The following is a 57,671-nucleotide window of genomic DNA, read 5'->3' as shown; positions in this document are numbered from 1 at the left end:
TTTCAAAACCGGCTTTGATCAGCTCAACCGCGCCGCCGCACAAAACAGCTTGCTCGCCGAACAAGTCGGTTTCAGTTTCTTCGCGGAAGTTGGTTTCGATGATGCCGGCACGGCCGCCGCCGTTAGCGGTTGCGTACGACAGGGCGATATCGCGGGCGCTGCCGGATTTGTCTTGATAAACGGCGATCAGGTGCGGCACGCCGCCGCCTTGGGTGTAGGTCGCACGGACAGTGTGGCCTGGCGCCTTTGGCGCGATCATGATGACGTCGAGGTCGGCACGCGGCACGACTTGGCCGTAGTGCACGTTGAAGCCGTGGGCAAACGCCAGTGTCGCGCCTTGCTTGGCGAACGGTGCGACGTTTTCTGCGTAGACCTGGGCAATATTTTCGTCCGGCAGCAAGATCATGATGACGTCGGCTGCTTTCACCGCATCGTTGACTTCAGCCACGTTCAGGCCGGCGTTCTTTGCCTTGTCCCACGATGCGCCGCCTTTGCGCAGGCCGACGGTGACCTTGACGCCGGAATCGTTCAGGTTTTGCGCGTGGGCATGGCCTTGGGAACCGTAACCGATGATGGCAACATTCTTGCCTTTGATCAGGGAGAGGTCGCTGTCTTTGTCGTAGAAAACTTTCATTTTTAATCCTATATATGTAATTTGATGTTTGATGTGAATGGCGCTGAACGTCTCAGCGCGCTGTCTTATTTGTTGTCTGCTTAAACTTTGAGAATGCGCTCGCCGCGACCGATGCCGGAGCCGCCGGTACGGACGGTTTCCAGGATCGCTGCACGGTCGATCGAATCGATGAACGCATCCAGCTTGCCCTTGTTGCCTGTCAGTTCCAGGGTATAGGACTTGTCGGTGACGTCGATGATGCGGCCGCGGAAAATATCCGCGGTGCGCTTCATCTCTTCGCGTTCCTTGCCGACTGCGCGCACCTTGATCAGCATCAGCTCGCGTTCGATATGCGCGCCTTCGGTCAGGTCGACCACTTTGACGACTTCAATCAGACGGTTCAGGTGCTTGGTGATCTGTTCGATCACGTCATCCGAACCGCTTGTCACGATGGTCATGCGTGACAAGGTCGCATCTTCGGTCGGTGCGACCGTCAATGTCTCGATGTTGTAGCCGCGGGCCGAAAACAGACCAACCACGCGCGACAGCGCGCCGGCTTCATTTTCCAGCAGTACAGAAACGATATGGCGCATGATTACAGATCCTCCGAACCGAGCAGCATTTCAGTCAAGCCCTTGCCCGCCTTGACCATCGGCCAGACGTTTTCGGTTTGATCCGTGATGAAATTCATGAATACCAGCCTGTCTTTCATGCCGAATGCTTCCTTCAGTGCGCCGTCGACGTCGGCCGGATTCTCGATCTTCATGCCGACGTGGCCGAACGATTCGGCCAGCTTGGTGAAGTCCGGCAGCGAATCCATGTAGGACTCGGAATAGCGCGAACCGTAGTCGATCTGCTGCCATTGCCGGACCATGCCGAGGAAACGGTTGTTGAGCAGGATGATCTTCGGCGTCAAATGATATTGCTTGCAGGTGGCCAGTTCCTGGATGCACATCTGGATCGACGCTTCGCCGGTGATGCAGGCCACGGTCGAACCCGGATTGGCCATCTGCACGCCCATTGCGTACGGCAGGCCGACGCCCATGGTACCGAGACCGCCGGAATTGATCCAGCGGCGCGGCTTGTCGAAGCCGTAGTACTGCGCCGCCCACATCTGGTGCTGGCCGACGTCGGAAGTGATGAACGCGTCGCCGTCGGTGATCTGCCAGACCTTCTGCACCACGGACTGCGGCTTGATCACTTCTTTCGAATCGGTAAACTTGAGGCAATCGCGGCCGCGCCACTCTTCGATCTGCTTCCACCAGCTGGACAGGGCCGACGGATTTTGCCGGGTCTCCGAAGCGTCCAGCTGCGCAAGCAGTTCCTGCAGCACATCCTTGACGTTGCCGACGATAGGGATATCCACCTTGACGCGCTTGGAAATCGACGACGGGTCGATATCGATATGGATGATCTTGCGCGAGACCGAAGAGAAATTCTTCGGATTGCCGATCACGCGGTCGTCGAAACGGGCGCCGATGGCGATCAGCACGTCGCTGTTCTGCATCGCCATATTGGCTTCGTAGGTACCGTGCATGCCCGGCATGCCGACGAACTTGTCGCTCGACGACTTGTAGCCGCCCAGGCCCATCAGAGTCGTGGTGCAGGGGTAGCCGAGGCGGTCGACCAGCTTGTTCAGCTCCGGCGAAGCGTTCGCCAGGATCACGCCGCCGCCGGCGTAGATCATCGGCCGTTCCGCCGTCAGCAGCAGCTGCACCGCCTTGCGGATCTGGCCCGAATGGCCCTTGTCCACCGGCTTGTAGGAACGCATCTCGATTTCCTTCGGATACTCGAAGACGTGCCGGTGCATGGTGATGTCTTTTGGGATATCCACCAGCACGGGGCCGGGACGGCCGGTGCTGGCGATAAAGAATGCCTTCTTGATGGTGGCTGCCAAGTCCTTGACATCCTTGACCAGGAAGTTGTGCTTGACGCACGGACGCGTAATGCCGACTGTGTCGCATTCCTGGAACGCATCTTCGCCGATCGCATAAGACGGCACCTGACCAGAAATCACCACCATCGGGATCGAGTCCATATAGGCCGTGGCCAGGCCGGTCACCGCATTGGTGACGCCGGGACCGGACGTGACGATAGCCACGCCAACCTTGTTCGAACTGCGGGAATAAGCGTCGGCTGCGTGAATCGCAGCTTGCTCATGACGTACCAGGATATGCTGGAATTTTTCTTGCTGGAAAATGGCGTCGTAGATATACAGCACAGCGCCACCGGGATAACCGAACACGTGTTCGACTCCCTCTTCCGCCAGGCAGCGCACGAGAATTTCCGCGCCGGTGACAGGCAAGTTTGTGTCTTTGCTCATTTACTAGATCCTTTCAAGGTCCATTGGAAATTGATCGGATGCTCTTTCCTGACGAAATGGCGGAGCGTATCAGTGTTACGGCGTCCCTTTTTTGTGCGATCACGTCATTCCGTTGCGTAGCCGTAGATACGATTCAAAATGGCGCTAAACGCTACTCGTTCGGCCGAAATTCCTGCTTACGTTGTCGCCTGATTCTCGCGCTTGTGGCACGGGTTAGAGCAAACAGCTTACAAATATGCAGCATGCCTGTCCGTTGAACAACATCTTGGGTCGTCAACGAAAGGCCATGGTCACACCCCAGGATGCTGAGGCGGATAGCTACCATAATGCGTAGTTTCATTTCGGTCAAGCCAAATTACATGAAATCCGTTTTAAATCATGTCTTTTGCTGTAGTTTTGCCCACAACACCCTGCTTTTTTGCTAGCATTCGGCCAGTCTTGAAATTTATTGTAAGCCATTGTTTATCAAAGCGATGGCGCAAACAATTCCAGGCACAGGCCAAGGGCGGCTGGCGCAAACGAGTCAACTCCGGGGTCCGCTCCAGGCGTGACCGTTTTCCGGCAGCATGACAACACAAAGAAACAGCATCTTGAACCAAAGCAGTAGCCCGTTAATTAGCCCGTCAATGATCGAATCCGCCGCACAGCATGGCCACAGATAAAGAACTTTCCGACTTCCTCGAAAATGTCGAGCGCCGGGCTTTCAAGCAGGCAGTATACGCCGTCCGCAAAGACGAATCGGCGCTGGACATCGTCCAGGACGCCATGATCAAGCTGGCCGAAAAATACGGCGACAAGCCAGCCGCCGAGCTGCCGATGCTGTTCCAGCGCATCCTCCAGAACACCATACATGACTATTTCCGCAGAGAAAAAGTCCGCAGCACCTGGGTCAGCCTGTTTTCCAGCATGGGGCATAACAATGCCAATGATGAAGACTACGATGTGCTGGAAACCTTCGAATCGCCGGAAGATTCGCAGGCTACCGAGTCCAGCGCCAACAAGCTGGAACGTGAGCAAATCCTCAACATCATCGACCAGGAAGTACAGAAGCTGCCGGCGCGTCAACGGGAAGCCTTCCTGATGCGTTATTGGGAGGACATGGATGTTGCCGAGACCGCGGCCGCAATGGGATGCTCGGAAGGCAGCGTAAAAACGCACTGCTCTCGCGCAACGCACACTCTGGCGCTATCGCTCAAGGCCAAAGGAATCAGCTTATGAACCACAAACAAATCAACTTCGCTTTCAAGGTGCGGCATGCACTGAATGAGAACCTGGACAACCTGCCGGCGCCGGCGGTCGATCGCCTGGCCGCTGCGCGCCAGGCGGCGCTTGCGCGCAAGAAGAAAGACGCTCCGACCCGTGTCCTGGCGCGCCAGGGCGTACTGGCCGGCCATGCGGGTAATTTTTTCAATGATCCGCTGTCCTGGCTGACGCGTATCGGCGTCGCTGCGCCTATCCTAGCTGGCGTGGTGCTGTTGACAGGTTTGTATCAATTCGAGCAGCAGCACCGGATTGCCGCCGCCGCCGATATCGACGCTGCCGTGTTGTCGGATGAACTGCCGCCATCGGCCTATCTGGACCGTGGCTTCAGCGCCTATCTGGCGCAGCAGCAGGAGCCGCAGCAAGACAGCACGCAGCAAGAGCAATGACTTTGACCACTTCTCCCCATCCGAGTGAGCGCAAGGCCACGGCCGCCAAGCTGAGCGGCCGCGCCAAGCGCCTGGTCGGCGCTGCTTTTGCGTTGCTGATCACCGGCGGCGCCGTACTGGCGGTTGTCGGACCGGTGGCGCCGACCCATGCCGCCCCGCTCGCTGCCGGCGCCAACGAGGCGCACGTCAACGTCCCCAAGATGACCAAGGTGATCGGCAATGCCGTGCCCAACTGGGTCGAGCTGACTGCGGTGCAGCAGCACATCCTGGCGCCGCTGGAGCCGGACTGGGATAAGCTGAAGCCGTCCACCCGCAAGAAATGGCTGGAAATCAGCGGCCGTTACGTCAACATGACGCCGGCCGAACAGGAAAGGCTGCAAGCCCGCATGCGTGGCTGGGTCACCCTGACGCCCGAGCAACGCCGCATCGCGCGTGAAAACTATGCGCGCGCCAACAAGCTGGATACCGAACAGAGAGCCTTGCGCTGGCAGCAATACCAGCAGCTCTCCGAAGAAAAAAAGAAAGAGCTGGCCGAACAAGCCACGCCGCTGCATAAGCGCGTGACCACCATGCCGCCGGCCAATTTGAACAAGAACAAGCCGTCCGCCCCGGTCAAACTGGCGCCGCCGGCAGCTACGGATCAAACCGCGGTGATTCCGCCGACGCCAGCAACGACAACGCCGGCGGCAACCGCTGCGCCGGCGCCGGCCGTTGCGCCTGCCGCCAAATAAGCATTTTGAACGCGCCCGCTCCGCCCGCCGTCCCAGCGCCCGCCAGCGCGCAGCAGACCCCGTCATTGAAGCGCCGTTTCGGCAGCATCATGTATGAGGCCATGCTGCTGTTCGGCATCTTGTTTATTTCAGGCTGGATTTTTTCCACCCTGCTGCAGCAGCGTAACGCCCTCTATCTGCGGCATGCCCAGCAAGCCTGGCTGTTCCTGGTGCTGACTGTGTATTTCGTCTGGTGCTGGAGCCATGGCGGCCAAACCCTGGCCATGAAAACCTGGCGCATCCGGCTGGTCAAGCGCGATGGCAGCGCGGTCAAGGCCGGGCGCGCGGCGCTGCGTTTCCTGCTGAGCTGGTGCTGGTTTCTGCCAGGGCTGGCGCTGGCCTGGGCGCTAGGCGCGCACACCTGGATGCTGGTCTGGGTGCCGGCCGCCAATTTCATCCTCTGGGCCATGACGATTTACCTGGATCCCGAACGCCAGTTCTTGCACGACCGCATTGCCGGCACCAGGCTGGTGAACATGGCGGAAATCGCCGTCCCCTCCGGCAAGCACAAGTGGTATCACTAACCACAAAGTCAAAGTAGCCGTCCGCCTGGGCGGCTTTTTTATTCCTGCTGCTGCAGGGCCAGCAGTTCCTGCTCGGAAAACCCGGCCGCCCTCCTCGCCTCCAGATTGAACGGCCCGCGCAAGATCGGCGCCTTGTATTGGACCGCCAGGGCAGCGAAGGCGGCCAGCGGCTCCAGCTGGCGGCGCTGGCAAAGCCAGCCGTACCAGCGGTTGCCGATAGCCACATGGCCGATCTCGTCGCGCAGGATGATGTCGATGATCGCCGCCGCCTCTTCATCGCCGGCCTGCGCCAGCTTGGCGCGAGTGCGCGGCGAGGCATCCAGCCCGCGCGCTTCCATCATGCGCGGCACCAGCGCCATCCTGGCGACGATGTCGTCGCTGGTCTTTTCCGTCAGCTCCCACAGGCTGTTGTGCGCGGAGAAATCGCCGTAGGAATAGCCCAGGGTCTGCAAATGCCTTGCCAGCAGGCTGAAATGATAAGCTTCTTCCCGAGCCACCTTCAGCCAGTCGGCATAATAGCCGGGCGGCATGCCGGCAAAGCGCCAGATGGCGTCGAGCGCCAGGTTGATGGCGTTGAATTCGATATGCGCCAGCGCATGGATCATGGCGGCGCGCCCTTCCACTGTCGCCATGGAGCGATGCTTTACCTCGCGCGGCGGCACCAGCGCCGGCAGCGACGGCCGCCCCGGAATGGCCGCAGCGGCGCTCAGCGCTGCGTCCGCAGCCAGTATCATGCCGCCGTTGTCCCAGGCGACTGCCATCGCTTCAACCGCGGCAACCTTGGCCGCAACGTCTGCTTCGCACAGGCATTGCAGGGCAAGCATACGCAGCTCCGGCTTGGCGTGAGCGGCGATGGCGAGGCAAGAATCGGGCGGCTGGTTCATGTTGACAGCGGTAAAATGACGGTACGGTTGAAAAATCGGACTACGGACATATCTATCGAGATTAACTAACGGCAACCAGCATTTTACGGAGCGCATTTTACACATATTATGGCCATCTACCAATTGGGCGAGCATGCCCCCGACATCGCCCCATCGGCCTATATCGCGCCGTCCGCCAACCTGATCGGCAAGGTGAAGATTGAAGCCGACGCCAGCGTCTGGTTCGGCGCCACCATACGCGGCGACAATGAATTGATCACGGTCGGCCAAGGCAGCAATGTGCAGGAAAGCAGCACGCTGCATACCGACATGGGCTTCCCTTTGACGATAGGCAGGAATGTTACCATTGGCCATCAGGCAATGTTGCATGGCTGCACGATCGGCGACGGCGCCCTGATCGGCATCCAGGCAGTGATCCTGAACGGCGCCAAGATCGGCAAGAACTGCCTGGTGGGCGCCGGCGCGCTGGTCACCGAAGGCAAGGAATTCCCCGACAATTCGCTGATCATCGGTTCCCCGGCCAAAGTGGTGCGCACCCTCAGCGAACAGGATGTTGCAGCGCTGGCCGGCAACGCCAGCCACTATATCGCGCGCGGCAAGGAGTACAAGGCCGAGCTCAAGCAAATCGGATAATCCGCAAGCAATCAAGCAGTCAATCAACAGAAAAACACTGGATAAAGATATGGACGTAACAACAATGCTGGAAACAAGCGACACTGCCGGCGACTCGCTGCAGAAATTCATGGTGGAGAATGCCGCGGTGCGCGGCGAGCTGGTAGAGCTGTCCGCGACCTGGCAGCAGGTGCTGACCCATCATCATTATCCGCAGCCGGTGACGACGCTGCTAGGCGAGATGATGGCAGCTGCGGCTTTGATGTCTGCCAACCTGAAATTCAATGGCGTCATCGTCATGCAGATCCACGGCGACGGCCCGGTCCGCCTGCTGGTGGCCGAGTGCGATTCGCAGCTGCACATGCGCGCCACCGCCAAGCTGGCGCCGGATGCGGTGATCGACGACGATGCCAGCATGTCGCAGCTGGTCAACCTGAACGGCCAGGGACGTTTCGTCATTACGCTTGACCCGCAGGACAAGATGCCTGGCCAGAAGCCTTACCAGGGTATCGTGCCGCTGGATGGCGAAAGCATCGCCACCGTCATCGAAAACTACATGCTGCGTTCTGAACAGCTCGACACCAAGCTCTGGCTGGCCGCGGACAGCAAGGTGGCGCGCGGCCTGCTGCTGCAAAAACTGCCGAATCACGGCGGCATCGATGCGCCGGTCAACGACGACCTGGAAACATGGAACCGCTTCATGGCGCTGGGCGGCACCCTGCAGCCGAAAGAAATGCTGACGACCGATATCCAGACCCTGATGCGGCGCCTGTTCTGGGAAGAAAACATCCGCGTGTTCGAGCCGCAGCTGCCTAGTTTCCAATGCAACTGTTCGCGCGAGAAAGTCGGCAACATGCTGAAGATGCTGGGCAAGCCGGAAATCGAGGAAGCGCTGGCGGACCTGGGCAAGCTGGCGGTGGATTGCGATTTCTGCGGCCAGCATTATGAATTCGACAAAGTGGACTGCGCTCACCTGTTCGCTACGGAAGCGCCGGTCGAAGCGCTGCTCCCTACCGGAACCAGCAAGCACTAAAACAAAACGGCGCTGCATTATTCAACATAATGCAGCGCCGTGGCTTCATGCAGCGGGAGCTCTTGCCGATCTGCCCGCAAAATTCCATATATCTATCAGTGCTGCGGCTTCTTGCCTCGCTCATCCGGGACGGCAACCGCCACCGTCTTCTCCACCGCAGTCAGTTCCGCATTCGGCGGCGCCGGCGCATCGGCCGGATTGCCGTTAGGATCGAGGATCTGTATGAAAATCTCGTCCTGCTTGATCATGCCCAGCTCAGTGCGCGCCCGTTCTTCCACGGCGCCGGTGCCTTCTTTCAAATCATGCACTTCCGAATCCAGCTTGGCGTTGCGCGCCTTCAGCTCGTCGAGCTTGTCATGCGCGGCATGCACCTGCTGATCCATATCCCAGACGCGCAGCCAGCCACCCTTGCCTAGCCACAGTGGGTACTGGACCAGTATCAGCAAGGCAGTCAGGAAAATGGCAATCAGGCGCATCGTTTCGGGCTTGGTTCTACTGTCTTATATGTAAATCGGGGCGGACACTGATGCCCACCCCGGCTTGATTACTTCAAATTATAAAACGCGCCACGGCCAGGATAGCTGGCGACATCGCCCAGGTCTTCTTCGATGCGCAGCAGCTGGTTGTACTTGGCCATGCGGTCCGAACGCGACATCGAGCCGGTCTTGATCTGCAAGGCGTTCATGCCAACGGCGATATCCGCAATGGTCGAATCTTCAGTTTCGCCCGAACGATGCGAGATCACTGCAGTGTAGCCGGCACGCTTGGCCATTTCAATCGCAGCGAAAGTTTCGGTCAGGGTGCCGATCTGGTTGATCTTGATCAGGATCGAATTGGCGATGTCCTTGTCGATGCCTTCTTTCAGGATCTTGGTGTTGGTGACGAACAGGTCGTCGCCCACCAGCTGGATCTTCTTGCCGAGGGTTTCGGTCAGCAGTTTCCAGCCGTCCCAGTCGTTTTCCGCCATGCCATCTTCGATGCTGATGATCGGGTACTTGTCGCACCACGATGCCAGCAGGCCGGTAAACTGAGCGCCGGTCAGCGTCATGTTTTCGCCGGCCAGGACATAGCTGCCGTTCTTGTAGAATTCGCTGGCGGCGCAATCCAGGCCGAGAGCGATCTGGGTGCCTGGCTCGTAGCCGGCGGCTTCGATTGCCTGGATGATCAGCTTCAGCGCTTCTTCGTGGCTGGCCAGGTTAGGCGCAAAACCGCCTTCATCGCCGACCGCGGTCGACAGGCCCTTGTCGTGCAGGATCTTCTTCAGCGCGTGGAATACTTCGGCGCCGTAACGCAGCGCTTCACGGAAGCTCGGTGCGCCGACCGGGATGATCATGAATTCCTGGATATCCAGGTTGTTGTCGGCATGTTCGCCGCCGTTGATGACGTTCATCATCGGCACCGGCATCTGCATCGCGCCGCTGCCGCCGAAATAGCGGTACAGCGGCAGGCCGGCTTCTTCAGCGGCAGCCTTGGCCACCGCCATCGACACCGCCAGCATGGCGTTGGCGCCCAGGCGGCCCTTGTTTTCAGTGCCGTCGAGATCGATCAGGGTGCGGTCCAGGAACGCTTGTTCGCTGGCATCGAGGCCCATGATGGCTTCGGAAATTTCAGTATTGATATGCTCGCAGGCTTTCAGGACGCCCTTGCCGCCGTAACGGCTCTTGTCGCCGTCGCGCAGCTCGATCGCTTCGCGCGAACCGGTGGATGCGCCGGACGGCACAGCCGCGCGGCCCATCACGCCGGATTCCAGCAGGACGTCGCACTCTACAGTCGGATTACCGCGCGAATCAATAATTTCGCGGCCAATGATGTCAACGATTGCACTCATGTATTTCCCTATCAAATAAAAATATGCGCGATATTAAAACCATTTGCGGGGACAAGGTTCAAGCTTCACCACTTACTTGTATAGTGGCTGCGATATAGTCCCATGCAGTCCCCCCAAGCAATCAACCGAAATTGCTTTCGATAAAGCCATTCTTTTTGACGACCCGGTCCAGGTCTATCATGGTCGACAACAATTCTTTGATGCGTCCCAGCGGCACCGCATTGGGGCCGTCCGATTTGGCTTCAGCCGGATTCGGATGGGTTTCCATGAACACACCCGAGACGCCCACGGCGATGGCCGCGCGCGCCAGCACCGGCACGAATTCGCGCTGCCCGCCGGAGGTGCTGCCCTGGCCGCCCGGCAACTGCACCGAGTGGGTAGCATCGAACACCACCGGGCAACCGGTTTCGCGCATGATCGCCAGCGAGCGCATGTCGGACACCAGGTTGTTGTAGCCGAACGAGGCGCCGCGTTCGCAGGCCATGAAATTATCTTCCGGCAGGCCGGCTTCGCGCGCCGCGGCGCGAGCCTTGGCGATGACGTTGATCATGTCGTGCGGTGCCAGGAACTGGCCCTTCTTGATATTGACCGGCTTGCCGGACTGCGCGCAAGCATTGATGAAGTCGGTCTGGCGGCACAGGAAGGCGGGCGTCTGCAAGACGTCGACCACTGCCGCCACCGGTTTGATTTCATCGATTTCATGGATATCGGTCAGCACCGGCACGCCGATTTGCGCTTTGACGTCGGCCAGGATCTCCAGCCCTTTTTCCATGCCGAGGCCGCGGAACGACGAACCTGACGAGCGGTTCGCCTTGTCGAAGGACGATTTGTAGATGAAATTGATGCCCAGCGCGCTGGTGATCTCTTTCAATGTGCCGGCGGTATCGAGCGCCATCTGGCGCGATTCGATCACGCAGGGGCCGGCGATCAGGAAAAACGGCTGATCCAGACCGATGTCAAAGCCACAAAGTTTCATGTTCTTTCCTTACGCAGCTGCGGTGTTGGCTTGCTTGTGCGCCAGCGCAGCCTTGATGAACGAAATAAACAAAGGATGGCCATCGCGCGGAGTCGACTTGAATTCCGGGTGATACTGGACGCCGACATACCAAGGGTGGGCATTGTCGCCGCTGCGCGGCAGTTCCATGATTTCACACAGGTCTTCGGTCGGCGTGCGGGCCGACACCACCAGGCCGGCCGCTTCGATGCGCTCCAGGTAATGGTTGTTGGCTTCGTAGCGGTGACGATGGCGTTCAGTCACGGTCGGACCGTAGATTTCCGCGGCCAGGGTATCGGGCTTGATATCACAGGTTTGCGCGCCCAGGCGCATGGTGCCGCCCAGGTCGGAGTTGACGTCGCGCAACTCCACCTTGCCATCGTGGTTCTGCCATTCGGTGATCAGGGCCACGACCGGCTGGTCGGTCTGGGCATCGAATTCGGTCGAATTGGCGTGCGGCAGGCCAGCCTTGTTACGGGCGTATTCCAGCAGCGCGACTTGCATGCCGAGGCAGATGCCGAGGTAAGGGATCTTGTTTTCACGGGCAAAGCGGGCAGCGGCAATCTTGCCTTCCACGCCGCGCTTGCCGAAGCCGCCCGGCACCAGGATCGCATCGTACTTGGCCAGCGGAGCGGTGCCGGTGGCTTCGATTTCTTCCGAATCCAGGTATTCGATGTTGACCCGGCTGCCGGTATGGATGCCGGCGTGGCGCAAGGCTTCCGTCAACGACTTGTAGGATTCGGTCAGGTCGACGTATTTGCCGACCATGCCGATGGTGACTTCGTAGGTTGGATTTTCCAGCGCATGCACCAGCTTGGTCCAGACCGAGAGGTCGGCCGGCTTCGGCGACAGGCCCAGCTTTTCGCAGACGATCGCGTCCAGCCCCTGGTCGTGCAGCATTTGCGGGATCTTGTAGATGGTGTCAGCGTCCCACACCGAAATCACGGCGTCGCCCTGGACGTTCGAGAACAGCGAAATCTTGGCGCGTTCATCGTCAGGGATCGGACGGTCGGCGCGGCACAGCAAGGCATCGGGCGAAATACCGATTTCGCGCAGCTTTTGCACGCTGTGCTGGGTCGGCTTGGTCTTCAGCTCACCGGCCGACACCAGGTACGGCACCAGCGTCAGGTGCACGAAAGCCGCGGCCTTGCGGCCGGCGCGCAGGCTCAGCTGACGCGCCGCTTCCAGGAATGGCAGGGATTCGATATCGCCGACGGTGCCGCCGATTTCCACCAGCGCCACGTCGAAGCCTTCAGCGCCGCGGTAGATGTAATCCTGGATCTCGTTGGTGATGTGCGGAATGACCTGCACCGTCTTGCCCAGGTACTCGCCACGGCGTTCCTTGCGGATCACCGATTCGTAGATCTGGCCTGTGGTGAAATTATTCACCTTCTTCATCTTGGCCGTAATGAAGCGCTCGTAGTGGCCGAGGTCGAGGTCGGTCTCTGCGCCATCGTCGGTCACAAACACTTCGCCGTGCTGGAACGGGCTCATGGTGCCTGGATCGACGTTGATGTACGGATCGAGTTTAAGAAGGGTGACTTTAAGGCCGCGTGATTCTAAAATCGCGGCGAGTGAGGCGGCTGCAATCCCTTTACCAAGGGATGAGACAACGCCACCGGTAACAAATACAAACTTAGTCATTACAGAAGGTGCCGAACGGCACATGCGGGAAATTCGAATTATACATCAAACAGTGCTCCCGGCAGCCGCCGGTGCGCGGAAAAATAACGGCTGTTGTTGTTCGCCATCGGCAAACGGCCGGCTGGCCGCCTGCATAAAATTGCGCTTCATGTAATAATCCGCGGCTCCGGCCCTGGCCACCGATGCAGTCCCTATCCCCCCATCTTAACGTGCCGAACGTGCTTACCCCGCTCCCTCTCCCATCAAGTGTTGCGCCTGTGCCGCGCGGCCTGCCTCTATGAGCCAGCTGTTCGGCGACATGCCGGAAGACGACGGCCTGCCCGGCGCAGCCCGCCGGGTGGCCATTATCGTCATGATCCTGGGCACCAGCATGACCGTGCTGGACGGTTCCATCGTCAATGTCGCGCTGCCGATGATCGCGCGCAGCCTGGAAGTGGATCCGGCCGCCGCGGTCTGGATCGCCAATGCCTATATCCTGGCCGGCGCCATGACCATGGTGGCGTTCGCCTCGATCGGCGAAGTGTTCGGCTTCCGTCGCTTGTATATGAGCGGCATCCTGGTGTTTACCCTGGCGTCGCTGGGCTGCGCCCTGGCGCCGTCGCTGTCTATCCTCAATGGCATGCGTTTCCTGCAAGGCCTGGGCGGCGCTGCCGCCATGAGCATAGGACCGGCGCTGTACCGCAACATCTTCCCGACCCGGCTGCTGGGTACGGCGCTGGGCGTCAATGCACTGGTGGTGGCCTCCTCCACCGCCGCCGGACCGGCTATCGGCGGCTTGATGCTATCCGTACTGAGCTGGCCATGGCTGTTCGCCGTCAACGTGCCGATCGGGATTGTTACCCTGCTGCTGGCGCGGCGCGTGCTGCCGCGCGATCCCGGTCGCGGCGGCAAGTTCGATGGCAGCGGCGCACTGCTCTCGGCGCTTGCCCTGGGCACTTTCGTGATGGCGGTGGACGGCTTGTCGCGCCACGACAGCTGGACCAAGGAACTGATATTAGGCGGCATTGCGCTGACCGCGACGATCTTATTTATTATTCGACAACGAAAATATTCGGCGCCGCTGCTGCCGCTTGATATTTTTACATCACAACGCTTTTCGATGGCGGTGGCGACCTCGCTCTGTTCTTTCATCGGCCAGGGAATTGCCTTTATCGCACTGCCCTTCCTGTTCCAGGGCGCCTACGGCTTCACGCCGCTGCTCTCCGCCGCCCTGTTCACCCCCTGGCCGGTGGCCATCGCCATCACGGCGCCGATTGCCGGCCGCCTGGCCGACCGCTACTCGGCGGCGCTGCTGTCGACTTGCGGCCTGCTGGTGCTGACCATCGGCCTAGTGCTGCTGGCCTGTCTCGGCGAACACGCCTCGATCCCGGATATTTTATGGCGTGCGTTCGTCTGCGGACTCGGCTTCGGCTTCTTCCAAAGTCCCAACAACCGGGAAATGCTGAGCAACGCGCCGCGCGCCCGCAGCGGCACCGCCTCCGGCGTGCTGGCGATTGCCCGCACTTTCGGGCAGTCGCTGGGCGCGGCGCTGGTTGCGGTGGTGCTGGCCGCCACCAGCATCGCCCAAGCCAGCGCCAGCACCGCCCAGCTGGACGCCAGCGCAGTGCATCTGTCGCTCTGGCTTGCCGCCAGTGCAACCTTGCTTGCCACCATCATCAGCGCGCTGCGCATCCGTCACGGGCGCATGCAGGAAACCCCGGTGTAAGCGAAACTGACAGAATTGTCATATTAGTGACAGCATCGGGTACCGCAGCAGGATTTAAAGTGTCTTCACACTGTCCGATGCTGCGCGCGGCATCGGGCACTCCATTCGAAGTTCCGGACGCCAGCCTAATCAGACTCATGAATTTCCCACCTCCCTCAAGAAATCTCCCCGGCGCCATCCTGGCTGCCGCGGTCGCGCTAGCGCTGGCCGGATGCGCAGCCGGCCCAGACTATGTACGCCCTGCGATGGACCTGCCCGCCCACTACAAGGAAAGCGGCCCCTGGAAACAGGCGGAACCGCAGCAGATCGACAGCAGCCGCAACTGGTGGGAAGCGTACGGCGACAGCACGCTGAACACCCTGATGCAGCAAGCCAACCGGGCCAACCAGAATATCGCCCAGGCCGAAGCCCAGTACCGCCAGGCGCGCGCCGCGGCGGACGCCGCGCGTTCAGGCTTCTGGCCGACAGTCGGCGTCAATGCCGGCGCCAGCCGCTCGCTCAGCAACAGCAATGGCGTCCGCCTCGGCAACAACTACAGTGCCGGACTCCAAGGCAGCTGGGAACCGGATGTCTGGGGCGCCGTGCGGCGCTCCGTGGAAGCCGGCGATGCCGGCAGCCAGGCCAGCGCGGCCAACCTGGCGGCTGCCCGGCTCAGCATCCAGGCGACCCTGGCGCAAGACTATCTGCAATTGCGCATTACCGACCTGCTGAAAGACTTGTACGCGCGCACCACCGCGGCCTACGCCCGCTCGCTCAAGCTGACGCAAAGCCAGTACGCCGTCGGCGTCGCGCTGCGCTCGGATGTGGCGTTGGCGGAGAGCCAGCTGAAGACTGCCGAGGCGCAAGCCATCGATCTGCAGGCCCAGCGCAGCCAGCTGGAACATGCCATCGCCATCCTGACCGGCCAGGCGCCGGCCGGATTCACGCTGGCGCCGGCGCCGGCCGATCCGCAAATGGCGGCCAAGATGCAGGCAAGCTTGCCGGTGATTCCAGCCGGGCTGCCGTCGGACCTGCTGGAGCGGCGGCCGGATATCGCCAACGCCGAACGCAACGCGGCGGTGGCGAACGCCAATATCGGCGTCGCCAAGGCAGCATATTTCCCGGCGCTGACGCTGAGCGCCAGCGGCGGCTTCAACAGCAGCAGCCTGGCGCAATGGTTCAATACGCCAAGCCGGGTGTGGTCGCTGGGAGCGGCGCTGGCCGAAACGATTTTCGACGGCGGCCTGCGCCGCGCCCATACGGCGCAGGCGGTCGCAGTCTATGACGCAGCAGTGGCGCAGTACAAGCAAACCGTGCTGGGCGGCTTTCAGGAAGTGGAAGACAACCTGGCGACGCTGAATGTGCTCGACCAGGAATCGGTGGCCCAAGGGCAAGCCGTGAAAGCCTCGCAGCTGGCCGAGCAGCTGGCGCTCAGGCAGTATCGCGCCGGCACCGCCACCTACCTGGCGGTAGTCACCGCACAAACGCTGGCGCTGAGCAACGAGCGTACCCTGGTGCAGCTGGTGGGCCGCCAGCTGGTCGCCAGCGTGGCGCTGATCAAGGCAGTCGGCGGCGGCTGGGATGCGTCCCGGCTGAACCAGGCCGACAACGCCGCGCAAGCAAAGAACAACAGTACCGCCAATTAATTTTCCGAACCGACAACGACATGACCACCACACTTTCCAAAACCCGTTCGACGCTGCTGATCACTGCCGCGATACTGGTCCTGATCGGCGCCGCCGGCTGGAGCCTGAGCCACAAGGCCGACGCCGCCGCGCCGCCGGCCGCTGCGCCGGCGGTATCGGTGAGCACCACGCAGGTGAAACAACAAGACATGCCGATGTACCTGTCCGGCGTCGGCACCGTCACCTCCAACGCCAGCGTGACAGTCAAGGCGCGCATCGACGGCCAGCTCGACAAGGTCGGTTTCGTCGAAGGCCAGGACGTCAAGGCCGGCCAGCTGCTGGCGCAAATCGATCCGCGCACCTTGCAGGCGCAACTGGCGCAAGCGGTGGCGCAAAAGGCCAAGGATCAGGCGACGCTGGCCAACGCCAAGCTCGACCTGCAACGCTACACCACGCTGGTGCAGCAAGACGCCGCCACGCAACAGACCCTGGATGCGCAACGTGCCCAGGTCAACCAGCTGCAGGCCGCGGTGCAAGCCGACGACGCGCAAATCAGCTACGCCAAGGTGCAGCTCAGCTTCACCAGCATCGTGGCGCCGATCAGCGGACGTGTCGGGGCCCGCCTGGTCGACCCCGGCAACATCGTCCACGCTGCCGACACCAACGGCCTGGTGGTGATCAACCAGATCGATCCGATCGCGGTGGTGTTCACCTTGCCGGAAGAGAGCTTCCAGAATATCAACGCCGCCCTGCACGGCAGCCAGAAGCCGCTCGCGGTGCAGGCCTTTGCCCGCAACAGCAGCACCATGCTGTCGCAAGGCAGCCTGACCCTGCTGAACAACCAGATCGACACCAGCACCGGCACCGTGCAGCTGAAAGGGATTTTCCAGAATCAGTCGCATGTGCTGTGGCCGGGCCAGTATGTCAACGTGCGGCTGGTGCTGGGTGACCGCAAGCAAGCCTTGACGATTCCCGCCAGCGCCGTGCAGCGCAGCCAGGACGGCACTTACGCTTATGTGATTGACGCTGGCGGCAAGGCGCAGATCCAGATCATCCAGGTGGCCAATATCCAGGACGGCATCGCCGTCATCGACAAGGGCTTGAGCGCAGGACAACGGGTCGTCGTCGACGGCCAGTACAAGCTGAAGCCGGGCATCAAGGTCAGCGAGGATGCCGCAGCGCGCGGCAGCAGCAATGGCAACAGCGGCGCTTCCAGTGCGGCGGCGGCAGCATCCTCCACTAAGGGGACAAGCAATTGAGCATCTCCGCCACCTTCATTAAACGCCCTATCGGCACCACCCTGCTGGCGCTTGCGATTTTCCTGGTGGGCGCCGCGGTGTGGCCGCTGCTGCCGGTGGCGCCGCTGCCGCAGGTAGATTTCCCGACCATCCAGGTCTCCGCCAACCTGCCCGGCGGCAGTCCGGAAACCATGGCGTCGAGCGTGGCGCAGCCGCTGGAACGGCAATTCTCGCTGATCGCTGGCTTGTCGCAAATGACTTCCAGCAGCTCGCTCGGCTCCTCGCAAATCACGCTGCAGTTCGACCTCAACCGCAACATCGACGCCGCTGCCCTCGATGTCCAGGCGGCAATCACCGCCGCCAGCGGCCAGTTGCCGGCCAACCTGCCGAGTCCGCCAACCTTCCGCAAGGTCAATCCGGCCGATTCGCCTATCCTTGTGATCGCGGTGCAGTCGGATGCCCTGCCGCTGATCCAGGTGAACGATTTCGCCGACAACATCCTGGCGCAGCAGATTTCGCAGATTCCCGGCGTCGGCCTGGTCAATATCGGCGGCGTGCAAAAGCCGGCGGTGCGGATCCAGGTCGATCCGACCAAGCTGTCCGCCATCGGCATCAGCCTGGAAGATATCAGGGGCGTGATCGCCAGCACTACCGTCAACCAGCCTAAGGGTACGGTTGACGGCGCCAAGCAAAGCTTCACCGTCTACACCAATGACCAGCTGCTGAGCGCCGAGCCATGGAACGACATGGTGCTGGCCTACAAGAACGGCGCGCCGATCCGCGTGCGCGATATCGGCGTCGCGGTAGACGCGCCGGAGAACGTCAAGGTTGCGGGCTGGGCCTATGCCGGCGCCGCCGCGCCGGCCGCCAACACCATCATCAACGGCCGTTCGATCGTGCTGGCGGTCACCAAGCAGCCGGGCGCCAACGTGATCGAAACCGTGGACCGCATCAAGGCCGCCATGCCGCGCCTGCAGGCAGCAATCCCGCCGACCGTGCATATCAACACCCTGATCGACCGCACCCAGACCATCCGCGCCTCGGTGGCCGACGTCGAGTTCACGCTGGTGCTGACCATCGCGCTGGTGGTGCTGGTGATCTTTCTGTTCCTGCGCAATGTGCCGGCTACCCTGATCCCTAGCGTGACAGTGCCGCTGGCGCTGCTCGGCACCGCCGGCGTCATGTATCTGCTTGGCTTCAGCCTGGACAACCTGTCGCTGATGGCGTTGACCATTGCAGTCGGCTTCGTGGTCGACGACGCCATCGTCATGCTGGAAAATATCTACCGCTATGTGGAAGAAGGCATGTCGCCGATGGAAGCGGCCTACAAGGGCGCTGGAGAAATCAGTTTCACCATCATCTCGATCTCGGTATCGCTGGTGGCCGTGTTCATTCCATTGCTGCTGATGGGCGGCATCGTTGGCCGCCTGTTCCGTGAATTTGCGATTACCGTGACGCTGACGATCGCGGTTTCGGTGGTGATTTCATTGACCCTGACGCCAATGCTCTGCTCGCGCTTCCTCAAGCCGCACTCTGCCGAATCGCATGGCCGCTTGTACCAGCTGTTCGAGCGCGGTTTCGATGCCATGCTGAACGCCTACAAGCGCGGCTTGCATGTGGTGCTGCGCCACCAGTTCATCACCTTGATGGTGTTCTTCGCCACCATGATCGCTACCGTGGCGCTGTTCATCGTGATTCCGAAAGGCTTCTTTCCGCAGCAGGATACCGGCTTCGTTTACGGCTTTGCCGAATCGGGACAGGACTCTTCGTTTTCCGCGATGAACAAGCGCATGCTGGCGCTGGCCGATATCGTGCGCAAGGATCCGGACGTCACCGGTTTCGGCATGAGCGGCGGCCAGAATACCTTCAATACCGGCAATTTCTTCATCAGCCTGAAGCCGAAGGATGAGGGACGCACCGCCAGCGCCGACCAGATCATTACTCGCCTGCGGCCGCAGCTGGCCAAGGTGCAAGGGGTTAACCTGTTCCTCCAGGCCGGCCAGGATATCAACGTCGGCGGCCGCTTGTCGCGCACCCAGTACCAGTACACGCTGACCGACTCCAACCTGGATGAACTGAACGTCTGGGCGCCGAAACTGCTGGGCCGCTTCCGCCAGCTGCCAGAGCTGACCGATGTCGCCTCCGACCAGCAGAATGCTGCCGCTTCGGCGAGCCTGACCATCGACCGCGCGCGCGCCTCCAGCTTCGGCATCACGCCGGCGCTGATCGACGCCACCATCTACGATGCGATCGGCCAGCGCCAGGTCGCGCAGTACTTCACGCAGATCAACAGCTACCACGTGATCCTGGAAGTGACGCCCAAGCTGCAGCAGGATCCCGACCTGTTCAGCAAGCTCTACCTGACTTCGCCGGTCACCGGCCAGCAGGTGCCGCTGTCGACCTTCGTCACCATCGACACCAACAAGACTTCCTATCTGTCGATCAGCCACCAGGGCCAGTTCCCGGCGGTGACGATTTCCTTCAACCTGGCGCCTGGCGTAGCGCTGGGCGAAGCGGTCGACGCCATCACCAAGGCGCAGAACCAGATGGGCGTGCCGCAGACCCTGAGCGGCGCCTTCCAGGGCACCGCCAAGGCTTTCGGCGACTCTCTGTCGTCGCAGCCTTACCTGATCGCCGCCGCCCTGGTTGCGGTATACATTGTGCTGGGGCTGCTGTATGAAAGCTACATCCATCCGCTGACGATCCTGTCGACCCTGCCTTCGGCCGGCGTCGGCGCCCTGCTGATCCTGATGATGGGCGGTTATGACCTGAGCGTGATTGCGCTGATCGGCATCATCCTGCTGATCGGCATCGTCAAGAAGAACGGCATCATGATGATCGACTTCGCCCTTACCGCCGAACGAGAGCGAGGTCTGAAGCCGGAAGAAGCAATCTACCAGGCTTGCCTGCTGCGCTTCCGGCCGATCATGATGACCACCATGTGCGCACTGCTGAGCGGCCTGCCGCTGATGCTGGGACATGGCGCCGGTTCGGAGCTGCGCCGTCCGCTGGGCTATGCCATGGTCGGCGGCCTGGTGCTGTCGCAGGCGCTGACCTTGTTCACCACGCCGGTGGTCTATCTGTACCTGGACCGCGCCCATTACTGGTATGAGCGCCGCAAGGAAGCCCGGCGCGCGCGCAAGGCGGCACGCAAGGCTGGCACGACGGTTGCAAACGCTCCGGCCGTGATAGATTCGAAATAATCAAAACAGAAATTGCTCAATCCTGCGCAGCGCCATGTTGCTGGCGCTGCGCAGGACAGAACAGGAGACCCGCAGCACATGAAAATCCTGATCGTCGAAGATGAACTGAAGACCGCTGACTACCTATGCAAAGGACTGACCGAGCAAGGCTGCGCGGTCGACGTCGCCCATGACGGGATAGACGGCCAGCACCTGGCGCTGCAGCACGATTACGATGTGATCGTGCTGGATGTCATGCTGCCCGGCGTCGACGGCTTTTCAGTCTTGCATGCGCTGCGTGAAATCAAGCAGACCCCGGTCATCATGCTGACCGCGCGCGACCGCGTGGAGGACCGCATCAAGGGCCTGCAGGGCGGCGCGGACGATTACCTGGTCAAGCCGTTTTCATTCCTGGAACTGCTGGCGCGCCTGCAGGCGCTGACCCGGCGCGGCCGCGCGCTGGAGCCGGCGCAGCTGCGGATTGCCGATCTGCAGATCGACCTGATCAGCCGCAAGGCCTATCGCGCCAATGTCCGCATCGATCTCACCGCCAAGGAATTTTCCCTGCTGGCGGTGCTGGCGCGGCGGCAAGGCGAAATCCTGTCGAAGACAGCAATCGCCGAACTGGTATGGGACATGAACTTCGACAGCAACACCAATGTGGTCGAAGTCGCCATCAAGCGCTTGCGCGCCAAGATCGATGCGCCGTTCAGCCTCAAGCTGCTGCACACCATACGCGGCATGGGCTATGTGCTGGAACCGCGCGAGCCACGCGAAACGCACGAAGCGCACCATCACGAGAGCCAGGGATGAGACGCTCCATCAAAGTCCGCCTGGTGGCGATGTTCGCCCTGGCAGCATTGCTGATTTTCTCGCTGATCGGCAGCGCCCTGTACGGCGTGCTGCAGCGCGAACTGGCGCGCCATCAGCACGATGAGCTGAGCACCCGCTTTCTCGACACCCAGTACATGATCCAGCACAACGGCGATCCCGCGCGCTGGCCGCGGGTGCAGGCCAAGCTGGATACGCTGACGCCGGCCGACGGCAGTTTCCGCTACTGGGTACTGAGCGACGATCCGCGCTTCCAGTATGGCAAGGACCTGGCCGACATCGAAAAGATCGACCGCAATCCTGACGGCATGGGCAACCTGATGCTGCGCGGCCGCGAATATCCGCTGCATACCTTGACCAAGGCTCTGCCGCCGTTCGGCGAAAGACCTGCGGTCAGGCTGATCGTGGCGGTGGATGCGGCGCCTTACATGCATACCCTGCACGCCTTCATGATCGCACTGGTCGGCCTGTCGCTGCTGGGCGTGATGCTGGTGATGCTGCTTGGCTACTGGATTGCGCAAGTGGGATTGCGGCCGTTGAAGCAGTTGTCCAGCGCGGCGCAGTCGCTTGGTCCCAAGACGCTGTCGCAACGCTTGCAGATTGCGCCGCTGCCGGGAGAGCTGTCGGACCTGACCGCCGCGTTCAATGGCGTGCTGGAGCGCATGGAAACCGCCTACAACCAGCTGGAAGCGTTCAATGCCGACGTCGCCCACGAGCTGCGCACGCCGCTGGCCAACCTGATCGGCGAGACCCAGGTGGCCTTGTCGCGCCAGCGCACCGCGCCGCAATTCGAGGAAGTGCTGCAATCGAACCTGGAGGAGCTGGAGCGTTTGCGCTCGATCATCAACGACATGCTGTTCCTGGCCCGCGCCGATCAGGGAGAAGCCGCCACCAGCCTGGTGCGCACCTCGATAGCCCAGGAAATCAACAAGACCGTGGAGTTCTTCGAATTTGTGCTGGACGAGTCGAAAATGACGGTCAAGGTGGATGGCGACATCGGCGCCGAAGCCTCGATCGAAACCTCGCTGTTCAAGCGCGCCATGAGCAATCTGCTGCATAACGCGATCCAGCATTCGACGCCAGGTGCGGCGATTGTGGTCACCATCACGCAGCAGCCGGCAGCGATCGGGATTGCCGTTTCCAACCCCGGCAAGCCGATTGCCGAGAACCATTTGCCGCGGCTGTTCGATCGCTTCTATCGCGTCGATGCTGCCCGCAACGACAAGGATCAAAGCCAGCTGCACGGCCACGGCCTGGGGCTGGCGATCGTCAAGGCGATCGCCAAGATGCATGGCGGCGGCGTATTTGCCGACAGCGTGGCAGGCATGACGACAATCGGCTTCAGCATCCCTGCCGCGGACCCAGCGGCGCACTGAACCAGCTTGAGGCTTGCCTGGGCGACAACGGTTGCGGCTGACAGACTGGCAATCAACCGATTGGCACAACGTTGGGGAGGTGTTGCTGAGAAAAACCGTGCGGAATAATACTGAGGATAGAGGCGAGCCTTGTCTGCGGCACTTGCAGGAAATGGCTGTGGCTGCTTCGTTCCCGACCTGACCAGGTTGACCACGCCACAATGCGCAGGGGCCCGCCGGGGTGAATTGTACCGCATTGCGTCATTGCCGGCAGCGCTTTTTACAGCTTTTTGGCAAGCGCTGCCATTTTCCGCATTATTTATATAAAGCGTTTCCTATAAATCCAGATTTACAGGCCGAGCTCTTGCCAGATCTGGTCGACCCGCGTCCTCACCTCGTCCGACATGCTGATGGTGCGCCCCCACTCGCGGCTGGTTTCACCCGGCCATTTGTTGGTGGCGTCTATCCCCATCTTGCTGCCGAGGCCGCTCACCGGCGAGGCGAAATCGAGATAGTCGATCGGCGTGTTGTCCACAATGGTGGTGTCGCGGATCGGGTCCACTCGCGTAGTGATGGCCCAGATCACTTCATTCCAGTCGCGGATATTGACGTCCTCGTCGACCACCACGATGAACTTGGTATACATGAACTGGCGCAGGAAGCTCCAGACGCCGAACATTACCCGCTTGGCATGGCCGGCATAGGCCTTTTTCATCTGCACCACCGCCATGCGGTAACTGCACCCTTCCGGCGGCAGATAGAAATCGGTGATTTCGGAAAACTGCTTTTGCAGCAAGGGAATGAACACTTCGTTCAATGCCACACCCAGCACCGCCGGCTCATCCGGCGGCTTGCCTGTATACGTAGAATGATAGATGGGCGACTTGCGCATCGTGATGCGGTCGATGGTGAACACCGGGAACCAGTCCTGCTCGTTGTAATAGCCGGTGTGGTCGCCATACGGCCCTTCCAGCGCCATTTCATAGCCGGACGGATGCGAGGGGTCGGGATTGATATGCCCTTCCAGCACGATCTCGGCCGAGGCCGGCACCCGCAGCTCGCTGCCGATGGCCTTGACCAGCTCGGTGCGGCTGCCGCGCAGCAGGCCGGCGAACTGGTATTCGGACAGGCTGTCCGGCACTGGCGTCACCGCCCCTAATATAGTAGCGGGATCGGCGCCCAGCGCCACCGCCACCGGATATGGCTTGCCGCCGGTGGCGATCGCATGCTCGCGGAAATCCAGCGCGCCGCCGCGATGCGCCAGCCAGCGCATGATGACCTTGTTTCGGCCCAGTACCTGCTGGCGGTAGATGCCGAGGTTCTGGCGCTTCTTGTGCGGTCCTTTGGTGATCACCAGGCCCCAGGTGATCAGCGGCGCCACATCGCCCGGCCAGCAGTGCTGGATCGGCAGCCTGGCCAGATCGACGTCGTTGCCTTCCCAGACGATATCCTGGCATGGGGCCGAGCGCTGCTCCTTGGGCGCCATGTCCCACAATGACTTCACCAGCGTGCCAAGGCCGAGGATATCTTTAAACCCCTTCGGCGGCTCCGGTTCTTTCAGCGACGCCAGCACGTGGCCGATGCGCCGCAATTCGCTGACGTCCTCCGCTCCCATGCCTAACGCGACGCGGCGCGGCGTACCGAATAAATTGCCTAGCACAGGTATCGAATGTCCTGTCGGATTTTCAAAAAGCAGCGCCGGACCGCCGGCGCGCAAAGTGCGATCGCAGATCTCCGTCATCTCCAAATAAGGCGAAATCGGCGTCGAAATCCGTTTTAGCTCGCCAATTTGTTCCAATTTGATAACAAAATCACGTAAATCTGAATATTTCATGGATTCTTACAATCTTTATGAATGTTGATTCGACAATTAAGGCTTCCCAGCGAAGTGCTTGATTTTATTGGCTCGCAGCGGTAAACCGGCACATTCTTTATACATAAAAGTTATGTATTTTATTTTTCATAGTATTGACTTGATATAAACAGCCCCCTACAATGCGCCCAGCTTGAAGCAGTCGCAGCGCCCAAAAAGCGTTTTCATGACGGCTCTCAATACTCACGGGATCGGGGTCCCACATGACATTTTAAGGAGTGTTTTCAAAAGGCGTCAGCCTTCTCCCCCGAACAAGTTGTTTGCCAGCGGCACGGCGCATTTCTGCAGCCGACCAGCTTGGAGCCGCATAAGCGCAAACAGCAACGACGTCTGGCATGACGCACACAGCATGCGAAGCCAGGCGATATTGATTACGGTGCACGCAGCTTCAGTATCTTCGCCCCCGTTGTTCCAAGGGGCCTGCATGCACCGCGACGATTCTGGAGGTTCAATTGTTAGCAAGATCTACCAAGGTATTATCTAGCTGGGCTACGCCCGGATATTTAAGAAAACTCAGCAGCGAATCGATCAACGGCGCTATCAACAGCGCGCTGTTCGCCCGCGACACCGTCGGCGGCCTTATCGCCACCACCCGCGTCACTATCCTGTTCAGCGGCATCCTGGCCCTGATCGGACTCAGCACCATGCTGATCAAGCCGGATCTGGCCCTCAAACTGCAAAGCCTGCCGCTGTTCGCCAGCAGCGCTCCGCAGCCGGCAGCGCCGCAAGCGGATGCAGCAGTTACCGTTCAGGCAACCGCGCCAGCAGCCGGCAAGAATGTCGCCAGCCTGACCGTGCCGGTACCCAGCGCAAACATGAATCACCTGCTGCACATGGATGGCTTGCCCAAGGCAGTCAAGCCGCTCGACAACTCGCGTCAGCAGCAATGGGTCACCAACTGGCTGTCCAAGCGTTATCGCGTCGCCGGCGACGCCACCAACATGTTCGTGACGACCGCCTACAAAACCGCGCGCGAAACCAAACTGGATCCTCTCCTGATCCTGGCCGTGATGGCGATCGAGTCGGGCTTGAATCCGTTTGCCGAAAGCCCGGTTGGCGCGCAAGGCCTGATGCAGGTCATGTCAAAAGTACATGAAGACAAGTTTGAAAGCATGGGCGGCATCAAGGCCGCGCTGAATCCGACTGCCAACATCAAGGTCGGCTCCATGATTCTCAAGGACTACGTGACCCAGGGCGGCTCGGTCGAAGCTGGCCTGAAGCGCTATGTCGGCGCCGCAGCCTTCGCCAACGACGGCGGCTACGGCTACAAGGTATTGGCTGAATATCGCCGCCTGCAAGACGTCGCCACCGGCAAGAACGTGCCTTCGACCGGTTCGACAGCGCCAATCGCGACGCCTAAGGCGCGTCCGATGCAAGCGATTGCGCCTGGCGATGCCGCCACACCGGCTCCGGCCGAAGCAGCGGTCAGCGTACCGGATGCCATCGAACATCGTATCCAGCAGTCTGACAGCCAGCGCAATCCTCTGCCTCTGACCTAAGCACCGGCGACGGAAAACTTCGGCTTCCGCATCGCAAACCAAGCCCGCCTCTTCCCCAGGCGGGCTTTTTTTGTACTCCGCGTCGCCCGCCTTTCCTTCCACGATCTCGCCAGCCGGAAAACGCAGAGGCGTGTGAATAAATCGACTAACAAGAAAAAGGGGACTGGCACGAATGCCTAGTCCCCTCTATGTACAAATCGGGCAGCCAGAGCTTATTCGCCCAGATAGGCCGCCTTCACTTTAGGATCATCCAGCATATCCTTGGCGTTGCCGCTCATGGTCACCAGGCCTGAATCCATCACATAGGCGCGGTGCGCCGCTTCCAGCGCCAGCTTGGCGTTCTGCTCGACCAGCAGGATCGTGATGCCTTGCGCGGAAACGTTGCGGATGACTTCAAAGATCTTTTCCACCATGATCGGCGACAACCCCATCGACGGCTCATCCAGCAGCAACAGCTTGGGATGGCTCATCAATGCGCGCGCCATCGCCAGCATCTGCTGCTCGCCGCCGGACAAGGTGCCGGCCATTTGGGCAGCACGCTCTTTCAGGCGCGGAAAGACGGTAAACCATTTTTCGATATCGGCCGCGATGCCAGCCTTGTCGTCACGGGTATACGCACCCATCAGCAGGTTTTCCTGGATGCTCATGCGGGTGAACACGCCACGCCCTTCGGGCACCATCGCCAGCTTTTGCTTGACTAGGTTGAACGAGGTCGTGCCCTTGGTGTGCTCTCCCAGATAGTGCATCTCGCCTTCGACTTTACATTGCGGCAAAGTCCCGGTGATCGCTTTCAGGGTGGTGGTCTTGCCGGCGCCGTTGGCGCCGATCAGCGTCACCAGTTCGCCGTCATTGACGTCCAGGTTGATGCCCTTGACCGCCTGGATGCCGCCGTAGGCGACTTTCAGGTTGCTGACTTTCAGGATATTGGTTGCCATTAGTGACCACCTCCCAGATAAGCTTCAATCACGGCGGGGTTCTTCTGGATTTCGGCAGGCAATCCTTCAGCAATCGGCTTGCCGTAGTCCAGCACTGTCAGGCGGTCGCACAAGCCCATCATCAGCTTGACATCATGTTCGATCAGCAAAATGGTCTTTCCTTCATTCTTGATTTTCACCAGCAGCTCGCGCAGCGCCAGTTTTTCGGTGGCGTTCATGCCGGCTGCCGGCTCGTCCAACGCCAGCAGTTGCGGATCGGTAGCCAGCGCCCGGGCGATTTCCAGGCGACGTTGATCGCCGTAAGACAAATGCCGCGCGGTACGTTCTCCGAAGCGGCCGATACCGACGAAATCCAGGAGTTCCTGCGAACGCTTGCGGATAGCCAGCTCTTCCGTGCGCGCCGCCTTGTGGCGGAACACCGCACCGAACAGGCCCTGCTTGGTACGCACGTGGCAACCTACCATGACGTTTTCCAGCACTGTCATCTCGCCGAACAGGCGGATGTTCTGGAAAGTGCGGGCAATCCCGGCCTTGGCGACTTCATGCGGCGCCGAAGGCGAGTATGGCTTGCCGGCCAGCTCAAAGGAGCCAGTATCGGCTTGATACAGGCCGGTGATCACGTTAAAAAACGTCGTCTTGCCGGCGCCGTTCGGTCCGATCAGGCCGTAGATCTGGCCCTTCAGGATCTTGACGTTGACTTCGGACAGGGCCTGCAAACCGCCGAACCGTTTATTGACGCCGGAGATATTTAAAATAGTTTGTGCGCTCATGTGATCTCCTTAAGCCTCTACCACGCCGGTCGCCAGCGTAGGTTTATCGATATCGGCATCCGGCCGATCCTCGTGCTTAGGCGCAGGCCACAAGCCGGCTGGACGGGTCAGCATGATGACTACCATCGCCAGGCCGTACAACAACTGGCGCAGCACTTCAGCATCGATCAGCACCTTGCCGAAAACAGCCATCTGCATCGGCTCCACCGTGTGCCGCAACACTTCAGGCAATGCCGCCAGCAATATGCCGCCCAGCACCACGCCAGGGATATGCCCCATGCCGCCCAGCACCACCATCGCCAACACTGCAATCGATTCTGTCAGCGAGAACGACTCAGGCGAGACGAAACCCTGGAACGAGGCGAACATGGCGCCGGCAACGCCGCCAAACGAGGCGCCCATCGTAAAGGCCAGCAGCTTCATGTTGCGGGTATTGATGCCCATCGCCTTGGCGGCGATTTCGTCTTCACGTATCGCCACCCAGGCACGGCCCAGGCGCGAGTTCTGCAAGCGGATCGAAATGATGATGATCGCGATGCACAGAACGAGGAACAGGAAGTAGTAGGCATTGACCGATGGCAAGCTGAAACTGCCCAGCTGGACCGTCGCATTGGAACCGCGCTCCCCTGCCAGCGAAACGCCGAAGATGCGGATAGGGTCGATCAGGTTGATACCCTGCGGACCGTTGGTGATGTTCACCGGCGCATTCAGGTTGTTCATGAAAATCCGGATGATTTCACCGAAACCGAGTGTCACGATCGCCAGATAATCGCCGCGCAGCTTGAGTGTCGGAGCGCCGAGAATGGCGCCGAACATCCCTGCCAGAGCCGCTCCCAGCGGCACGATCACCCACAGCGACAGGTGGATGCCGTTCTGGACAATTTCCGGGCCGCAGATCGCCACCAGGAAATTACCGATGGCCGGATAGGTATTGACAAACGATTCCAGCACCGAAGCAAACTGCGGCGACGCCAGCAAGCCGGTCATGTAGGCACCGATCGCATAGAACGCGATATAGCCGAGATCGAGCAGGCCGGCAAAACCGACCACGATGTTCAGGCCTAGCGCCAGCATGATGTAGAGCAGCGCGAAGTCCATGATGCGGACCCAGGAATTACCGAAATTGGCGGCAATGAACGGGAAAACCACGAGCAGGATTGCGAGGGCGACCAAGCTGGTGTAGGCCTTGGTCGGGTTCTTTTTAGTATCGAAAAAATGAGCCATGTGTCCTCCTCGGATTAAGCGCGATCGGCGACACGTTCGCCCATGATGCCGGACGGCCGCAGCGTCAATACGATAATCAGCACGATGAAGGCAAAAATATCCTGGTAATTGCTACCGAAGAAGTTGCCGGTCAGGTCGCCGATATAGCCAGCTCCCAGGCTCTCGATCAGGCCCAGCAGGATTCCGCCCAGCATGGCGCCGTAGATATTGCCGATACCGCCCAGCACCGCGGCGGAGAATGCTTTCAAGCCGGGCACGAAGCCCATCGCGAACTGTGCGGACGAGTAGTTGGCTCCCCACATCACGCCGGCGACGGCAGCCAGTGCGGCGCCGATGGCAAAGGTCATGACGATGACGCGGTTGGAATCGACCCCCATCAGGCCGGCGACCCGCGGATTTTCCGCGGTGGCGCGCATGGCGCGGCCCATCTTGGTTTTTTCAACCAGCATCACCAGGCCGAACATCGATGCGGCAGCCAGCACCAGCAGCATGATCTGCGTCGGCGAGATCAGCGCGCCGAGGATATGCACCGGATCGGACGGCATGACTTGCGGCACCGGCAGCGGACTGCGGCCCCAGATCATCATGGCGAAAGTCTGCAGTAGGATGGAAACGCCGATCGCCGTGATCAGCGGCGCCAGGCGCGGCGCATTGCGCAAAGGCCGGTAGGCGACCCGCTCGATGATCAGGCTGACAATGACGCAGACCGGAATGGCGCCGATGATGGCGATCGCCAGCTGGACGATGCCAGGCAGGCCGGGAGCGACATGCTGCAGCAGCTTGAGGATGGACAAGCCAACCATCGCGCCTATCATCAGGATATCGCCGTGGGCGAAGTTAATCAGGTTCAGCACGCCATATACCATCGTATAACCGAGGGCAATCAACGCGTACATGCTTCCCAGCACCAAGCCGTTGATAACTTGTTGGATAAAGATATCCATAATTTCCTTTGTGTGTTTCGGTTCAAATCGGTCAGAACACTATTGCGACCATCTCAGAGGCTGCACAGCAAAAATCATTCCCGATACAAAAACGGCACCCTGGAGAAGTCCTGGTGCCGTGGGGATGCGCCCTTCCGCCTAGCTGGAAAGGTAATCTGGCATTGCGTGAATAGCCGGAATATGAAGGATGAACGGGGTACACATATTATTTGTCTCCTTATACGTCTTTATGTAAAAACGTTTTTATCTTAAAGCGCCTTGTCTCGGTGGACAAATGCACCATGACCGTGCAGATTATAGCTAACGTTAAGCGATAAGCAACTCCGACGGCACTACAATATTACCTCGCTGAAGGCGGTTCGGCACAGCCTTTTACAATCAAACTACAATCAAACTTCAGCGCCGCAATGATAGCGAGGAAAACAAAAAACTATCGATGGAAAAGTGGGATTTATTCGGAATATAATTTCGCGCCAGAATGAGGCATCAGGGCCTTTGCGCAACGATTTTCCAGGGGCGTTTGGCAAGGCAACAAACAGCTGCAAGGCTGCAATCGCCCATGACAATCGGCAGATTCTCATAGGCAATCATGCAAGCCGCCAGTTTCGCCTCAGACGCGCGCCAGCCCCTTGGGCATCGGAAAAGTGACATTTTCTTCCGCGCCGTCGAGCGTGCGCACGCTCTTGGCGCCATAAGCTGTCAGGCGATCGATTACCGCCTGCACCAGGATCTCGGGGGCCGAGGCGCCGGCAGTGACGCCGATACGAGTCTTCCCTTGCAGCCAGCCGGGATCGATCTGCTCGGCGTTATCCACCATGTAGGCCGTGGTGCCGCGCTTCTCGGCCACTTCGCGCAGGCGATTGGAGTTGGAGCTGTTGGGACTGCCGACCACGATCACCACGTCGACCTGCGGCGCCATGAACTTCACGGCTTGCTGACGATTGGTGGTGGCGTAGCAGATATCGCCCTTCTTCGGCTCGGTGATCAAGGGGAAGCGCTGCTTGAGGGCGGCAATCACGTCCGCCGTGTCGTCCACCGACAAAGTGGTCTGCGAGACATAGGCCAGCAGCTCAGGATTGGCCACCTGCAGCTTGTCGACATCGGCCACGGTCTCGACCAGGTGCATGCCGCCTTCGGTCTGGCCCATGGTGCCCTCGACTTCCGGATGTCCTTCGTGGCCGATCATGACGATTTCGCGGCCCTCGCGGCGCATCTTGGCGACTTCCATGTGGACCTTGGTGACCAGCGGACAAGTAGCGTCGAACACTTTCAGGCCGCGCACCTCGGCTTCTTCCTGCACCGCCTTGGAAACTCCATGGGCAGAAAAGATCACCGTATTCCCGGGCGGCACGTCGGCCAGCTCTTCGATGAAAATAGCGCCCTTGTTGCGCAAGTCCGCCACCACGTAGGCATTGTGGACGATCTCATGCCGCACATAGATCGGCGCGCCGAATTGCTCCAGCGCGCGTTCAACGATTTCGATCGCGCGGTCGACGCCGGCGCAAAAGCCGCGCGGCTGCGCCAGCAGAATTTCTTTATCCATAGTCATATCCATTCAATCGGCGTGCGTAATTACAAGATGCCGATGATTTTTACTTCAAACTTGAGCGACTGGCCGGCCAGCGGGTGATTGAAATCGAACAAGGCGCCCTGCTCGTCGATTTCCCGCAGCACGCCGGCGAACTGGCCGCCGCCCGGCGCCGCAAACTCCACCAGGTCGCCGATGCGATACTCCTCGCCCAGTTGCGAGTTCTGGCGCAGGGTAGCGCGCGAAACGCGCTGGATCAGCTCAGGATTGCGCGGGCCAAAAGCCTGCTCAGGCGGCAGGTCGAATGTTTGGTGCGTGCCTTCCGGCAAACCTAGCAGACAGGTTTCCAGGAACGGCGCCAGCTGGCCCATGCCGAACTGCAAAGTAGCCGGCGACTCCTTGAAGGTGCTGACAATGTCCTCTCCCTCTTGCGAAGCAAGACGGTAATGGAGCGTGAGGTAGGAGGCTTCGGTGACAACCGGCAGGGACAAATTAGACATAATTAGGTAAAAACACCATTAACAAAAAGGCAATCGTTCATCTGAAGATGATATTGTAAGCCACCTTGGACAAGCTGACGCGTTTAGAAGGACTAACCATGCCAATTACCGACTGGCCAGTCGATCAAAGGCCGCGCGAGCGCCTGATCAAGTTCGGGCCGCAGGCGCTTTCCGACGCCGAACTGCTGGCTGTATTCCTGCGCGTCGGCGCCGCCGGCAAAAGCGCGGTCGACTTGGGGCGTGAGATGAGCAGCCATTTCGGCTCGCTCAACCGGCTGTTCTCGGCCTCTCTGGACGAGTTCTGCGCCATCAACGGCCTCGGTCCCGCCAAATTCGCGCAGTTGCAAGCGATACTGGAACTGGGACGGCGTTCGCTGGCAGAGGAACTGCAATCCGGCACCAGCTTCGACACGCCGGCCGCGGTCAAGCAATACCTGCAGTTGTTGCTGACCAACAAGCCCTACGAGTCTTTTCTGGTATTGTTCCTCGACGTCAAGAACCGCTTGATCTGCGCCGATGAACTGTTCCGCGGTACGCTCACCCACGCCAGCGTCTACCCGCGTGAAGTGGTCAAGGCGGTGCTGATGCACAACGCCGCCAGCGTCATGCTGGCGCATAACCACCCGTCCGGCACGCTGGAACCCAGCGCCGCCGACCACAAGCTGACGCAAACCCTGAAGCAGGCGCTGGACCTGATCGGCGTCAGAGTGCTGGATCATTTCATCGTCGCCGGCACCCAGGTGCACTCGTTTGCCGAACATGGCCAGCTGTGAAATTCTTCAAAAGCGAATTGTTAAATCTACGAACGCACAGAAGACACAATTGTTTTCTGCAAGTCGTTGAAAAATCTCATTTTTTTATATATACTCTCCTTTTTTCCAGTTTCGGAAATCTTTAAGGAGTAAAAACATGGCACGTGTCTGCCAAGTCACCGGGAAGGGGCCGATGGTCGGCAACAACGTTTCCCATGCAAACAACAAGACGAAACGTCGCTTTTTGCCTAACTTGCAAAATCGCCGCATTTTCGTTGAGTCTGAAAATCGCTGGGTCTCCCTGCGCTTGTCCAACGCCGGCTTGCGCGTGATCGACAAAATCGGCATCGATGCCGTGTTGGCCGATTTGCGCGCTCGTGGCGAAAAAGTCTAACTAGCAGAATAAAGGAAGAATCATGGCGAAATCAGGCCGCGACAAAATCAAGCTGGAATCGACCGCAGGTACAGGTCATTTCTACACCACTACCAAGAACAAGCGTACAACCCCGGAAAAAATGTCGATCATGAAGTTCGACCCGAAGGTTCGTAAGCACGTTGAATACAAAGAGACCAAGATCAAGTAATTGATCCCAACTCTGAAAAGCCCCGCAAGGCATGTTCCTGCGGGGCTTTTTTACGCCCCCCCTCCCCCACACACAAACTACCTTGAACGAACGCCAAGCAGCGCATCCATGCGACACAAGGTTCGGCTGAACTTTTCCACAATTGTCAATTAGCTAAAACTTGTCAAATATGCCATGCTACGCCCGCTCGCTACAAATCTGATCCGATTGATGCGGGCGTATTTACAGTGTGGATCATACCGACGTGGGGGAACTGATTATGTGGGACCAAACACCTATATCGCGAAGAGGCATGATGGTCGGCTGCGTGAAGCTGACAGCAGGTTTGCTGCTGGCAGGCTGTCATTTCGAGGATGCGGATGACGGCGCTCCTCATGGCGTACGTGATGTGCCAGATGGTGCAAGAATGGGGGACGCGGCATGGAATGCGCTTCCGACGTCTGTCCGGCAGCATATGTTCCAGGTGTCGGAAATCTATCGTGCAGTCGGCACCGGAACGATTATGCCATATCGGAATCTTGCTCCCAGGCCTCTGTTGCTGCTGGAGCGAAAGGCGGCGGACACGGAGATTATGTCCGCATTTATGATCTCGAGCCGGACCTCGAAGCCTAGTGAAATCATCGTCGGCCCACCGCAGTGGGCGCTCGGGGAGATTCAGGTCCTGCGCGACGCAACCTCACTTGCCGAACTCGATGAGGGTATCCTGTACAAACAGCAAGAGTTCGGATTCGTAAAGTTCCGAGGACAAACATTCTGGTATGTCGTGATGCGCTCACCAGACGCTGTTGGTTTTCCACGGCCATATGGCTTCGATGGATCGACTTGGTACGCATCGGCAACTTGGTTCCACGAACACTTCCATGGGCTGCAGCCGCACGGCTACACGCTGCCGGAAGGCTGGAACCCTTCGCGAGACCGCTACGTTTACCCGGCTGCCGACGTCCACTTCGGGGGCTTGCAGTGGCTAGAGAACGTTGTGCTGGTCCATCGTTTCACCAGCGCCAACAGCGCCCGCGATGCCTTGGAGACCTTTCTCGCTATCCGCGACAAGCGGCGGACGCTATTTCCAGATATGGTCGCAACATATGAGCAGACTGAAACGCTTGAAGGGGTCGCCTCCTATGCCGAGGGGCGCTTTCTTGAAATCATTGGCCGAGAAGCAATTTCTCCAGACACCGGGAAAGTGTACTCGTTCCCGCAGAAGATTCCGGAGGACCCTGCTACCTGGCTGCCGTTCTTTTTCGGTGAATTCGAGTACTCCACCGGATGCGCGATCGCCCAAGCCCTCACCGTCCTCGTCGGCTCAGCTTGGAAGGACTCTTACTGTTCATACGCTAACGAAGAAACCGCCCCGACGCTGGTCGGCTACACGCGCCAATACGTCACCACTCCTGTCGGCGAACACGCTGAACGGCTCTATCAGGCCGCAGCGCATACCTATGGCTTGCCACGCCTGGAAACACGCATCCGGGAAGCGAACTTCGTCGCCCAATGGCGAGCTCTTGACTTCACCGAGCCGGCCGTCGTCAAGCAAGACCATTCGGCTCCTGGTTTCATCATGCATGTCACAAATAAGGATGGCACACCAGCCCGCTTCCCACGCCTGCGCCTCACTCCCAATCCCACCACCACGATAGACAGTGACGTCACAACCCTGTTCGCCAACCAGGATGGACGCGCATCCGCCGACAAGGCCATCACACTGCGCCCCGACCTCCCTCCCGGGGAACACGTCGTCGCCATCGTTGAAACCCTCGACTTCCCTAACCCACCCAGCAATCTCATCTACACGATATAAAGGCAAGACTCTGCACCGCTTTCGGACACGCCCCGGCAAGAACACCGTCTTGCGCAGGGCTAGCACAGTATGCATAAGGCATGCACTCAAAAAAAACGGCCCGATATGCTCGGGCCGTTTTTCTAGAACAGAGCCAACACCGTGCCATCCTGCGACGGTCGGCCTTCTACCTTACTCAGGAATAACTACGCAGGCGCAACGAAAAATCCTGCAAGGATTTGATGCCCGACGCTTCGGCACGTGCGCACCAGTCCTGCAATTGATGCAACAATTGATCACGCGTGAAATGCGAACGTTCCCAGATGGCACCCAGCTCAACCCGCATTTCATGCATGGTTTGCAGTGCTTTGCTATGCAAGAACAATTCAGTCAACTGCTGCTTTTGCGGCGCTTCCAGTTTGGTCGGCTCGCGTTGCAGCAATTTCTTCGATGACTTGAGGAAACCGGCGCCGAGCTTGGCCTTGTCGGTCAGGTGGCTGCGCTCTTCGTGCCAGGCGTTCTTCAACGACTTGGCATACTTGGCCATGACGTCGTAGCGGTTGGCGATCACCGATTGCAAGGTATCCAGGTCGGGCACCAGCTTGGCGTGGTTGAATTTCGGCGCCGGAGCGATCTTCTTGACCTTGGCCAGGCCGCAGATTTCCAGTATCCGGATATACATCCAGCCGATGTCGAACTCGTACCACTTCGACGACAGCTTGGCCGATGTGCCAAAAGTATGATGGTTGTTATGCAGTTCCTCACCGCCGATGATGATGCCGAACGGGATGATGTTGGTGGCGGCGTCATTGCAATCGTAGTTGCGGTAACCCCAGTAGTGGCCGATGCCGTTGATGATGCCGGCGGCGGTAATCGGAATCCACACCATCTGCACTGCCCAGACGCTCAGGCCGATGACGCCGAACAGCATCAGGTCGATGAACAGCATGGCGACAATGCCGTAGGCGCTATGTTTGGTGTACAGGTTTCTCTCGATCCAGTCGTCCGGTGTGCCATGGCCGAATTTTTCCATGGTTTCCAAGTTCTTCGATTCAGCGCGGTACAGCTCGGCGCCTTCCCAGAATACTTTCTTGATGCCGCGCGTGACCGGGCTGTGCGGATCTTCCTCGGTGTCGCATTTGGCGTGATGCTTGCGATGGATCGCCGCCCACTCCTTGGTCACCATGCCAGTCGTCAGCCACAGCCAGAAACGGAAAAAATGACTCGGGATCGCATGCAGATCCAGAGCGCGGTGCGCCTGGCCGCGATGCAGGTAAATAGTCACTGCAGCGATCGTAATGTGCGTCACGACCAGCGTGAACACGACCACCTGCCAGGCGCTTGCACCTGTTACGCCATTCGACAAGAAATCGAGAATTGCATTGAACACTATGTGTACTCCATGTGTAATGAATGATTACGCCACTGCTTGTTTTAATGTCTGATTTGCAGTGTAATGCGGGTAAGTTGACGGGTAGTTACCGACCAATTACCCGAAATTCGACTGCAATTGTACCCTGAATATCAGCCGCTTTTAGGTTTCGGCGAATCAACCGGGCCATCTAATTGCAAATCCTGTTGTGTATCTGAGTGAAAATTACTTTTACGCAACTCCTCATCGTATACCTTGATCTCGCGTTTCACATGAGCAATTTTAATTTGCTTGGCCTGCAACACGCGCCAGATCGCCCGGTTAACATCGGACAATACATTCAGGCGCCCGTTCTCGGGATCGGTGATCCAGAATCCGACCTCTAGCTCTAGCCCGTCAGGACCGATCTTCAGCAGCAAGGCTTGCGGCAACACTTCATGCGAGACGCGCTCCACCTCCAGCGCCGCCTGCTCCAGCATGGTCAGTATGCTTTCGACATCATCCTGGTAGACGATCGTCACATGGGTTGCCAGCCGCAGGATACGGTTGGTCAGCGAATAGTTCTGCACCGAATTGATCATGAAGATCTCGTTCGGAATCACTGTATCGATGCCGTCCAGCCCCTGCAGCACGGTATAGCGGCTGTTGATCTGCACTACCTTGCCGTAGAACGTGCTGACGCCGACCATGTCGCCGATCGCCAGGCTGCGCTCCAGCAGGATCACGAAGCCCGATACATAACTGCTGGCGATTTTCTGTAAACCAAGACCCAGCGCCACACCCAGCGCGCCGCCGAACACCGACAGCACGGTCAGGTCGATACCTACCAGCGAAAGACTGAGCAATATCGCAATCAGGATCAGCACCGCGCGCGCCATGCGCGCCACCACGGTGCGGATCGAGGAATGCATGGTGTTGACCCGCATCAAGCGCTCTTCAATGGTGGCGCCGGCCCACAGCGCGATCACCAGCGTCACCAGCACCGATACCAGAGCCTGGATAATGGCCAGCAGCGACACCTTGTAGCGGCCGATCGGCAGCACCGTACTCTCGAGGTAATCGAACAGGTCAGGCCACCAGCCAGTGATATACAGCAGCAGGCCAATCCAGACCAGGGCGCCGAAGCTCTTTTCAAACAGCAGCAGGAAAGTGCCGACACCGCTGTTGCGCGCAAAAACCCGGCGCAAGACGTAGAACACGAAGCGCATCAGCGCCAGGGAAGCCACCAGCGGCACCATCAGGCGCAGGATATTGACCGGCTGGTGCCACTTCTGCAAAGCCAGCTTGACCAGCAACAGCAGCAGGAAAGTCAGGATAGGCGTGAGCACCTTGACGAAGCTGCCCAGGCCGATCTGCATCGCCGGCGGCTGCACGGCGCTCAGCGTGAAAGTACGGCGCAGCAGGCGCGCCAGCACCCAGCCCACGGCTATGCAAAGCAGCAGCAATCCGACTTGCAGCGCCAACCCGGGCGCACCCAGGTTGGTCAGCAAGTCGTTGAGCAAGTCCGTGAAAATATCTGGCATTATTTAGATACGGCGTTGAGTACTTGGCGTCTCGGCATTCTGTCGTGCTGCGCACTCCGGGTCAGCTTGAAACCGCCGGCCCGGAGCAGCATGATTACTTGCGCACGAATACCGCGGCAAAGAAGCCGTCGGTCTGATGCTGATGCGGCAGCAGTTTGAGATAGTCGCCCATTTCCAGGGGGATTTTCTGCTCGGCCAGCACGTCTTTCATCGGCACCAGCGAAAAATCTTCGTGGCTGGCCAGGAATTGCGCTGCAATCGCTTCGTTTTCTTCGTCCAACAGACTGCAGGTACCGTACACCAGGCGCCCGCCGGATTTCACCAGCCGCGCCGCACTCGACAGGATCGCGATCTGCTTGGTGTTCATTTCGACGATCGCCTCCGGCGTCTGGCGCCATTTGACATCGGGATTGCGGCGCAGCGTACCGAGGCCGCTGCACGGCGCATCGACCAGCACGCGGTCGATCTTGCCCGCCAAGCGCTTGACCTTGCCGTCGTTCTCATGGGCGATCAGGACCGGATGGATATTGGACAAACCGCTGCGCGCCATGCGCGGCTTCAGTTTCGCCAGGCGCTTCTCGGAAATATCGAAAGCATACAGGCGGCCGGTATTGCGCATGGTAGCACCCAGGGCCAGCGTCTTGCCGCCGGCGCCGGCGCAGAAATCGACCACCATTTCGCCACGCTTGGCGCCGACGATTTGCGCCAGCAGCTGGCTGCCTTCGTCCTGCACTTCAATCGCACCGCTCTTGAACAGCGGCAGGTTTTGCAAGGCCGGCTTCTTGATGACGCGCAGGCCCAGCGGCGCATAAGGGGTCGGCTCGCACAGGATAGGCGCTTCCGCCAGGGCGGCGCTGACATCTTCGCGGTTCGACTTGATTGTATTGACGCGCAAGTCCAGCGGCGCCGGCTGGTTCATCGCGTACGCCAGCTCCAGCGTGGCGGCCTCGCCATCGCGCGCCACCAGCTTGTCGAACAGCCATTGCGGCAGGTTTGAGCGCATCAGCGCCGGCATCAGCGCACGGTCGATTTCGCCGACCCGCGTCAGCCATTCGGTTTCTTCTTCCGACAGACCGCCCAGCGACTCGACGCCGACCGCATCGGCCAGGCCCAGCAGGGTCATGCGGCGCATGGTCGGACCGTTGCCCGATTCGGCGAAGCTGGTGTAGATCGATTTGTTGCGCAGCAGGCCGTAAACCGCTTCAGCGACCACGCCGCGTTCGCGCGAACCCAGCTTCGGGTGCTCGCGAAAATAGTGCGACAAGGTGCCGTCGGCAGGTCCGGTAAAACGTAAAATTTCGCGCAGGACTTCTTCGGTGTGACCGATGATCGCGGGAGGCAATCTCATAATGATTCTTTCTTAAAAATCTGTTTATCGTGCCGGTACGGCAAACGATGGTGATGCGTAGTGAATCACGTAATTAAGTCACGCAACCATGTAACGCAACTAAGAATGTGAGCCAGGCTAACGCTAGACTGGCTGCGCGCTGACATGCACCCGGCCGTCCTCGATAGCCAGGCGGTCTTCGATGAACCAGCGCACCGCACGCGGATATAGCTGATGCTCTTCGACCAGCACCCGCTGCTCCAGCGACTGCTCGGTATCCCCTTCCAGCACCGGCACTGCAACCTGCGCCACGATCGGGCCATGGTCCAGCGTCGGCGTGACGAAATGCACGGTCACCCCATGCACTTTGACGCCGGCCGCCAGCGCTTGCCGGTGCGTCGCCATGCCGGTAAAGCTCGGCAGCAGCGAAGGATGGATGTTCAGCATGCGGCCGGCGTAGTGTTCCACCAGGGGCGCCGTCAGGATGCGCATGAAACCGGCCAGCACCACCAGATCCGGTGCAAAGCCGTCAATCACGACACGCAAGGCGGCATCGAACTGTTCACGATCAGGATAGTCTTTATTCGCTACCACCGCCGTTGGAATGCCCTGGGCGGCAGCAAATTTCAAACCTTCGGCATCTGCGCGGTTGCTGATCACTGCAGCGATGCGGGCAGGCCACTGTTCGGCTTGAGCGGCGCGGACGATGGCTTGCATATTGCTGCCACGCCCGGAAATCAGGATAACAATGCTTCTCATGGCGCGCATTGTACCCGTTGCAACGCAGTTTTTGAGTAAAACCGGCGGCAAATATTGTTATTGGAATGAATAAAAGACGCGGAAGGCAACTTTCTTGTCAGCCCAGAAATCGGCGCTGTCGCGGAATACGTCGAGCAGGGTTTCGCGCGCTTCCTTGTCGAATTTCTGTGTATTCGGCAGTTGCTCGATTACCACAATAAAGCCGGGTTGCGGACCGGCCTTGTGCGCCAGGTCGGTCAGGCAGTCGTGCAGCGCATCGAAATTCTTGCCGAAATGCTTGGGAAAGTGGAAAGCATTTGCGATTTTGCCCAGAACCTGCTGCTTAGTCGTCGCTTCCGCACAGTAGGCATACAGGAAATGCTGCCCCAGGCGCTGAGCTTCCGCCTGCAGGTCGGTCACACGGAAGGCGCGGATAGACTGCACTACATTTGGCGGCACGGTTTTAAACAAGCTCATTTTTCCCTCAGCTAGAGCAATGATGGGTTGCTGTTGTGGTAGTTGGTTCACTCGTCTCAGTCACTCCTGGATGCGTCTGAAGGTTTGATAATGATTGTCCGTGTAATAATATTCACCGGAAGACTGCGGATTGCCGCCCGCAATGATCCGGCGCGCGCCACGGTTGCGGGCACGCGGCGTCTTTACAGTATATTCATGGTAATAGCCACGCCGCTGCCTGGGCAACGCCCCCTCGTAATTGCCGAATATCACACCGTCCTTGGCATAAGGAAAAGGCCCGCCCTGCTTGATCAACATCAATGTCGTCTGTGCTTCCGGGGGCAGCTGGTTCAGCGCAACAGTGTCCTGCGGCAAAGATTCACGGGCAAATACCTGAAAAGACAGCAGCAAGCCGAGCAGAAACAATATGCCGTTACGCAACATCGCAGCAGCGAAACCGGCATTTAGACCAGGGAAATGGCGCTGGGTTGCGTGGCTTTTCATAAATTTCATATTTTTTGTATATGCGATACCGTAGGGTAACGTGTTGCTGAAAACGAATCAACCCGTATACTTGCGGCGCAATCAAGTGTTGCAATATTTGACAATACGGAACAACTGTCAGGCCGCGCTGCCCACCGCGGCAAGGGCAGCGTCCTCAGCGGGCCCGAAAAAAACCGCTACTTCATCGCGCCGCGCCAGGGTATCTTTCTGCCCCATGCGGATCAGCTCGCGGGTATAGCCGGATTCGAACAGCAGATACGAGGCCAGCCCTCCGCCCTGGATATCCTTGGCGCCCAGGCCGCCCAGCAAGGTGCGGATCGGCAGCGGCAGGCTGCCGAAGTGCTTGGTGGCGATATCGTCGATTTGTTCCGACGGCGAAATAATCAGCATTTCCACCGGCTTCAGCGGGGTGCGCTGGCGCTGCTCCTCGGTCAGGAAGGAAAGCGTGTGATTGATGCGTTCCAGCCGTTCGATATCCACCGCCAACCCGTCCAGGAAAATGCTGGACAACGCGTGGCTGGCGATCTGCGCCAGACTCGGATAACTGGCGAAAGTGGGAGAGTCAGCCGGCGCTTCCTGGCGGCGGCCGGCGCCGACCACCATGACTTTGCTGGCGCCAAGGTGAATCGCGGGAGAAATCGGCGCCAGCTGGCGCATCGAGCCATCGCCGAAAAACTGGCGGCGGCCTTCGCAGAAGATCGGGATCGCAGGAAAAATGAAAGGGATCGCCGAGGACGCCAGCAGATGGCCGACGCCGATCTGGTCCCGCACCGCCCGGCGCTGGCTGCGGGTCCAGCCCTGGATCTCGCTGGCGCTTTGATAAAAAGTAATGTGCTGGCCGCCGCTATACGACGATGCCGTGATCGCCAGCGCGTCCAGGCTGCCGTTGGCCAGCGCCGTGTCGAGCCGTTCCAGGTCCAGCAAGCGGTGCAGCAAGGTGATCAGGGGCGTATTGTCGAGCAGGGAATTAGGCGGATGGGCATGCCATTTGCGCAGCAGCCAGCCGAATGACAGCAACGACAGCCAGCGCGCCCCCGAGCGCAGCACGCCCAGCGAATCGGCGCGGTACACCTGCTCCACCGCGAAGTGCTCCCAGACATCCTTCAGCTTTTGCACGCCAAGGCCGAAGTTGTCGACCCGGCACGCCAGCGCCGTCGCATTGATCGCGCCGGCCGAGGTGCCGCAAATGATGTTGAAAGGATTCTGCTCCGGCGCCCAGCCCTGTTCCCGCAAAATCGACGCTACCGCGTCCATCACGCCGATCTGGTAGGCTGCGCGGGCGCCGCCGCCGGTGAGGATGAGGCCGGTTTTTTGTTTTGTCTCCATGAGACAGAAGATTACCAGCAGAAATGTATTGCTGCTCTATCCAATTGATTGCCTATCGCATGCCTGGCCCGCGAACCGGAAAGCCGAATCTTCCCGTTCGCGCACGCCGGGCAAGCGTCAAGGCAGGGTAATGGTCAGATTCGCCGCCCGCGGCGCCAGTTTGACGATGTCGCTGTAGCCGGCGATGCTTGATGCAGTGGCGCGCGACAGCATGGTGTTCAAGCCGAAATAGCCGCCCAGTCCGATCAGTGCAAATACCGAACACAGCGCCCACAACGGCACTTCATTGCGCAGCTTGTGGCTGATCTGGTCCGGCCGCTCCCAGTGCGGCGCAAAGCCGACGCTTTTGCCTTTCATGCGGGCGATTTCGTCGCCCAGGCGCGCGGTCAGGTAATTCAGTTTTTCCGGGCCTTCGATGATGTACTTACCCTGGAAACCGAGCAGCAGGCACATATGGAAAACCTCCAGTGCCTGCAGGTGCAAGGCGCCCTTCGCGCGCAAGTCTTCCAGGCGCGTGAAGAAATGTTCGCCGGCCAGCTGGTCGCCGAACAGGATCAGCTGCAGCGGCCGCCGCGCCCACGATTCGCGGATATTGAATTGCGAATGCAGGATGTTCTCGTCGACCGCCGCGCAAAACGCATACTTTGCCGCATGCACGTCTTCCGCCGAGACATCCAGCTTTTTTGCGCCGCGTTCAAAGTCGCTCAGGAAGCGCTGCATCTTGGCCGTAAAGCCGGCTTCGTCGACCGGCGAGCAACGGTTCTTCAGCAGGAACAGGGCATAGAAACCGTCGTACATCAGGTCCAGCAAGGAATTGGCCGAGCTGCTGCTGTCCGGCGCTGCATATGGGCCTTGGCCGGAAGCCATGTCGCCAAGCAGGGATGGGGCTGAAGTTCTGTTCATGATGTAACCGCTAAGAGCTCAAGTTTAAGGTCGTTGATGCCGGATGGCACATAGATCGAAATCGATTGCGCCTGCAGCATGCGGTCGTACAGGGCGCCCTTGTTTTCCAATGCAAAATAATAAGTGTCCGGCCGCACCGGCAGCGCCGCCGGGACTTGCGGCGAATGCGACAGCTTGACGCCGGGCATCGCCGACAGCACGAATTTATCGACGTCATCCGGCGCGCCGATCTTGAAGCGCAGCGGCACGATGTCGACCAGTTCGATGGCCGGCATGCTGGCGTTGACCGCCAGGTAGAACGCGGTCTTGTCGTCGATCTTGCCGGAGTCGAGCATGCCGTGATGATGCGACGGCTTGTTTTCCGACAGCGCGATGGAAAAATAACGCGACGAGATGACGGTGTCCAGCAACTCGCGGATGATGGCGTCCAGCTTGGCGAAACATGGACCCGGATCCTGATGCTGGTAAACCGGCAGGTCCGACAGCGCGTAGCTCTTGGAAAACGTCATCAGCGCACCGGCCAGGCTCAGCAGCTGCTCGTACAGGCGTTCCGGATGAAACGCCGGATTATGGAAATAGTGCGTCAGTCCGGCAAACGCCGAACTGGCCGTATGCAGCAGCCAGAATGAAGAAATATCGCCGGAACGAAATTCGATGACATTCTTGCTCGGCTCACGGTGATGGCCGTACAAGGCGCTGACCTTGGCTTGCAGCGCATCCATCAGGCGCCGCAGCTGGATATATAGCGCAGGAGCGCTGCGGATGGTCAGGCTGGGGGCCACGAAAGTCGGGTCCGGCTCAAAGCCGCCGGTAGAGATGCGGCGCAGCTTGATCAGCGGAAAACTAATGAGGGAGTCGCGCGGCTCCATTTCCGACACCAGCCGCACCGATTTCTTCAAATAGGTCAGCTCCGCTTCCGCCGCCTGCGTGAACAGGTCGGCAGTGGCTGCATTGTTCTGCGCATAACGGGTGGCGTTGCTGGTCTGGCCCAGCGGCGAGAAATTGCCGCCGAAACCCTTCATGTAAGGCAGCGCCGCGTAATAGGTAATGGTTTGCTGGGCGTGCGGGATATTGGTCAGGTCGACCACTTCCGGCAGATCGTCGGCCTCGGGCGCCTTGTAGATTTCGCCATCCTGGAAAATCACCGACAACTCTGACAGCCGCAAGGTGTTGTTAGCCAGCGCATCGCGGTCCAGTTGCACCGACAGCACGCCCCAGGCAAACGGATGCAAGGCATTGGTGGTTTCATGCAGGCGATTCTCGTGATAGCGGTCCTGCTGCTGGAAATGCTGGGGACGCAGGAACAAGCCCTCGCCCCATAAGATTTTCGATGTTCGATTCACGTATTTGACTCACATGTAAATTTATTCAAACCACCATCATGCAGTTGCCGGCCAAGCGCTAACCGCACGGAGCCGGGGTTAAAAACTTGCTGGCGCCGACGTCTTCCGCCACCGTGACGCCGGTGCCGACCGTCAGCGCGCACGCATGCGCGCCCAAGGTTATACCGGATTTCTCCGCCTGCTCCGCCGGGAAAGTCAGTTTCCAGCGCTGCGCCGCCGGTTTGCGGAACAAGGCGACAACGCCGACGAAACCGGCTTCCCGGGTGACCTTTTCGCTGACTTCATAGCGCTGTCCAGGCACCAGGGTGATTTCCTTGACTTCGATCAGATCCGCGCCCAGCACATCCTTTTCTTTCTGCGGATTAGTAAATGTATCGTAAGTTGCCTGTTGGAAAGCACCATTTTGTCTTAACTTATATACTCTGGCCACCAGCGCCAGCGGCGCACCGCCGCTATCGACATTCAGGTTGGATCCGGCGTGCAGCTTGATCGCAACGGTCCTGGGCGGCTTTTGGGCATCCGGAATTTCGGGCTTGGTGATGCCTGACATCTGCAATACCGAGCTGGCAATCGAACCGACCGCCGAGACGGCGCCGGCTGCACAGCCGGCCAGGCTCAATACGGCGGCAAGCGAAGCCAAGAGATAAAGTGGTCGCATTAACATTAATTATCGTCTTTATTTGGGTTGCAAAATGCTGGATAGATCATACTGTCTGGATTGACATTTCATCATTAATTTATACAAAACAACAACGCCGCACTAGTTGCCGCCTAGACATATAGTATGGGTCTGGACTAAACTTGTTGCAATGGTGTAACCAAAGTTAACAAATTTTGATGTAGATTGGCAATATGATATCTGCATCTGCCTGGTTTTGTTAAGATTTGGGCTATTTAAAAGTTGCCACATAGAAAGCGAGTTTAAGATGAGTCAATGGAAGAGTAAATTTATCTACGGCATGGCATTGACATGTTTGGTAAGCGCCTGTGCAACGCCGCCGCCGCCGGTAGACCCGGCCGCCAAACTTGACGCCATCGTGGCCGAAGCGGACGCGGCCCAGAAAGCCGGCCAGACCGACAAGGCCGTCAAATTGCTGAAAGACGCGACCAGCGCATTTCCAGCAGACAAGGGGCCATGGGTACGTTTGGCGCAAATCCGTTTCGATGCGGAAAATTATGGCGACGCCATTTCCTATGCGCTGGAAGGTTTGAACCGCGATCCGAAAGACAAGGTCGCCAACAGCATCGTCGCGGTGGGCGGCCTGAGATTGTCGACCAAGGCCTTGAACGACCTGCGCACGCAAAACGATTTGAACGGCAATGTCCGTACCGAAGCACAAGGCCTGGCGAAAATCCTGCGCGAAAGCCTGGGCGAGACGGTACTGGTGCCGGCCCGTCCCAAGGTGGTGGCGCGTCCTGCCGCCGCCCCCAAGAAGGGTGCCGTGGCGGCCAAACCTGGCTCCACGCCTGAACCTAGCGGCGACGGCGCCAATCCATTCGGATCGTTGCAGTAACTAAATGAATCCTGCGCCCCGCCACGGGGCCAGGGCTTGATTATCCGGTAAGCATCAGCGGGGGTTTTATGGCCAAAAAAGAGAGTACTCAAAAACGTTTGCAGAAGGTCCGTCCACCACGGGTGCAAATGACTTACGACGTTGAAATCGGCGACGCCATCGAGCAAAAGGAATTGCCGTTCGTGATGGGCGTGGTAGGCGACTTCAGCGGCAAATCAGATGTGGCCCAGGCCAAGCTGAAAGACCGCAAATTCGTCAACATCGACAACGACAACTTCGACGAAGTGATGAAGGGCATCGAGCCGAAAGCCACTTTCCGCGTACCGAATCATCTGAGCGATGGCGGCGGCGAATTCGGCGTCGAGCTGAAATTCAAGTCGATCGACGATTTCCGTCCGGAAGCCGTGGTGCAGCAGATCGAACCGCTCAAGCAGTTGCTGGAAGCCCGCACCAAACTGGCGGACCTGCGCAACAAGCTGGCCGGCAACGACAAGCTGGAAGACATCCTGAACGATGTGCTCAACAGCACCGAGAAGCTGACGGCGTTGAGCAAGCAAACCAAGAAACAAGGAGACTGAGATGTCCTTTCAGCATAACTCTGCGGCGGCAGCCAGCCCGGTGGCAGAAGAATCCGGTTTGCTCGACCAGATCGTAGAACAGAGCAAAGTCGCCAAATCCGGCGCCGAACACGACCGCGCCAAGGACATCATTTCGGAACTCGTGAACCAGGTCATGCAAGGCACCGTAGTGGTCTCGCCCAACCTGTCGGCGACCATCGATGCCCGCGTGGCTGAGCTGGACCGCCTGATTTCCGAGCAGGTCAGCGCCGTCATGCATGCGCCTGAATTCCAGAAGCTGGAAAGCAGCTGGACCGGCCTGCACTACCTGGTGTTCAACTCGACCACCGGCCAGAACATCAAGATCAAGGTCCTGAACGCCACCAAGCGCGAACTGGTAAAAGACTTCCAGGCAGCCCTGGATTTCGACCAGAGCGCCATTTTCAAGAAAGTCTACGAAGAAGAGTTCGGCACTTTCGGCGGCTCGCCGTTCGGCGCCCTGCTGGGCGATTTTGAAATCACGCGGCAACCGGAAGACATGTATTTCGTCGAGCAGATGTCGCACATCGCCGCTTCCGCCCATGCGCCTTTCATCAGTGCCGCATCGCCGGAACTGTTCGGACTAGAAACCTACAGCGAACTCGGCAAGCCGCGCGACCTGGCCAAGGTGTTCGAGACGGTCGAATACGCAAAATGGAAGTCTTTCCGCGAATCGGAAGATTCCCGCTACGTCGGGTTGACCCTGCCCCGCTTCCTGGGACGTTTGCCGTTCAATCCGAAAGACGGCCAGACTGTCGACGGCTTCAACTTCGTGGAAGATGTCGACGGCACCGATCACTCCAAATACCTGTGGTGCAACGCAGCCTATGCTTTCGGCACCAAGCTGACCAAGGCATTTGAAGACTTCGGCTGGTGCGCGGCGATCCGCGGCGTGGAAGGCGGCGGCCTGGTGGAAGACTTGCCGACCCATACCTTCAAGACCGATGAAGGCGAAGTCGCGCTCAAGTGCCCTACCGAAATCGCGATTACCGACCGCCGCGAGAAAGAGCTGAGCGACCTCGGCTTCATCTCGCTGGTACATTGCAAGAATACCGACTACGCCGCCTTCTTCGGCGCGCAATCGACCCAGAAAGCCAAGAAATACAATACCGATTCAGCCAATGCGAACTCGGTGCTGTCAGCCCAGCTGCAGTACATCTTCGCAGTATCGCGTATTGCGCATTACATGAAGTCGATGATGCGCGACAAGATCGGCAGCTTTGCTTCGGCAGGCAACGTGGAAGATTTCCTCAACCGTTGGCTGACCCAGTATGTGCTGCTTGATGACAATGCCAGCCAGGAGCAAAAGGCGCAATTCCCGTTGCGTGAAGCCTCCGTGCAGGTATCTGAAGTACCAGGACGTCCGGGTGTCTATCGTGCAGTGTCTTTCCTGCGCCCTCACTTCCAGCTTGACGAACTTTCAGTTTCACTCCGCTTGGTCGCAGAATTACCGGCGTCAACCAAGTCTTAATTTTATTGAATAAGGGGTACTACCATGGCAATCGACGTATATCTGCAAATTAACGGCATCAAGGGCGAATCGACCGACAGCGCCCACAAAGACTGGATCGAATGCAAATCGGTGCAATGGGAAGTGCTGCAGCCGAAGTCGGCTACGGCATCGACCGGCGGCGGCCACACAGCTGAGCGCTGCGAGCACAAGGACATCGTGATCACCAAGATCGCCGACCTGGCTACGCCTTTGCTGCTGCAGAACTGCTCGTCCGGCAAGACCATCGACAGCGCCAAGTTCGAATTCCTGCGCGCCGACGGCAAGGGCGATCGCATCAAGTATTTCGAAATCGAACTATCGAACCTGCTGATCTCCGACGTCACTCCTTCCGTCCAGGAAGGCGATGTGCTGAGCGAAAGCGTCAGCCTGAAGTACTCCAAGGTCAAATGGAAGTACACCCAGCAAAAAATCGGCGGCGGCTCCGGCGGCAACACTTCCGGCGGCTGGGACCTGTCGACCAATAAAGTCGTGTAATTTTTTTTGCACCAGTAATGGGAGCCGCGGCATGCTGCGGCTCTTTTTTTCTTTGAATGGTATGCGATGAAAGGTTTCACGCCAGGATTGTTTGACAGACTGATGGGCGGCGACAGTACACCTGCGCAATCCGATCTGGTGGTGCGGCTGTCCATGGATTCCCTGAAAGACGCGGTAGCCCGCGACCTGGAAGCCATGCTGAATACGCGCACCGTGATTCCTGAAGAAATACTGAAGAATTTCCCCGAATGCAGCAAGTCGATATTGACCTACGGCTTGAACGATTTTTCCGGCATGAGCCTGGCCAGCATGGATGACCGCGCGTACATCTGCGAATGCCTGGAGCAAGGCATTGCGCGTCACGAGCCGCGCCTGAGGAATGTACGGGCTTCGCTCGAACTGCGCGAAGGATCGATCAACCGCTTGAATTTTGCGATTGCAGCCATGCTGGTGGTCGGCCCGGCCAAGGAAGCCGTCAGCTTCGACGCCGTGCTGCAGCCGTCGACCTTGCAATACTCAATCAGCAAAGCACGCCGCGCAGCGCGCATGGACGGTTAACGTGGACGAATTACTCCCCTATTATGAGCGCGAGCTCGGTTTCCTGAGGCGCTATTCGCGCGAGTTTTCCGAACGATACCCGAAGATCGCCGGCCGCCTGCTGATGTCCGGCGAGGTGTCGGAAGATCCGCACATCGAGCGTATGATCCAGTCCTTTGCGCTGATCAACGCCCGCACCTCGAAGCGTCTGGACGACGACTATCCCGAATTCACCGAAGCCCTGTTCGAGGTGCTCTATCCGCACTATCTGCGCCCGTTCCCCTCCTGCTCGATCGCGCGGATGGACTATGCCGCTGCCGCCGCGCAGCTGACCATGGCCATGACGGTGCCGCGCGGCACCGAACTGACTACGCGCCAGGTCAAGGGCGTGGCCTGCAAATTCAAGACCAGCTATGACGTCACGGTAGCGCCGGTGCGGCTGTCGCATGCGATCTTCGATCCCATCATCGAACCGCCGGATGCCGTGCAGTTGCCGCCGGCCGCCAGCTCGCGCATCGGCATCACTTTTGAAAGCACCGCCGAGCAAGCCGGCTTTGCCGAACTCGGCGTCACCAGCCTTCGCGTATTCATCGACGGCGAACCGTCGTTTTGCGCGGCCTTGCGCGACACGCTTTTCATGCGCACCGTGCGTGCCTATGTGGAAGCCGGCAATAGCGGAAAATGGCATGCTGTCAGCAAGATTCCGGTGACGCCGGTCGGCTTTGAAGAAGACGAATCGCTGATCGATTTCCCGGCGCGCTCGCATCCGGCCTACCGCTTGCTGACCGAATATTTCTCCTATCCCGAGAAATTCAACTTCTTCGATGTGAATGTGGCCGACCTCACCAGGCTGCTGCCGCCGGGATGCAAGAAATTCACCCTGCACCTGGTGCTGTCGGGCCTGCGCGCCGATTCCAACACCGCGCGCATGCTGGGCACCATGTCGACCAACAACCTGCTGTTGGGCTGCACCCCGGTCATCAATCTGTTCAAGCAACGCGGCGATCCGATCCGCCTGACCCACACCAGCGCCTACTATCCGGTGGTCGGCGACTCGCGCCGTGCCTACGCCTATGAAGTGCATTCCATCGATTCCGTGCAGCTGGTGCGGCAAACGCCGGAAGGCGAATCGATTACCGAATTCCGTCCCTTCTATTCGCTGCGCCATGGCGAAAGCGCGGACAAGGCCGGCCACTACTGGGCCATGCGGCGCGACGAAATGGTGGCGGCCCGCAGTCCCGGCTACGAAACCGAGATTTCCATCGTCGACATCGACTTCGATCCGGCCGCCATAGAAACCGATACGCTGAGCATCGAGCTCACTTGCTGCAACCGCAACCTGCCCTCCTCGCTGGCCTATGGCCTGGATGGCGGCGACCTGTTCCTGGAAGGCGGCTCGCTGGTGAACGAGGTCAGTTTCCTGCGCAAGCCTTCCGAACCCTGCCGCTTCGAACGCGGCCGCGGCGCTCACTGGCGCCTGATTTCGCACCTGGCGCTGAACCATCTGTCGCTGGCCAAGGGCGGCCTGGAAGCGCTGCAGGAAACCCTCAGCCTGTACGACCTGCCGCGCTCGGCCATCTCGCAGCGCCAGATCGGCAGCGTGGTCGGCATCGATCACAAGGCAGCAACCGCATGGCTGCCGGGCAATCCGTTCGCCTCGCTGGTGCGCGGCATCGAGATCAGGGTGACGCTGGACGAGGAAGGCTTTGTAGGTAGCGGCATCCATGTGTTTGCCAACATCCTGGACCGCTTTCTCGGCCTGTATGTGCATGCCAACAGCTTTACGCAATTGGTGATAGCTTCAAAACGAACAGGTGAGGAGATACTGCGATGCTTACCGCGCAGCGGAGATTCGAACCTAGTGTAATCCAGCGCCTGCTCGACAAGCCGCATCGTTTCCAGTTTTTCCAGGCAGTGATGATGCTGGAGCTGTGGCTGAAGCAGAATGGCGTCCCGCATGAAGAGGCCGTCAGCGATTTCCTGCGTTTCCAGAACACGGTGTCGCTCAACTTTCCGCCGAGCGAGATTGAAGCGCTGCACGTGACGCCCAAGCTGACCAGCCAGACGGTGGAAGAACTGCTGGAAGCCTTGCAGAGCAACCGGCTCGACAGTATCGCGCTGACGCCGGCGTTCATCGGCTTTTTGGGCAGCAACGGCACGCTTCCCAGCCATTATTCGGAACGGATTGCCGCGCATCAGCTGTATGAAAAGGATCACGGCCCGCGCGCCTTCCTCGACGTCTTTTCGAATCGCGGCGTGGCGCTGTTCTTTAAAGCGTGGCGCAAATACCGGCTGGAGTTCAAGTACCAGATCGACGGCAAGGACAGTTTCCTGCCGCTGCTGATGGCGCTAGCCGGCCTCGGCCATCGTACCTTGCGCGACCGCATGTCAGAAGACGGTGAAGGCTTGCTGGACGAATCGATCGGCCATTTCGCCGCAGCGATCCGGCACCGGCCGCCGTCGGCCGCGTACATGCAGCGCGTGCTGTGCGAATATTTTGCGGTGCCGATCGCGATCGAGCAGTTTGTCGGCCACTGGTACGACGTTCCGCTCGACCAGCAAACCGTGTTGGGGGCCACCAACGCGACGCTGGGCAGCGTCGCCATGGTCGGCGAACGGGTGTGGCAGCGCGACTTGCGCATGCGCCTGAAGATAGGCCCGCTGCGCCGCAAGAAATTCGAAAGCTTTTTGCCGGGCGGTTCTGCCGCCGTCGGCTTGCAAAAGATACTGGCGATGTTTACCAGCGTTTTCCTGGAATACGAAGTACAGCTGATCCTGCGGGCGGACGAGGTGCGCAGCGTGACCTTGAACTCCGACCGCGAAGGCGGCCAGCTGGGCTGGGACACCTTTGTCACCAGCAAGCCGGAACAGCATGACCGCACCGACGTTTGTTACGAAATTCACTCACTTTGACCATGCATGGATGGGAAGGCTTCAATGAGCATTAATCTCAAAACCTTAATCAGCAAACTGAACGACACCTCGCGCCTGGCGGCGGAACGCGCCGCGAACATCTGCGTCGGCCGCGGCCAGTATGAAGTGGATATCGAGCATCTGTTCCTGGCCCTGCTGGAACAACCGAAGAGCGACTTTGCCGTGATCGCGCGCAAATGCGGCATCAGCATCGCGGCGCTGGAAAGCGACCTGCAGCACGAGATCGACCGCTTCAAGAACGGCAATGCCCGCACGCCGGTATTCTCCCCTCACCTGCCCAAGCTGTTCGAGCACGCCTGGCTGATCGCCTCGCTGGACAACCAGTCCGGCCGCATCCGCAGCGGCCACCTGCTGCTGGCGCTGCTGACCGAGCCGGACCTGGTGCAGCTAGCCTACCGCGGCTCCAAGCTGTTCATCAAATTCAAGCTGGACGACCTCAAGCACGACCTGGAAAAGCTGACCGAAGGCTCGCAGGAAAGCGCAGCGGTGAACGGCGGCGGCGCGGCTGCCAGCGAAGAAGAAGGCGGCGATCCGGTGCAGGACCTGACCAACAAGGACGGAACTTCGAAAACGCCGTCGCTGGATAAATTCACCACCAACCTGACGCAGCGCGCACGCGAAGGCAAGGTCGATCCGGTGATCGGCCGCGATACCGAAATCCGCCAGACCATCGACATCCTGATGCGGCGCCGGCAAAACAATCCTATCCTGACCGGCGAGGCCGGCGTCGGCAAAACCGCGGTGGTGGAAGGCCTGGCGCTGCGCATCGCGCAAAAAGACGTGCCCGACGTCTTGCAAGGCGTGGAAGTGCACACGCTCGACATGGGCCTGCTGCAAGCTGGTGCCAGCGTCAAGGGCGAGTTCGAGAACCGCCTGAAGAGCGTGATCGACGAAGTCAAGAAAAGCTCGCACGCCATCATCCTGTTCATCGACGAAGCACACACCATGATCGGCGCCGGCGGCCAGGCTGGCCAGAATGACGCCGCCAACCTGCTGAAACCGGCGCTGGCGCGCGGCGAGCTGCGCACCATCGCCGCCACCACCTGGAGCGAGTACAAGAAATACTTCGAAAAAGACGCCGCCCTGGCGCGCCGCTTCCAGGTCGTCAAAGTCGAAGAGCCGAGCGAAGAACTGGCTTGCGCCATGCTGCGCGGCATGGCGCCGCTGATGGAAAAGCACTTCGGCGTACGTGTCTTCGACGAAGCCATCACCGAAGCAGTGCGCCTGTCGCATCGCTACATCAGCGGCCGCCAGCTGCCGGACAAAGCCATCAGCGTGCTCGACACCGCCTGCGCCAAGGTCGCGCTGGGCCAGAATGCAACCCCGGCCCTGATCGAAAACATCGTCAAGAAACTGGATCGCCTGGTGGCCGAGCTGAACTCGCTGGAACGCGAATCGAACGCCGGCGGCAAGCACGCCGAGCGCCTGAAGGAATTGCGCGAACTGCAAAGCACATTGAATGCGGAACTGACGATCCACCGCGAGCGCTGGGAAAAGGAAAAAGCCCTGACCGACCGCATCAAGGCCGCGCGCACCGAACTGGAAGCGATCCCGGCTGCCGAACAAACCGCGGTGGAAGAAGGCGCCAAGCCTTCCAAGAAAGCGTCCAAGGACAGCAAGGAAAGCCAGGAACTGGCGAAGCTGATCGAAGAGCTGAAGCAGCTGCAAGGCGAAACGCCGATGGTGCCGGTGCAGGTCGACGGCCTGGTGGTGGCAGAAATCGTCGCCAGCTGGACCGGCATCCCGCTCGGCAAGATGGTCAAGGATGAAATCAAGACCGTGATCAACCTCGGCTCGCTGCTGCACGAGCGCGTGCTCGGCCAGCCGCATGCCATCGAAGCCGTGGCGCAGCGGGTGCGCACTTCGCGCGCCAACCTGGACGATCCGAACAAACCCAAGGGCGTGTTCCTGTTCGTCGGCCCGTCCGGTGTCGGCAAGACTGAAACCGCGCTGGCGCTGGCCGATGTGCTGTACGGCGGCGAACGCAAGCTGGTCACCATCAACATGAGCGAATACCAGGAAGCGCACAGCGTCTCCGGCCTGAAAGGCTCGCCGCCAGGCTATGTCGGCTACGGCGAAGGCGGCGTCCTGACCGAGGCAGTACGGCGCAATCCGTACAGCGTGGTGCTGCTCGACGAAGTGGAAAAGGCCCACCCGGACGTGCTTGAACTGTTCTTCCAGGTCTTCGACAAGGGCGTGCTGGACGACGCCGAAGGCCGCGAAATCGACTTCAAGAACACCATCATCATCCTGACCAGCAATGTCGCCTCCAGCCTGATCATGCAAAGCTGCCTGAACAAGGCGGCGGCGGAACTTCCAAGCACCGACGACCTCGAACAGGCGATCCGGCCGCAGCTGGTGAAAGCCTTCAAGCCGGCCTTCCTCGGCCGCTTGAAAGTGATTCCCTACTACCCGATCTCGGACGACGTGCTGGTGGAGATCATCAACCTCAAGCTGGGGCGCATCCAGAAGCGCATCGCCATCAACCACAAGGCCGAGTTCAGCTACGACGATCCGCTGGTCGAAGCCGTGCTGGCGCGCTGCACCGAAGTCGATTCAGGCGCCCGCAACGTCGACAATATCCTCAACGGAACGCTGTTGCCGGAGATTGCCGAAACCGTGCTGGCCAAGATGGCCGAAGGCGGCAGCATCGCCAAGATCAAGGTCACTGCCAACAAGCAGGGACAATTCAAGTACGCAATCAAATAAACCAGGAGAAATCATGGATGCAGCAACCAAACAGAAAATTCTGAAACAGTGCTATTCGAAGCGCTTCGATGAGAAATACAGCCGCAGGCACCAGTACCAGGACAAGGCTACCGACGTGCGCAACTACGTCAAGCTGACGCCGGCGGATATCGTCGATTTGCTGGATACCGCTTCGGCTGCCGCGCGCGCACCGGCGCGCCGCCTGCTGCAGCTGATGCAGGGGCGGCCTTGGCTGCCTTCAGCGACAGCGCATGAGGGTGGGACTGGGGATCAGCGTGGGGTGGATAACAATCTGCACATTACGCTGAAGGTGGGGAATACGAGCTATCACTTGCGGTGCAAGGAGCAGCCTACTTTGCATATTATCCAGATCACTGGTTAGCGACATGCCCCCTCGCTAGTGAAGACGACGTGCGAGGGTATTTGGCTACTATGCCACCTAGAGCTCACAGATTGCAGAACTGCTCTTTGACAGCATGGCCAGTTTCGAAGGTTGTTTTCCGTTCCCACATATTCGTAATACTCGCCTTCATGCACATTGAAAGGCTACCGGTGATATTTGATTAGTACCTTTCGTGCCTTCTCAAATGGCATGTCTTTCTCTATCCCAAGACCATTGGAAAAACAAATGATTGAATAGACTAGCAAGAGCGTTAAAGCCAGGTTAATTTTATTCATTTAATGACGCCGCCATTGCTCTAGATGAGTCGTCTCAAAATCTTCATACTTCATGTATGACTGCGGATATCGTTCCTCAATGCAGCTTCTCCCATGAATTGCATCCGCAGGGGCCACCGATTAGTACCGCTTTGTCGGTCTGCATTGTGAAGAATAATGCTTCCAGTCTGCAAGACTAACTTACCGCGTTATTTTGGATAAATATCACTCTCCTTGACTTTTTTTCCTGTGTTTATGAGGTCAGTAGATTTAACCATCCATGTTTCATTCTGCACAAAAACAGCACACCATCGCTCACCATCATTAGCATCCGAAAACCCCAAAATTACCCCTTCGGCATTTTCGATTTGTGTAAGAGAGCTATCTGAAGACTGCACTTTTACTACATCAAACAATTCAAACTTTTCCATTCGTCACTCAATTATTTATGGGTAATATGTCCATCCAGCGATACATTGGCATGCGAACCATCACGAGTTGCCCAACCAATTTTTTCCCTCCCTTGATGAGATAACTGCACATCCCACTCAAACGCCTGACCTGGAGTGCGAGATGGGCCTTTAACCCACTCATTACCGAATTTATCAATATATCCCTGCTTTCCCTTTGGTAAAGGCACTGTGGGCTTCCAGTTTTTAGGCGGCACATACCGAATCCTGCCTTTTGTCGGCAATCCCGCAGCTTTTATAACCCCTTTTTTGCTACAAGCGGTTTGAGCAAGGGCTTTAGCAAGCCCCCGAGGATCGATCCAAGAAATGGAATTAGGCGCATATTGATAAGGGTTATCTCCACCGTCCAATCCAATCGGATCCTGCCCAATGAACTGCCCGATAGCTGCATCGTAGTACCGATATCGGTTGTAATGCAATCCGGTTTCCGCATCAAAATATTGCCCCTGCAGCCGGATCGGGTTGTCGATAGCGCGTACATGGATTTTTTGTAGTCCCCCCCAGGCCGCATGGCTGACCGACCACACTATCTGTCCGCTGTCGTCCGTCAATCTGACAGGACAGCCGTTGGCATCATTGTGATAGTAGAAGACGTCGCTGTGGGCCGGATCGCCTATTGATTCAGCATCGCTGCTGCTTGTCTTCGCTAGACCATTTGCCGCCGCGCTTGGCACAACCACGGGTGGTGGTGCTTTGACGCTACCACCCAGCCGCATCCCGCTCCCTAGGCCGGCAAGACTGGCTTGACGATTGCCCTCTTGCGTCAACGGAGCAGGTTCGCCCTGTTGACCGAGCCGGACACTGCCTAAACCACCCATGCCGCCCATTTCACCAACAGCGGCGGCCTTGGTCAGGGGCAGCAGCTGTGCCGCAAGAGTCGGTGCCGCAGCCATCTGTGCGGCAGGAGTGGATGCCACCTTGGCCTGCCGATCGATCAATGCCAGCGGCACAAACGTGCCTGGATAATAGACATATTCCCTTGCCTCGGCATGCAGAGTCTTCAATGCGCTGAGCCGCTTGCGCGCCGCCATGAAATCGGCCACATTGCCAGTCGACCAGATGTCGGCGCTCTGGGTAACGTTGGCTTGCTGCACCTCACCCAGCAGTGCGTCGCCATCCCAGAAGAACCAGGTAGTGTGGGTCGGATTGCGTTTGAATACCCGCCGCCCGAGCGGATCGTAACCGTAGCAAGTCGTCTGCCCGGCCTGGCTACTTTCGATCAGACGCTGGTTAGCGTCCCAGCGCAGTTGCAAGGTGGCATCGGTCGCCGACGGATTGGTCGATGCCGTTGAGCTGCCGCCACGCCGGACCAGGTTGCCGGCGCGATCAAATACATAGTGCGTGCCTTCATGGCTGCCTTCGCGGCTCCACAGGACCTCGGCCTGGACTTCGCCGCCTGCCGCCTGCTGCATTTCCATCTGTCGGATCCGCGTGCGCAGGCGATCTCCAGCAGGGTCGTTGAGAAATTCCGTGACCTTGCCGGCTGGGTCGGTATAGCGCAGGAGGTTGCCCAGCGGGTCATAGTGGTACAGGTCGGCACTGTGTTCGCTGTCGCTGCGCCGAGTCTGGTTGCCGGCGCGATCGTACTCGTAGCTGGTGG

The 57,671-nt window shown here is 59.2% G+C and carries 53 protein-coding genes and 1 other RNA gene (2 of these 54 cut by a window edge); 26 read left to right on the top strand and 28 right to left on the bottom strand.

Annotated features, from left to right (window positions below; all coding sequences use genetic code 11):
* The 3 genes from ilvC to KHU30_RS23940 form a co-directional block, all read right to left on the bottom strand.
* On the bottom strand, window positions 1-634 hold the 5' portion of the coding sequence (gene ilvC / locus KHU30_RS23950) for a ketol-acid reductoisomerase (protein ID WP_038491226.1). 383 nt of this gene lie to the left of the window's left edge; 634 of the gene's 1,017 nt are visible here — the first part of the coding sequence; it begins with the start codon at window positions 632-634; its stop codon lies beyond the left edge, outside the window.
* Between the two features lie 80 nt (window positions 635-714).
* Window positions 715-1,206, bottom strand: coding sequence for an acetolactate synthase small subunit (gene ilvN, locus KHU30_RS23945; protein WP_014005248.1), 492 nt, complete (start codon window positions 1,204-1,206; stop codon window positions 715-717).
* Window positions 1,207-1,208: 2 nt separating this feature from the next.
* The gene (locus tag KHU30_RS23940; protein WP_211445107.1) at window positions 1,209-2,936 is read right to left on the bottom strand and encodes an acetolactate synthase 3 catalytic subunit; all 1,728 of its coding nucleotides are present in this window, start codon (window positions 2,934-2,936) and stop codon (window positions 1,209-1,211) included.
* Between the two features lie 648 nt (window positions 2,937-3,584).
* Here KHU30_RS23940 and KHU30_RS23935 point away from each other — a divergent pair.
* The 4 genes from KHU30_RS23935 (at window position 3,585) to KHU30_RS23920 (ending at window position 5,879) form a co-directional block, all read left to right on the top strand.
* Window positions 3,585-4,154, top strand: a complete 570-nt coding sequence (locus tag KHU30_RS23935; RefSeq protein ID WP_211445106.1) for an RNA polymerase sigma factor — start codon at window positions 3,585-3,587, stop codon at window positions 4,152-4,154.
* Window positions 4,151-4,585, top strand: coding sequence for a DUF3619 family protein (locus KHU30_RS23930; RefSeq protein ID WP_211445105.1), 435 nt, complete (start codon window positions 4,151-4,153; stop codon window positions 4,583-4,585). Before KHU30_RS23935 ends, KHU30_RS23930 begins: the two co-directional genes overlap by 4 nt.
* Window positions 4,582-5,316, top strand: coding sequence for a DUF3106 domain-containing protein (locus KHU30_RS23925; RefSeq protein ID WP_230411061.1), 735 nt, complete (start codon window positions 4,582-4,584; stop codon window positions 5,314-5,316). Before KHU30_RS23930 ends, KHU30_RS23925 begins: the two co-directional genes overlap by 4 nt.
* 65 nt (window positions 5,317-5,381) lie before the next feature.
* Window positions 5,382-5,879 carry an RDD family protein gene (locus KHU30_RS23920; protein WP_211445104.1) on the top strand — a complete coding sequence of 166 codons (498 nt, stop codon included), beginning with the start codon at window positions 5,382-5,384 and terminating at the stop codon, window positions 5,877-5,879.
* Between the two features lie 38 nt (window positions 5,880-5,917).
* On the opposite strand, the gene KHU30_RS23915 is transcribed toward KHU30_RS23920, so the two are convergent.
* The gene (locus KHU30_RS23915) at window positions 5,918-6,763 is read right to left on the bottom strand and encodes a ferritin-like domain-containing protein (protein ID WP_230427557.1); all 846 of its coding nucleotides are present in this window, start codon (window positions 6,761-6,763) and stop codon (window positions 5,918-5,920) included.
* Window positions 6,764-6,871: 108 nt separating this feature from the next.
* Here KHU30_RS23915 and KHU30_RS23910 point away from each other — a divergent pair, with 108 nt between their 5' ends.
* On the top strand, window positions 6,872-7,396 hold the full coding sequence (locus tag KHU30_RS23910) for a gamma carbonic anhydrase family protein (protein ID WP_211445102.1): 525 nt from the start codon (window positions 6,872-6,874) through the stop codon (window positions 7,394-7,396).
* Window positions 7,397-7,445: 49 nt separating this feature from the next.
* Window positions 7,446-8,408: an Hsp33 family molecular chaperone HslO gene (gene hslO / locus KHU30_RS23905; RefSeq protein ID WP_211445101.1), complete on the top strand. Its 963-nt coding sequence runs from the start codon at window positions 7,446-7,448 to the stop codon at window positions 8,406-8,408.
* Between the two features lie 95 nt (window positions 8,409-8,503).
* Here hslO and ftsB read toward each other — a convergent pair whose 3' ends face one another.
* The 4 genes from ftsB to KHU30_RS23885 form a co-directional block, all read right to left on the bottom strand.
* Window positions 8,504-8,884, bottom strand: coding sequence for a cell division protein FtsB (gene ftsB / locus KHU30_RS23900; RefSeq protein WP_098493421.1), 381 nt, complete (start codon window positions 8,882-8,884; stop codon window positions 8,504-8,506).
* 68 nt (window positions 8,885-8,952) lie between these two features.
* A complete protein-coding gene (eno, locus tag KHU30_RS23895; RefSeq protein WP_211445100.1) occupies window positions 8,953-10,236 on the bottom strand; it encodes a phosphopyruvate hydratase in 1,284 nt (427 codons plus the stop codon).
* 121 nt (window positions 10,237-10,357) lie between these two features.
* Window positions 10,358-11,212: a 3-deoxy-8-phosphooctulonate synthase gene (gene kdsA / locus KHU30_RS23890; protein ID WP_211445099.1), complete on the bottom strand. Its 855-nt coding sequence runs from the start codon at window positions 11,210-11,212 to the stop codon at window positions 10,358-10,360.
* A 9-nt stretch (window positions 11,213-11,221) separates the two neighbouring features.
* Complete coding sequence (locus tag KHU30_RS23885) at window positions 11,222-12,874, bottom strand: CTP synthase (protein WP_211445098.1); 1,653 nt, start codon at window positions 12,872-12,874, stop codon at window positions 11,222-11,224.
* 277 nt (window positions 12,875-13,151) lie between these two features.
* Here KHU30_RS23885 and KHU30_RS23880 point away from each other — a divergent pair, with 277 nt between their 5' ends.
* The 6 genes from KHU30_RS23880 (at window position 13,152) to KHU30_RS23855 (ending at window position 22,810) form a co-directional block, all read left to right on the top strand.
* Window positions 13,152-14,579, top strand: coding sequence for an MFS transporter (locus KHU30_RS23880; RefSeq protein WP_211445097.1), 1,428 nt, complete (start codon window positions 13,152-13,154; stop codon window positions 14,577-14,579).
* A gap of 137 nt (window positions 14,580-14,716) precedes the next feature.
* Window positions 14,717-16,204, top strand: coding sequence for an efflux transporter outer membrane subunit (locus tag KHU30_RS23875; protein ID WP_230427556.1), 1,488 nt, complete (start codon window positions 14,717-14,719; stop codon window positions 16,202-16,204).
* 20 nt (window positions 16,205-16,224) lie between these two features.
* A complete protein-coding gene (locus tag KHU30_RS23870; RefSeq protein WP_211445096.1) occupies window positions 16,225-17,442 on the top strand; it encodes an efflux RND transporter periplasmic adaptor subunit in 1,218 nt (405 codons plus the stop codon).
* Entirely contained in the window at window positions 17,439-20,624 is a 3,186-nt protein-coding gene (locus KHU30_RS23865) for an efflux RND transporter permease subunit (RefSeq protein ID WP_211445095.1), read from the top strand. Before KHU30_RS23870 ends, KHU30_RS23865 begins: the two co-directional genes overlap by 4 nt.
* Before the next feature lie 78 nt (window positions 20,625-20,702).
* Window positions 20,703-21,416, top strand: a complete 714-nt coding sequence (locus tag KHU30_RS23860; RefSeq protein WP_211445094.1) for a heavy metal response regulator transcription factor — start codon at window positions 20,703-20,705, stop codon at window positions 21,414-21,416.
* Entirely contained in the window at window positions 21,413-22,810 is a 1,398-nt protein-coding gene (locus KHU30_RS23855; RefSeq protein WP_211445093.1) for a heavy metal sensor histidine kinase, read from the top strand. Before KHU30_RS23860 ends, KHU30_RS23855 begins: the two co-directional genes overlap by 4 nt.
* Before the next feature lie 118 nt (window positions 22,811-22,928).
* Here the strand turns inward: KHU30_RS23855 and ffs are convergent.
* Both ffs and ubiD read right to left on the bottom strand, forming a co-directional pair.
* An RNA gene (ffs, locus tag KHU30_RS23850) (signal recognition particle sRNA small type) lies at window positions 22,929-23,027 on the bottom strand.
* 111 nt (window positions 23,028-23,138) lie between these two features.
* On the bottom strand, window positions 23,139-24,623 hold the full coding sequence (gene ubiD, locus KHU30_RS23845; protein ID WP_211445092.1) for a 4-hydroxy-3-polyprenylbenzoate decarboxylase: 1,485 nt from the start codon (window positions 24,621-24,623) through the stop codon (window positions 23,139-23,141).
* Between the two features lie 491 nt (window positions 24,624-25,114).
* On the opposite strand from ubiD, the gene KHU30_RS23840 reads away from it, so the two are divergent.
* A complete protein-coding gene (locus tag KHU30_RS23840) occupies window positions 25,115-26,161 on the top strand; it encodes a transglycosylase SLT domain-containing protein (RefSeq protein WP_407928137.1) in 1,047 nt (348 codons plus the stop codon).
* A gap of 212 nt (window positions 26,162-26,373) precedes the next feature.
* Here the strand turns inward: KHU30_RS23840 and KHU30_RS23835 are convergent, their stop codons facing one another.
* The 6 genes from KHU30_RS23835 to KHU30_RS23810 form a co-directional block, all read right to left on the bottom strand.
* Window positions 26,374-27,096 (bottom strand): ABC transporter ATP-binding protein, encoded by a 723-nt coding sequence (locus tag KHU30_RS23835; RefSeq protein WP_211445091.1) that lies wholly within the window; start codon window positions 27,094-27,096, stop codon window positions 26,374-26,376.
* Window positions 27,096-27,866, bottom strand: coding sequence for an ABC transporter ATP-binding protein (locus KHU30_RS23830; protein WP_211445090.1), 771 nt, complete (start codon window positions 27,864-27,866; stop codon window positions 27,096-27,098). The genes KHU30_RS23835 and KHU30_RS23830 overlap by 1 nt, the downstream gene beginning before the upstream one ends.
* 9 nt (window positions 27,867-27,875) lie before the next feature.
* On the bottom strand, window positions 27,876-29,090 hold the full coding sequence (locus KHU30_RS23825; protein ID WP_211445089.1) for an ABC transporter permease subunit: 1,215 nt from the start codon (window positions 29,088-29,090) through the stop codon (window positions 27,876-27,878).
* Window positions 29,091-29,104: 14 nt separating this feature from the next.
* The gene (locus KHU30_RS23820) at window positions 29,105-30,034 is read right to left on the bottom strand and encodes a branched-chain amino acid ABC transporter permease (protein WP_211445088.1); all 930 of its coding nucleotides are present in this window, start codon (window positions 30,032-30,034) and stop codon (window positions 29,105-29,107) included.
* Window positions 30,035-30,644: 610 nt separating this feature from the next.
* On the bottom strand, window positions 30,645-31,577 hold the full coding sequence (gene ispH / locus KHU30_RS23815) for a 4-hydroxy-3-methylbut-2-enyl diphosphate reductase (protein ID WP_211445087.1): 933 nt from the start codon (window positions 31,575-31,577) through the stop codon (window positions 30,645-30,647).
* Between the two features lie 29 nt (window positions 31,578-31,606).
* Window positions 31,607-32,062 (bottom strand): FKBP-type peptidyl-prolyl cis-trans isomerase, encoded by a 456-nt coding sequence (locus KHU30_RS23810; RefSeq protein WP_061942446.1) that lies wholly within the window; start codon window positions 32,060-32,062, stop codon window positions 31,607-31,609.
* Between the two features lie 98 nt (window positions 32,063-32,160).
* On the opposite strand from KHU30_RS23810, the gene radC reads away from it, so the two are divergent.
* From radC to KHU30_RS23790, 4 genes are all read left to right on the top strand, one after another.
* The gene (radC, locus tag KHU30_RS23805; protein ID WP_211445086.1) at window positions 32,161-32,835 is read left to right on the top strand and encodes a RadC family protein; all 675 of its coding nucleotides are present in this window, start codon (window positions 32,161-32,163) and stop codon (window positions 32,833-32,835) included.
* A 136-nt stretch (window positions 32,836-32,971) separates the two neighbouring features.
* Window positions 32,972-33,208, top strand: a complete 237-nt coding sequence (gene rpmB, locus KHU30_RS23800; RefSeq protein WP_006463730.1) for a 50S ribosomal protein L28 — start codon at window positions 32,972-32,974, stop codon at window positions 33,206-33,208.
* Window positions 33,209-33,230: 22 nt separating this feature from the next.
* Window positions 33,231-33,398, top strand: coding sequence for a 50S ribosomal protein L33 (gene rpmG, locus KHU30_RS23795; RefSeq protein WP_009667251.1), 168 nt, complete (start codon window positions 33,231-33,233; stop codon window positions 33,396-33,398).
* 292 nt (window positions 33,399-33,690) lie between these two features.
* Window positions 33,691-35,196, top strand: a complete 1,506-nt coding sequence (locus KHU30_RS23790) for a hypothetical protein (RefSeq protein WP_211445085.1) — start codon at window positions 33,691-33,693, stop codon at window positions 35,194-35,196.
* Between the two features lie 175 nt (window positions 35,197-35,371).
* On the opposite strand, the gene KHU30_RS23785 is transcribed toward KHU30_RS23790, so the two are convergent.
* From KHU30_RS23785 to tssJ, 10 genes are all read right to left on the bottom strand, one after another.
* On the bottom strand, window positions 35,372-36,565 hold the full coding sequence (locus KHU30_RS23785) for a DesA family fatty acid desaturase (protein WP_407928136.1): 1,194 nt from the start codon (window positions 36,563-36,565) through the stop codon (window positions 35,372-35,374).
* Window positions 36,566-36,699: 134 nt separating this feature from the next.
* On the bottom strand, window positions 36,700-38,070 hold the full coding sequence (locus KHU30_RS23780) for a mechanosensitive ion channel family protein (RefSeq protein WP_211445084.1): 1,371 nt from the start codon (window positions 38,068-38,070) through the stop codon (window positions 36,700-36,702).
* 94 nt (window positions 38,071-38,164) lie between these two features.
* Window positions 38,165-39,418, bottom strand: a complete 1,254-nt coding sequence (locus tag KHU30_RS23775) for an RsmB/NOP family class I SAM-dependent RNA methyltransferase (protein WP_211445083.1) — start codon at window positions 39,416-39,418, stop codon at window positions 38,165-38,167.
* Between the two features lie 123 nt (window positions 39,419-39,541).
* Window positions 39,542-40,165 (bottom strand): phosphoribosylglycinamide formyltransferase, encoded by a 624-nt coding sequence (purN, locus tag KHU30_RS23770; RefSeq protein WP_211445082.1) that lies wholly within the window; start codon window positions 40,163-40,165, stop codon window positions 39,542-39,544.
* A gap of 48 nt (window positions 40,166-40,213) precedes the next feature.
* Entirely contained in the window at window positions 40,214-40,612 is a 399-nt protein-coding gene (locus KHU30_RS23765) for a barstar family protein (RefSeq protein WP_211445081.1), read from the bottom strand.
* Window positions 40,613-40,672: 60 nt separating this feature from the next.
* Window positions 40,673-41,095 carry a ribonuclease domain-containing protein gene (locus tag KHU30_RS23760; protein ID WP_211445110.1) on the bottom strand — a complete coding sequence of 141 codons (423 nt, stop codon included), beginning with the start codon at window positions 41,093-41,095 and terminating at the stop codon, window positions 40,673-40,675.
* Between the two features lie 117 nt (window positions 41,096-41,212).
* Window positions 41,213-42,421: a patatin-like phospholipase family protein gene (locus KHU30_RS23755; protein WP_211445080.1), complete on the bottom strand. Its 1,209-nt coding sequence runs from the start codon at window positions 42,419-42,421 to the stop codon at window positions 41,213-41,215.
* 117 nt (window positions 42,422-42,538) lie between these two features.
* Window positions 42,539-43,324 carry a type IVB secretion system protein IcmH/DotU gene (gene icmH / locus KHU30_RS23750; protein WP_211445079.1) on the bottom strand — a complete coding sequence of 262 codons (786 nt, stop codon included), beginning with the start codon at window positions 43,322-43,324 and terminating at the stop codon, window positions 42,539-42,541.
* A complete protein-coding gene (tssK, locus tag KHU30_RS23745; RefSeq protein WP_211445078.1) occupies window positions 43,321-44,667 on the bottom strand; it encodes a type VI secretion system baseplate subunit TssK in 1,347 nt (448 codons plus the stop codon). The genes icmH and tssK overlap by 4 nt, the downstream gene beginning before the upstream one ends.
* Window positions 44,668-44,725: 58 nt before the next feature.
* On the bottom strand, window positions 44,726-45,325 hold the full coding sequence (gene tssJ / locus KHU30_RS23740; protein ID WP_211445077.1) for a type VI secretion system lipoprotein TssJ: 600 nt from the start codon (window positions 45,323-45,325) through the stop codon (window positions 44,726-44,728).
* Window positions 45,326-45,593: 268 nt separating this feature from the next.
* On the opposite strand from tssJ, the gene KHU30_RS23735 reads away from it, so the two are divergent.
* The 9 genes from KHU30_RS23735 to KHU30_RS23695 all read left to right on the top strand — a co-directional run bounded on the left by KHU30_RS23735 (window position 45,594) and on the right by KHU30_RS23695 (window position 55,326).
* The gene (locus tag KHU30_RS23735) at window positions 45,594-46,181 is read left to right on the top strand and encodes a tetratricopeptide repeat protein (protein WP_211445076.1); all 588 of its coding nucleotides are present in this window, start codon (window positions 45,594-45,596) and stop codon (window positions 46,179-46,181) included.
* 68 nt (window positions 46,182-46,249) lie between these two features.
* Complete coding sequence (gene tssB, locus KHU30_RS23730) at window positions 46,250-46,759, top strand: type VI secretion system contractile sheath small subunit (RefSeq protein ID WP_211445075.1); 510 nt, start codon at window positions 46,250-46,252, stop codon at window positions 46,757-46,759.
* A 1-nt stretch (window position 46,760) separates the two neighbouring features.
* Window positions 46,761-48,248, top strand: coding sequence for a type VI secretion system contractile sheath large subunit (gene tssC, locus KHU30_RS23725; protein ID WP_211445074.1), 1,488 nt, complete (start codon window positions 46,761-46,763; stop codon window positions 48,246-48,248).
* A 24-nt stretch (window positions 48,249-48,272) separates the two neighbouring features.
* Window positions 48,273-48,764, top strand: a complete 492-nt coding sequence (locus KHU30_RS23720; RefSeq protein ID WP_038491337.1) for an Hcp family type VI secretion system effector — start codon at window positions 48,273-48,275, stop codon at window positions 48,762-48,764.
* Window positions 48,765-48,830: 66 nt separating this feature from the next.
* Entirely contained in the window at window positions 48,831-49,322 is a 492-nt protein-coding gene (gene tssE / locus KHU30_RS23715) for a type VI secretion system baseplate subunit TssE (protein ID WP_211445073.1), read from the top strand.
* 1 nt (window position 49,323) lies between these two features.
* Window positions 49,324-51,168, top strand: a complete 1,845-nt coding sequence (gene tssF / locus KHU30_RS23710; RefSeq protein ID WP_211445072.1) for a type VI secretion system baseplate subunit TssF — start codon at window positions 49,324-49,326, stop codon at window positions 51,166-51,168.
* The gene (tssG, locus tag KHU30_RS23705; protein ID WP_211445071.1) at window positions 51,132-52,214 is read left to right on the top strand and encodes a type VI secretion system baseplate subunit TssG; all 1,083 of its coding nucleotides are present in this window, start codon (window positions 51,132-51,134) and stop codon (window positions 52,212-52,214) included. Before tssF ends, tssG begins: the two co-directional genes overlap by 37 nt.
* 24 nt (window positions 52,215-52,238) lie before the next feature.
* A complete protein-coding gene (gene tssH / locus KHU30_RS23700; RefSeq protein WP_211445070.1) occupies window positions 52,239-54,944 on the top strand; it encodes a type VI secretion system ATPase TssH in 2,706 nt (901 codons plus the stop codon).
* Between the two features lie 13 nt (window positions 54,945-54,957).
* A complete protein-coding gene (locus KHU30_RS23695) occupies window positions 54,958-55,326 on the top strand; it encodes a hypothetical protein (protein ID WP_211445069.1) in 369 nt (122 codons plus the stop codon).
* Window positions 55,327-55,810: 484 nt separating this feature from the next.
* Here the strand turns inward: KHU30_RS23695 and KHU30_RS23690 are convergent, their stop codons facing one another.
* Entirely contained in the window at window positions 55,811-56,032 is a 222-nt protein-coding gene (locus KHU30_RS23690) for an Imm31 family immunity protein (protein ID WP_211445068.1), read from the bottom strand.
* Window positions 56,033-56,043: 11 nt separating this feature from the next.
* A protein-coding gene (locus KHU30_RS23685; RefSeq protein ID WP_211445067.1) for a polymorphic toxin type 17 domain-containing protein crosses the window boundary here: on the bottom strand, window positions 56,044-57,671 show its final stretch. The gene runs 2,836 nt beyond the window's last position; only the last 1,628 of its 4,464 coding nucleotides appear in the window; the start codon falls outside the window, past its right edge; it ends in the stop codon at window positions 56,044-56,046.

The organism is Collimonas humicola, from assembly GCF_018304945.1.
Classification (GTDB): domain Bacteria; phylum Pseudomonadota; class Gammaproteobacteria; order Burkholderiales; family Burkholderiaceae_D; genus Collimonas; species Collimonas humicola.
The sequence above is the reverse complement of the archived record's forward strand: the minus strand, read 5'-3'. Positions and strand labels throughout refer to the sequence as shown.

Excerpts from the sequence above, each read along its gene's own strand:
- ilvN (WP_014005248.1), bottom strand. The coding sequence starts at position 1,206 with ATGCGCCATATCGTTTCTGTACTGCTGGAAAATGAAGCCGGCGCGCTG.
- KHU30_RS23940 (WP_211445107.1), bottom strand. The coding sequence starts at position 2,936 with ATGAGCAAAGACACAAACTTGCCTGTCACCGGCGCGGAAATTCTCGTG.
- KHU30_RS23935 (WP_211445106.1), top strand. The coding sequence starts at position 3,585 with ATGGCCACAGATAAAGAACTTTCCGACTTCCTCGAAAATGTCGAGCGC.
- KHU30_RS23930 (WP_211445105.1), top strand. The coding sequence starts at position 4,151 with ATGAACCACAAACAAATCAACTTCGCTTTCAAGGTGCGGCATGCACTG.
- KHU30_RS23925 (WP_230411061.1), top strand. The coding sequence starts at position 4,582 with ATGACTTTGACCACTTCTCCCCATCCGAGTGAGCGCAAGGCCACGGCC.
- KHU30_RS23915 (WP_230427557.1), bottom strand. The coding sequence starts at position 6,763 with ATGAACCAGCCGCCCGATTCTTGCCTCGCCATCGCCGCTCACGCCAAG.
- KHU30_RS23910 (WP_211445102.1), top strand. The coding sequence starts at position 6,872 with ATGGCCATCTACCAATTGGGCGAGCATGCCCCCGACATCGCCCCATCG.
- hslO (WP_211445101.1), top strand. The coding sequence starts at position 7,446 with ATGGACGTAACAACAATGCTGGAAACAAGCGACACTGCCGGCGACTCG.
- ftsB (WP_098493421.1), bottom strand. The coding sequence starts at position 8,884 with ATGCGCCTGATTGCCATTTTCCTGACTGCCTTGCTGATACTGGTCCAG.
- eno (WP_211445100.1), bottom strand. The coding sequence starts at position 10,236 with ATGAGTGCAATCGTTGACATCATTGGCCGCGAAATTATTGATTCGCGC.
- kdsA (WP_211445099.1), bottom strand. The coding sequence starts at position 11,212 with ATGAAACTTTGTGGCTTTGACATCGGTCTGGATCAGCCGTTTTTCCTG.
- KHU30_RS23885 (WP_211445098.1), bottom strand. The coding sequence starts at position 12,874 with ATGACTAAGTTTGTATTTGTTACCGGTGGCGTTGTCTCATCCCTTGGT.
- KHU30_RS23880 (WP_211445097.1), top strand. The coding sequence starts at position 13,152 with ATGAGCCAGCTGTTCGGCGACATGCCGGAAGACGACGGCCTGCCCGGC.
- KHU30_RS23875 (WP_230427556.1), top strand. The coding sequence starts at position 14,717 with ATGAATTTCCCACCTCCCTCAAGAAATCTCCCCGGCGCCATCCTGGCT.
- KHU30_RS23870 (WP_211445096.1), top strand. The coding sequence starts at position 16,225 with ATGACCACCACACTTTCCAAAACCCGTTCGACGCTGCTGATCACTGCC.
- KHU30_RS23860 (WP_211445094.1), top strand. The coding sequence starts at position 20,703 with ATGAAAATCCTGATCGTCGAAGATGAACTGAAGACCGCTGACTACCTA.
- KHU30_RS23855 (WP_211445093.1), top strand. The coding sequence starts at position 21,413 with ATGAGACGCTCCATCAAAGTCCGCCTGGTGGCGATGTTCGCCCTGGCA.
- ubiD (WP_211445092.1), bottom strand. The coding sequence starts at position 24,623 with ATGAAATATTCAGATTTACGTGATTTTGTTATCAAATTGGAACAAATT.
- KHU30_RS23835 (WP_211445091.1), bottom strand. The coding sequence starts at position 27,096 with ATGGCAACCAATATCCTGAAAGTCAGCAACCTGAAAGTCGCCTACGGC.
- KHU30_RS23830 (WP_211445090.1), bottom strand. The coding sequence starts at position 27,866 with ATGAGCGCACAAACTATTTTAAATATCTCCGGCGTCAATAAACGGTTC.
- KHU30_RS23825 (WP_211445089.1), bottom strand. The coding sequence starts at position 29,090 with ATGGCTCATTTTTTCGATACTAAAAAGAACCCGACCAAGGCCTACACC.
- KHU30_RS23820 (WP_211445088.1), bottom strand. The coding sequence starts at position 30,034 with ATGGATATCTTTATCCAACAAGTTATCAACGGCTTGGTGCTGGGAAGC.
- ispH (WP_211445087.1), bottom strand. The coding sequence starts at position 31,577 with ATGGATAAAGAAATTCTGCTGGCGCAGCCGCGCGGCTTTTGCGCCGGC.
- KHU30_RS23810 (WP_061942446.1), bottom strand. The coding sequence starts at position 32,062 with ATGTCTAATTTGTCCCTGCCGGTTGTCACCGAAGCCTCCTACCTCACG.
- radC (WP_211445086.1), top strand. The coding sequence starts at position 32,161 with ATGCCAATTACCGACTGGCCAGTCGATCAAAGGCCGCGCGAGCGCCTG.
- rpmB (WP_006463730.1), top strand. The coding sequence starts at position 32,972 with ATGGCACGTGTCTGCCAAGTCACCGGGAAGGGGCCGATGGTCGGCAAC.
- rpmG (WP_009667251.1), top strand. The coding sequence starts at position 33,231 with ATGGCGAAATCAGGCCGCGACAAAATCAAGCTGGAATCGACCGCAGGT.
- KHU30_RS23790 (WP_211445085.1), top strand. The coding sequence starts at position 33,691 with ATGATGGTCGGCTGCGTGAAGCTGACAGCAGGTTTGCTGCTGGCAGGC.
- KHU30_RS23780 (WP_211445084.1), bottom strand. The coding sequence starts at position 38,070 with ATGCCAGATATTTTCACGGACTTGCTCAACGACTTGCTGACCAACCTG.
- KHU30_RS23775 (WP_211445083.1), bottom strand. The coding sequence starts at position 39,418 with ATGAGATTGCCTCCCGCGATCATCGGTCACACCGAAGAAGTCCTGCGC.
- purN (WP_211445082.1), bottom strand. The coding sequence starts at position 40,165 with ATGCGCGCCATGAGAAGCATTGTTATCCTGATTTCCGGGCGTGGCAGC.
- KHU30_RS23765 (WP_211445081.1), bottom strand. The coding sequence starts at position 40,612 with ATGAGCTTGTTTAAAACCGTGCCGCCAAATGTAGTGCAGTCTATCCGC.
- KHU30_RS23760 (WP_211445110.1), bottom strand. The coding sequence starts at position 41,095 with ATGAAAAGCCACGCAACCCAGCGCCATTTCCCTGGTCTAAATGCCGGT.
- KHU30_RS23755 (WP_211445080.1), bottom strand. The coding sequence starts at position 42,421 with ATGGAGACAAAACAAAAAACCGGCCTCATCCTCACCGGCGGCGGCGCC.
- icmH (WP_211445079.1), bottom strand. The coding sequence starts at position 43,324 with ATGAACAGAACTTCAGCCCCATCCCTGCTTGGCGACATGGCTTCCGGC.
- tssJ (WP_211445077.1), bottom strand. The coding sequence starts at position 45,325 with ATGCGACCACTTTATCTCTTGGCTTCGCTTGCCGCCGTATTGAGCCTG.
- KHU30_RS23735 (WP_211445076.1), top strand. The coding sequence starts at position 45,594 with ATGAGTCAATGGAAGAGTAAATTTATCTACGGCATGGCATTGACATGT.
- tssB (WP_211445075.1), top strand. The coding sequence starts at position 46,250 with ATGGCCAAAAAAGAGAGTACTCAAAAACGTTTGCAGAAGGTCCGTCCA.
- tssC (WP_211445074.1), top strand. The coding sequence starts at position 46,761 with ATGTCCTTTCAGCATAACTCTGCGGCGGCAGCCAGCCCGGTGGCAGAA.
- KHU30_RS23720 (WP_038491337.1), top strand. The coding sequence starts at position 48,273 with ATGGCAATCGACGTATATCTGCAAATTAACGGCATCAAGGGCGAATCG.
- tssE (WP_211445073.1), top strand. The coding sequence starts at position 48,831 with ATGAAAGGTTTCACGCCAGGATTGTTTGACAGACTGATGGGCGGCGAC.
- tssG (WP_211445071.1), top strand. The coding sequence starts at position 51,132 with ATGCTTACCGCGCAGCGGAGATTCGAACCTAGTGTAATCCAGCGCCTG.
- tssH (WP_211445070.1), top strand. The coding sequence starts at position 52,239 with ATGAGCATTAATCTCAAAACCTTAATCAGCAAACTGAACGACACCTCG.
- KHU30_RS23695 (WP_211445069.1), top strand. The coding sequence starts at position 54,958 with ATGGATGCAGCAACCAAACAGAAAATTCTGAAACAGTGCTATTCGAAG.
- KHU30_RS23690 (WP_211445068.1), bottom strand. The coding sequence starts at position 56,032 with ATGGAAAAGTTTGAATTGTTTGATGTAGTAAAAGTGCAGTCTTCAGAT.